This is a genomic window from Pedococcus sp. P3_C7 (assembly GCF_056402615.1).
This window is the reverse complement of record NZ_JBFUHC010000011.1, coordinates 110,958-154,808: the sequence shown is the minus strand read 5'-3', so window position 1 is coordinate 154,808 and position 43,851 is coordinate 110,958. Positions and strand designations below refer to the sequence as shown.

Genomic DNA, 43,851 nt, shown 5'->3' with positions numbered 1-43,851 from the left:
CCAGCTGTACGTGCAGGGCTCACTGATCGCCCAGGGCACCGCGGCCGCACCGGTGGTGTTCACCTCCTTCCGGGACGACACCGCAGGCGGCGACACCAACAGCGACGGCAGCGCCACCCTCGCGGCCCCCGGCGACTGGACCGGCATCAATGTGGCGCTTGACGCCTACGCCGACCTCCAAGGAGTGACCATCCAATACGCGTCCACGGGACTGGCGGTTTCCCCCGGCGGGGGAGCAGAGATTCACGGCAGGCTCCTGAACGACCAGACGGGCGTGTCCTCCAACGACTACGTGGACGCAACAAACGTGGACTGGGGCGACTCCTCAGGACCCGCTCCGCTGGGTACGGGTACTGCCGTCGAGGGATCGGGGGTAGACGTCGTCCCTTGGGTTGGCTATGTGGCGCCCCCCCAACCAACCGAGGAGCCGGCCACCACGGTGCCGTCAGCCGATGACGGCAGCGACAACAGTGCCGACATTATCCCGGGATGCAAGCGCATTATGTTCCTGGCCGTCCGCGGATCGGGTGAGTACACCAACCTGGGAATTCGAGACAGTGGTTACGACGCGGCCTACCAGAACTGGCAGGATGGTTTCGGCCCGAATATTCAGAACGTCTATCAAGGGTTTCAGGACTATATGAAATCCCACGGATACGTGAACGCGAATAACGCGGACTGGAAGGGCATAGGGCTGCGCTATCAAGCAATGCATGTACCGGTATTCGGGAGCGGATCGGTCGGCGGCAGCGCGTCTGATTCCTACAACCTGGCCTTTACATCGAGCGAATTCACATACAGCTATTGGCAAGGCGCCTACAGGATTCGGCAGTACCTGAACGACGAATTCGCGAAGTGCGGTGCAAGTCAGAAGTATGTGCTTGCAGGCTACTCACAGGGCGCCTTGGCCATACACCTGTATCTGACCGTATTGGCTCAAAGCGATAGGATCCCCGATTCTCTTATTGCGGCTGTTGGACTTCAATCTGATCCAGCTAAGAACAAGGATGGTGCGGAGTCGATCTACACCAACTTCTGGACGAATGCGAGAGAGTCCGGAGACGACGGCATTGTGAACACCACAGGCATCTACAGCAAATCACAAGGGATAGGAAGTGGACGGCTTCCCAGCGACGTCACCGGGCGCACCGTCACGCTTTGCAACAACCATGACCTCGTGTGCTCGGCGAGCATCCATTCGAATACGACTGTCCACACGAGTTATCTATCCGCCGAGCTCGAAGACATGGGTGCGTGGCTCGCTTGGAAGGCGATCGCCGTCGGGCTTCCTTCCCGACCCTGAGCCTAAGACGCTCCATTTGGGTCGGTACGCGTCCCGTTCGGCGCCCCTGGGTCGTACTTCAAAACGAGCCAAGCAAGGCAGATGAGACAACGGCCAGCGAGAGACGGAGGCCTAGGTGCCCGCTTGACGCGACAGGGTCAGCGCCTACCTGAGCAGCAGCTCGACGCCCCGGCAGCAGGGCCGTCCCTCGCCCATCGGCCGGCGTCAACCCCTCTGCTTCCAGCGCGGCCTTGGGCAACTAGCGGGCCACAGGTAGCGGCTCACAGGAGTCATCAGGGCGCATCTTCGGCTCTCCACGGATGCGAGAATCCGCCCGCCTCGCGGTATCCGACAGGATTCCCAAGCTGGACACGCGGGTTCGATTCCCGTCACCGGCTCCATCCACGAACGAGGCACGAGCGACAAGCCGTCCAGGGGGCGCTCGCAGGTCACCCGAATGGCGCAGGTGGGGGCGAGGCTTCGGAGGTAGCGTTTCAGAGGGTCGTCGCCCCGATCCCGGCCCGGCCCGCCAAGAGGCGCACTTGCGCGGAAGCTGGGGAGGTTGTGGAAATGTTCGAACCACTGAGGGCAGTACCGACCATCGCGGTGTCAGACATCGAGAGGGCGAAGCAGTTCTACGGCGAGACCCTGGGCCTGAAGCCCATCGACTCGAGGGCCGACGGCGTCAGGTATGACGGGGGCGGAGGGACGTTCGTGCTCGTCTATCCCTCTGGGTTCGCCGGCACGGCCGCGAGCACCTACATGGGCTTCACCGTGGACGACGTGGAAAAGGCCGTCGCTGAGCTCCGGGACCGCGGCGTCGTCTTCGAGGAGTACGACATGCCGGGGCTGAAGACCGTCGACGGCATTGCCGAGATCGAAGGCGTCAAGGGCGCCTGGTTCAAGGACCCCGACGGCAACATCTTGTCGATCAACCAGGAGCTCTGACTCCGGACCGGTCCAGGGGCGGCTCGATGGAGCCGCCCCCGTCCCGGGGTCGAACTTCAGGACACGCGTGATGCTGACCGGCTGTACTCAGAAATCGCCGCCACCGTCGCCTGAGCCGAAGTCCTGGAAGAACCCCATTGACAGACCCGGCATGCCCCTGCCGGCGTCGCCATCGAGGCTTGCCTCTCCCATCGAGTACTCGCTGGCCGGAAGCTCGGAGACGGTCCCGCAGCGCTGGCAGGTGGACACCACCCACTCGTCGACCTCTCGGTGCTCCCACACGTGGTTGCGGATCGCGCAGCCGACCCTATTTCTCAGGTTCATGGTTCGAGTGTGAGGATCTCCGAGCTGCCAGTCTGTGCTGCGCGTTACACAGCGAGCGTCACTCTCGCGATGCCAGCTGCGCCAGCCAAGGGCCGGTGCACCCCGCCTGGCTAGCGGCTCGCTTCGACGGACCGCTCTTCGCGGTCCGCGGCCTCTAGAGCGACCGCCGCACCCTTGAGCTTGCGCGGCCAGGCACTGAAGTCGCCCAGCAGCGTGAGGAGCGCCGGCACCAGGATCGTCCGCACGACCAGCGCGTCGATGAGCACGCCCAACCCCGTGACGAACGCCAGCTCTCGGAACTGCCGCAGCGGGATCAACGCAAGCATCCCGAAACTCGCCGCCAAGGTGACCCCAGCCACGGTGATCGCCCTTCGGGGGACCTTTGTGAAAGTGTCGGTCACTCCTTGGGAACTGGGACCTCGCTGACCGGTGTGATCGTGCTAGTGCAGCGCTTGAAGCCAGGCCAGAGGAACTTGTGGACAGCATTGACGTCCTCCGCCTCGACGACCAGGAAGAGCGTGTGCTGGGCGTTCGCGCCGTAGCGACCGATCAGCGTGACCCCCTCGACACTGGCGTCATACAGCGAGTTGGAGCCGCCCTCGTCTCTGGGGCAAAGCTCAGGACTGTGAACCTGCGTGATGTGGAACAGCACTGATCCTCCTCATGCACCCGCTCCAGTTGGAAACTCCATGGTGGACCGGGTTGGCGCCGATGTCACTGGAGACGATGACTGGCGCGGCGCCCCGCACTGGGCGGTCACCGGCTCCTGCACCGTGCGGTCAGCAATCGCCGCCACCGCCACCCCCACAGTCGCCGGATCCGAAGTCCTGGATGAACCCGATCCAGGCGCCAGGTATGCCCCGACCGGGGTCGCCACCCGTGGTCCGCTTTCCCTCCGTGTACGCGCTGGCCGGAAGGTCAAAGACGGTTGCGCAGCGCTGGCAGGTGGACACGATCCAGTCGTCGAGCTCTCGGTACTCCCACAGGTGACCATGAATCGCGCATCCGACCTTCTGTCTCAGCCTCATGGTCCGAGTGTCAGGGCCCTCGGGGCGCCCGTCTGTTCCGCGCGCGACACAGCAGCACGCGATTCTCGCTGCCGCCGAAGGTGCAGGGCAGGGACCCCAGGCTCAACCCATCCATCGATCCGTAGCCCGCGAGGCCGCTGACTCTTGGGCCGGATGAGGATGTTGTCGCGCGGGGCCGCCGGTCAGACAATGGGCCATGACCCGGCGCAGGCTCACGGACATCTTTGCGGTTTCGCTTGGAGGTCTGTACATCGTCGCGGGGATCGCGGAGACGACTCGCGCCGTGGTCACCGGTGACGGAGGGATCCCCTTCTGGTTTGGATCCCTGGTCGGTGGTGGCGCACTGATCCTGCTCGGAACGCTGGCTCCCCTTGGGCGACCGAGGTTGGCCCGCGGCCTCGTCACGGCGGGATGCCTCGCCGGGATTCTCGCGACCATGTGGACGCTGGTGATCCCTCTGTTCGCGCTGGCTGTCGTGGTCCTCGTGCACCTGAACGGCGAGGATGCCCTGCCCCGACAGTCGGCCTCCTGATGATCGCGGTTGTCGGATCCTTGAGAGTTGCCGACGGAACGGTGCCGCGCGTCAGCCCACGGAGCAGGTCGACATCTCGCTGACGCACTGGGCAGGGCAGTCCGTGCCACCGAGCGCCTGGCCCCGCGTCTGCGGCCCGGACGGCTACACCGACCCGTCGGTCACGGATGCGACCGGTAAGGACTGCAACGTGTTCGACGGTGTCTTTCTCGACGACGGCCGAGGGCCGCGGCGGCGCTAGCGGCTCGCTTCTACGGCCCGCTCTTCCCGGTCCGCGGCCTCTTGAGCGACCGCGGCACCCTTGAGCTTGCGCGGCCAGGCACTGAAGTCGCCCAGCAGCGTGAGGAGCGCCGGCACCAGGATCGTCCGCACGACCAGCGCGTCGATGAGCACGCCCAGCCCCATGACGAACGCGAGCTCTCGGAACTGCCGCAGCGGGATCAAAGCAAGCATCCCGAAGCTCGCCGCGAGGGTGATGCCGGCTGCCGTGATGGCGCCAGACGTCTCCGGGATCCGCTCCGCGATCGCCTTGCGCAGCGTCGTGTGGTTGGCCCGGGTCCAGACGTGGCCGACCCCGTAGATGTTGTAGTCGGACCCGAGCGACAGCAGCAGCACCGAGGCGGCGAACGGCACGTAGAAGGCCACGCCCTCATGGCCCAGCCGGTCCTGGAAGACCAGCGTCAGACAACCCAGCGATGCCGCCAAGGCAAGCACGCTGCAGCCGAGGAGGAGGACCGGTGCCACGATGGCACGCAGGAACACCATGAGCAGGACGAGGTTCACGAGCAGCACCGCGATCGCGATCCGTTGGAGGTCGGCGTTGGTCGCCGCCACGAGCTCGCTGGCCACGGCCGTGTCCCCTGCCACGCCGTAGCGGGCTCCCTCCAGCCCCGCCCGCTGCAGCATGCCTGGCATGGCCGCAGACAGGCGGTTGAGGTCGTGGATCGCCGTCGGGCCAAGCGGGTCGTGGTCGAGGATCACGAGGAGGCGAGCGGCATCGCCACTCTTGGTCACCAGCGCGCCTCGCACGACTTCGTCGGGCAGCGCGTTGGGACTGAGGACGCCGGCTACCCCCGGCTGTTTGTCCAGCTCCTGACCGAGGCGGGTGAGCTTGTCCCGGTCGGTGCCGACGCCGCGGCCTTGCAGCAGGAGCTCGGTCGGCGCGACGATGCCGGGCGCGAAGCCGGAGGACGCGGCCTGCGCGGCCGCGTGGGGCTTGCTGTCAGCGGGGAGCGAGGCGACGAAGGACACGCCCAGGTGCAGGCGCCCCACGTCGGCGGAGAGGGCCGCGAGCCCGAGCACACAGGCTCCTCCGAGGACGAGCGCCACCACCCTGACAGTCAGCACCCGGGCGGCGGCGCGCGCCACGGGGAGAGTGCGGCTCCGCTTGGGTCGGGTCGGCCAGAACAGGGCGTGACCGAAGATCGCCATGAGTGCCGGCAACAAGGTCAGCGAGACGACCACGGCGGACAGCACCGACAGCGAGAGCACGGGTCCGAAGGCGCGGAAGAAGCCAGACTTCGCCACCAGCATCGCGGCACTGCCCGCCGCCACCGCGATCCCCGCCACCAGGACGATCCGGCCGGTCTGCGCGGCCGAGGCCTTGGCCGCCGTCAGCTTGTCGAGGCCGTCTTCGAGGCCGGTGCGCATGCTGGAGAGGTAGAAGATGGCGTAGTCCGTCACGATGCCCAGCACCAGGGCGAGCACCAGTGGTTTGAGCTCCTCGGGCGCCCCGCCCTCCACGAACCCGCCGGCGTAGTTGGTGATGCGCACGGCTAGGAAGTACGACGCGGCTGCCGTCACCAGCGCGACGAGCGGGGCGACGACCGAGCGGAACTTGAGGGCGACGATCCCGATGACCGCCACGAGGGTGGCGCCCTCGAGCAGCAGCAGGTGGTCGTAGAGGATCTTCGACTGGGCCAACTGGGCGGGGACGGTGCCCGTCACCCCGACGAGGTGGTCATCGGGCTGGTTGACGTGCTCTCGTCCGAACGCGCCGGCAGCGGCGACCTCCGCGCCGAAGGTCGTGCCCGGCTTGGTGAAGACGTAGCTCAGCGCCGTGGTGCCCTGCTCCGACGACGACGGGAAGGCGCCCTGCGTGTTGGCGATGGGCACGACGGCCACGATGGGGCCGACATCACCGATCGTTCGCTGGGCCACGCCGACCGCGCGCTCCAGTGCCCGCTGCTGCGCGGCCTGGGTCAGGCCGTGCTCGTCGCGTTGCACCAGCATCGTGCGCGACAGGATGGGGAACCCGAAGGCCTTGGCCGACGTGGTCTCCGTCGCGATGGCTCGGCTGTTGGGCGGTGCGAACCCGCCGAGATCCGCGTTGGGGGTGGTTGCCGGGAGCCAGACGGCGGCCGCGATCGCGCCGGCTGCCCACCCCAGCACGACGAACCAGCGGAGCCTGACCACCAGCCAGGCGTAGATCCTGGCGAACGCGCCGGCCTCGGACTTGCGCCACGACCTCATTGATCAGCCTTCCGTGTATGGAGCAAGGACTATCCCATTTCAGGGCCTGCCACATCCCGGGGCCTGCCTCGGGAGGTGTCGGGCCCACGCTCGGGCCAATTCCGGGTATGCCGCGTCGCGACGGTGCACGTCGCGACGGCGCGCCTCGCGCGGCATACCCCCCAAGCGGTCCATAGACGCGCCGACCGGGAGCGTGGCAGCGTGGATTCATGATGCGCACTATCGACGCTGACTATCTCGTCGTGGGGGCTGGTGCCATGGGGATGGCGTTCACGGACGCGCTCATCGACCATGCCGACGTCCGCGTGGCCCTGGTCGACCGTCGCCATGGGGTCAGTGGGCACTGGCTCGAGGCGTACCCCTTCGTGCGCCTGCACCAGTCCTCTGCCTTCTACGGCGTCGCGTCGACCCTGCTCGGGGGAGGCCAGCTGCAGCAGCGTGGTCCGGAGGAGGGTCTTCAGGAGCGAGCGTCCCAGTCGGAGATCTGCACCTACTACGCGCGGATGCTCGACCGGATGGTGGAGTCGGGCAAGGTCGAGTTCTTCCCCAACTGCGAGTACCTGGCTGACCGGGGGGTCGTCTCGCGGATCTCGGGTGAGCGGTTCGAGGTGTCCGAGGGGTGCCGCATCGTGAACGCCCACTACCTGGCGCCCAGCATCCCTGCGGAGAAGCCGGCGCCCTTCGACGTCGCGGACGACGCCAGGGTCCTGCCGGTCAACAGCCTCGCCCGGCTGGAGGAGGCACCGAGCCAGTACGTCGTCGCCGGGTCGGGCAAGACCGCGACCGACGCCTGCATCTGGCTGCTGTCGCGCGGCGTCGACCCCGACGCGATCTGCTGGGTGCGGCCCCGCGACCCGTGGATGATCAACCGGGCCGTGGTCCAGCCGAACCCCACGATCTTCCTCGGCATGGCCGCCGACACGATGCGGGCAGCGTCCCAGGCGACTTCGCTCGACGACCTGTTCCTCCGCCTGGAGGATTCCGGCATCATGCTGCGGGTCGACCGGACGGTCCTGCCGACGATGGCCAAGGCCCCGACCCTGGCCACGTGGGAGCTCGAGCAGCTGCGCACGCTCGAGAACGTCGTGCGACGGGGGCACCTCAAGACCGTCGACCGGGGGAAGCTCTCCTTCGCCGACGGATCGGTCGCCGTCGCGGAGGACGCCCTCGTCGTGCACTGTGCGGCGGACGGGCTGAAGTACCCCCCGCTCGTCCCCGTCTGGCGTCCCGAAGGGATCACCCTGCAGGCGATCCGGGCCGGCTTCCCGTGCTTCGGTGCGGCCCTGGTCGGGTACGTCGAGGCGACCCGGCAGGACGACGAGGAGAAGAACCGGCTCTGCCCGCCGACGCCGTACGGCAACTCGATGGCGGAGTGGGCGAAGATGAACGTCCTGGGCACGCGGGCCGCCATGTCCTTCATGGCCGAGCCCGACATCAAGGAGTGGTCCAACCAGGTCGCGCTCAACCCGGCGCGCATCCCGCCCGGACACCCCGAGTCGGCAGCACTGGATGACGCGCGTGAACGCCTGGCCACCCACACCGGTCCCGGGCTGGCAGGGTTCGCCGCCCTGATGGGAGCCAACGGCTGAGGTGAGGTGAGGTCAGGCAGGCTTGGACCCCAACGCCCGCATCTGGCCGGCCACGGCATCAGCCTCGCGAGAGTCTTCGTGCAGCAACCCGTCCACCACTCCTGCCCGGTCCGCTGCCGAACGGTTCTGGCTGAGCTTGGCCTTCGCCTCGACCCGCTCGACCGAGATCTCCACCCCGACGATCGCGCGCAGCTGCCCTTGGATGTACTTCTCCGGCGCATCGGCACTGCGCCACGGCGCCGCACGATTGCCCTCGTGCCGCTCGACCAGCTCGTCCACCGCCCCGCGGACCCACTCGGCGTCGTCGTGCACCGTCGCCCGTCCGCTGAGCTGCACCACGGAGTAGTTCCACGTGGGCACGACCCTGCCGTGCTCGGCCTTGCTGGCGTACCAGGAAGGAGAGATGTAGGCCTGCGGACCGGTCACGATCAGTAGGACGGGTTCGTCTGCGCCGATGGACCTCCAGTGCGGGTTCGCCCGCGCCAGGTGGGCGATGACGGTGTCACCGCGCCACACGATCGGGAGCAGGGTCGCCAGCGGGTAGCCGTCCGGACCAATCGAGACCAGCTGCGCCGAGCCGATCTCCTCGACCATCCGGCGGATGGCCACGACGTCGTCCAGGGCGTTGAAGTGCGGCACGTACATGGGCGTCAGTCTCCCTCCGCGCCGAGCCGAACCCGGACGGCAGCACCCGCGCACAGGACGACAACCAGGCCGCCGACGATCGTGGTCCAGGTCAGGTCCTCCCCCAGCAGCAGCCCCGCCCAGGCGATCGAGAGCACCGGCTGGACGAGCTGGACCTGGCTCACCTGGGCCATCGGGCCGATGGCCAGGCCGTGGTACCAGGCGAAGAAGCCGAGGAACATGCTGACCACACCGAGGTAGGCGAACGCCGCCCACTGCGTCGCAGTCGCGGACGGAGGCTGGTGCGACGCGGACAGCCCTGCCAGGAACACCATCAGCGGCGAGCACAGCACGAGCGCCCACGAGACCGTCTGCCACGCACCGAGCTCCCGCGCCAGCAGGCCACCTTCGGCATAGCCGACTGCCGCAGCCACCACGGCGCCGAAGAAGAGCAGGTCCGACCACCGCAGGTGCCCGAGGCCGCCCCACTGGGCCGACGCGAAGCCCATCGCCGCGACCGCCCCCACCAGGGCGATGACCCAGAAGGCGACCGGCGGGCGTTCGTGACCGCGAAGCACGGCCATCGTCGCGGTGGCAGCCGGCAGCAGCGCGATGACGACGGCTCCGTGGCTCGCGGGCGCTGTCGTCAGGGCGAAGGACGTCAGCAGCGGGAAGCCGACGACCACCCCGCCGCCGACCACCGCGAGCTGCGCCCACTGGCGACCACGCGGCATACGTTGGCGGGTCAGGGCCAGTGCCGATCCGGCCAGCACTGCCGCGACCACGGCGCGACCCGATCCGATGAACAACGGCGACAGGCCGCCGACGGCCACCCGCGTGAACGGCACGGTGAACGAGAAGGCTGCTACCCCGACCAGTCCCCACAGCATCCCGGCCAGTGGCGTCGCGGATACCGCCGTGCCACGAATCAGGGTAGCGCTACTATGTTGCGTCATGGACAACGATAGCAGTTCCCGGATCGTGGCAACACTGCGCGACTGGATCGCGAGCGCTCCACCCGGGGCGCGCCTGCCCTCGACGCGGCTCCTGGTCACCCAGCACCAAGCCAGCCCGGTCACCGTCCAGAAGGCCCTGCGCGAGCTCACGACCCAGGGACTCGTCGAGACCCGCCCCGGCGTCGGGACGTTCGTCCGAGCGGTCCGCACGGCACGCCCGTCGGACTACGGCTGGCAGACGGCGGCCCTGCGAGCACCCCAGTCACGCGGCCAGGCCGTCTCCACCGCGATGCGGAGCGCGCCCAACGACGTCATTGCCCTGCACTCCGGCTACCCCGAGCGCGAGCTGCTGCCCGAGCGGCTCGTGCGATCGGCCCTCACCAGGGCGGTGCGTGGGGACACGGCGACCTCGCGCCCACCGGCGGCCGGGCTCCCCGACCTCCAGTCGTGGTTCGCGCACGAGCTGGGCGCCGCAAGCCCCGTGGGGGTCACGCCACCCGCCGCGAGCGATGTCGTCGTGCTGCCGGGGAGCCAGAGCGGACTCAGCTCGGTGTTCCGCGCCCTGGTGGCCGGCGGACAGCCGGTGCTCATGGAGTCGCCCACCTACTGGGGTGCCATCAGCGCCGCCGCCCAGGCCGGGGTGCGCGTCGTCCCGGTGCCGTCAGGCCCCGACGGCCCCGACCCCGACGAGCTCGCGCGGGCCTTCGAGGAGAGCGGCGCCCGGGTGTTCTACGCGCAGCCCAACTACGCGAACCCCACCGGCGCCCAGTGGTCGAGCGAGCGCGCGGAACAGGTGCTCGACGTCGTCCGCGACCACGGCGCGTTCCTGGTCGAGGACGACTGGGCCCACGACTTCGGCATCACCACGACGCCCAGACCCGTTGCGGCGCATGATGATTCGGGGCACGTGATCTACCTGCGCTCGTTGACCAAGAGCGTGTCGCCGGCGCTGCGCATCGCCGCCGTCATCGCTCGCGGACCGGCGCGGGAACGCATCCTGGCGGACCGCGGAGCCGACTCAATGTACGTCAGCGGCCTCCTCCAGGCGGCAGCTCTCGATGTCGTGACCCAGCCCGCGTGGCAGACGCACCTGCGCAGCGTCCGCGAACAGCTCCGAGCCCGTCGCGACCTCCTCCTCGACAGCCTGCGCGAGCACGTCCCGCAGGCGCACGTCGAGCACGTGCCGACGGGTGGCCTGAACCTCTGGGTACGCCTCCCCGACGGGACGGACCTCGAGCGGCTCGCGGCGGACTGCCAGCGCGACGGCGTCCTCGTCGCCCCGGGGACAGAGTGGTTCCCCGCCGAGCCGGCGGGGGCCTACCTGCGACTCAACTACACCGGGCCCAATCCCGGCGCCTTCCCCGAGGGCGCGCGGATCCTGGGCGCGGCCCTCGAGCGGCTCCGCGCCTAGTGGGAACCACGTGAACCGGGCCTGCGCGTGACGCTGAACTTCCACCCCGACCGCCAGCACCGCGGCATACCGATCCTGCTGGCCATGGCGCGCGACGGGCGCTATCGCAACCAGTTCGAGACCGGCACCAGCAACGGTGGCCTCACGGCGCACCAAGGCGGCGATCAGGCCGGGGCCTGCCGCTCGACGAGGGACTTCAGGTTTGCCAGCTCCTTGCGAGCCTCAGTAGGGCTGAGGATCGCCAGCTCAATGACCTTGCCGACAGGACCGAGGCGGCGGCGCCACTGTGTGGAAACGTGGAGCTGCAGGTCGGTGCCACCCGATCGCTCGCTGAGGCGTGAGGTCACCTCGAGCTGCAGGCCGAAGTAGGCGTCAGTCCTCGTGACCAGTTCGTGGGGTGCGTCGGCGCGCAGCACCGTCGTGCGCGCGGACAGCGGGCCACGCCTCGAGACGTACGTGGAGCCGGGCTCGCCATGGCCACCCTGCAGCTCCCCGATGGACGGCTTTCCAGTCTGCCACTGCGGAATGCGGGTGGGGTCGACATAGGTGTGCCACACCTGCTCAGGTGTTGACTTGATCCAGACGGAGTGCTCCAGCTCGCCCACGCGATCCACCTCCGCGCCGACGACGACGCCGACACCCACAAGCGTACGCATCCGGCGCCCGCGCAGCCTAGGACCGCGTCCCCCCATCTGGCGGGCCTCGCGCGGGTCAGGCGGAACGGCGCAGGGCGGCGACGGCAGGCAGGTCGTCGAGCGCCGAGAAGACCGCCGTGTCGCAGACCGTGCAGCAGAAGCCGCCCGGCAGGTCGTCGATCACGGGCACGAGGATCCGCTCGCCCTGGCACTCGTCACACCAGGCCTGGACCGCGTGCAACAGCAGCACATCCGAGGTGTTGTCCATGCGTCGAGAGTGACAGGAGCCACCGACAGGCGGGTGGACCCACGCCGTTCAGTCGCGCCGGCCGTCCACCAGAGCGGGCTCGGCCAAGTCGGTGTTGTCCACGACGAGGTCGGCTCGCGACCACGGAGACCGCTCGGCGAAGTAGAGCCGCTGCCCCTCGACATAGCGCCGCAGATCGGGATGCGCGGGGTCGGGCGTCGATCCGTCGCGCACGGCCATCCTCGCGGCCGAGACCTCGAACGGCACGTCGACGAACACGGTGAACTCGAAGCAGCCCGCGAGCTCGGCCCGGTGCAGGAAGAGCCCGTCGACCACGACCACCGCACCCTCGGGGGCCTCGACGAAGTCCGGGCGGACCACTTCGTCGGTGCGCACGTCGTGGCCCACGGACCGGAACCACCGCGAGCCTCCCGGTCCCAACGGGTCCAGGGCCTCGTCGACCAGGCGCGGATAGTCGTACGAGTCCAGCCAGAAGCCCTCCGGCGACTGCCGGCCACGGGCGTGGCGCTCCGCCCGCACACGGTGCCAGCCGTCCAGGGAGAACTCCACGACGGGACGCCCCAGGTCCCTCAGGGCCGCCGCCAGCTCGGCCGCGAAGGTGGTCTTTCCCGCCCCGTCGACGCCGTCGACACCGACCCGCACACAGCTCGACCCGACGGGGGAAGGGACGCGAGCGGCCACCTCGGACACGAGCGCCTCGCGCACGCTGGTCGTTGCCCGGGACAGCGACGCTGCGCCGAACCCCGAACCCATCAGCCGGGGACCATCCAGCCCAGGAGGGTCACGAGGCCGATGACGGCGCACACCACGAACAACCCTGCCAGTGCCACCGCGATGATCGTCGCAGCATCCGGGCCACCCTCTCCGGCGCTCGAGCCGGGCGACGCGCCCGCACCAGGGGGCTGCGGCGAGCTGGTCGCGGTGGTTGGCGTCTTGGCCTGCTCAGCCCGTCGCCGCAGCGCGTCGACCCGCTTGTTGCCCTCCCGCTCCCGTACCGACCGCGGCAGGCTGCTCCACATCTGGCCGAAGTGGTCGCCGTGCCGTTCCCGCCACGCCTCGACCGCCTCGTCCACGTCCTTGCCGCGTCGGGCCGTGCCGAACCAGGCGGCCCCCGCCGCCGGCAGGTCACGCATCGCGTAGTTGACCTCGCCCAGCAGCTCCAGCGCCTCGGCATCGAACTCCCCCGCCAGGTGTCCGACGAGGCGCTCGCGCGCCTTCCACTCCCGCCCGGCGTCGAGGTCGGCCCGAGCACGCTGGACCGCGTTGCTCGGCTGGCTCGAAGGCTGCGTCTGGGGTTCCTCGGTCACACCACGTGAGTATGCCGTGCCCTCCCCCGCGCGCCCGCGTCATCGGGGGCACGCGGCATACGTCATCCGTTTGGTGGGGAATCCCACAGAGGGGTTGCAATTGTTACCCACCGGTAGAATCATGGAAGTTACCGCCCGGTACGGGCCGGTCGACCACAAGTCACCACTCGGAGGGTTCCCCGACATGGGCCACTACAAGAGCAACCTGCGCGACCTGGAGTTCAACCTCTTCGAGGTCTTCGGCCGCGGCGACGTCCTGGGCACCGGCCCCTATGCCGATGTCGATGCAGACACCGCCAAGGAGATGCTGAAGGAGGTCGCGCGGCTGGCCGAGAACGAGCTGGCCGAGTCGTTCGCCGACGCCGACCGCAACCCTCCGGTCTACGACCCCAAGACCTACTCGGTGACCATGCCCGAGTCGTTCAAGAAGAGCTACCAGGCCTACGTCGACTCCGGCTTCTGGAACATCGACGTCCCGCGCGAGCTCGACGGCACCGTCGCCCCGCCGAGCCTGAAGTGGGCCATGAACGAGATGGTCCTCGGCGCCAACCCGGCGATCGCGATGTTCGCCGCCTCCTACTCGTTCGCCAACCTGCTCTACATCCTCGGCAACGACGAGCAGAAGAAGCTCGCCCACTGGATCGTCGACAAGGGCTGGCACTGCACGATGGTGCTGACCGAGCCCGACGCCGGTTCCGACGTCGGCGCCGGCCGCACCAAGGCCAGCGAGAACGCCGACGGCACCTGGAACGTCACCGGCGTCAAGCGGTTCATCACCTCCGGTGAGTCCGACATGACCGACAACGTCATCCACTTCGTGCTGGCCCGCCCCGAGGGCGCAGGCGAGGGCACCAAGGGACTGTCGCTGTTCATCGTCCCGAAGTTCCACATCGACCTCGAGACCGGTGAGCTCGGCGAGCGCAACGGCGCCAACGTCACCAACCTCGAGCACAAGATGGGCCTCAAGGTCTCGACGACCTGCGAGATCACCTTCGGCGACAAGGAGCCGGCCGTCGGCACCCTGCTCGGCGACACCCACGACGGCATCGCGCAGATGTTCCGCGTCATCGAGCACGCGCGAATGCTGGTGGGCACCAAGGCGATCTCGACGTTGTCGACCGCCTACCTCAACGCTCGTGACTACGCCAAGGAGCGCGTCCAGGGCGCCGACCTCACCCAGATGAACGACAAGGCCGCGCCCCGCGTGACCATCACGCACCACCCCGACGTGCGTCGCTCGCTGATGACGCAGAAGGCGTATGCCGAGGGGCTGCGCGCGCTCGTGATGTACACCGCGACCCAGCAGGACATCGTGCACCAGGCGTTCCTCGAGAGTGGCTCCGAGGAGCTCGCCGAGGGCTCCGCCGCCGAGATCGCCAACCGGGTCAACGACCTCCTGCTCCCGATCGTCAAGGGCGTCGGCTCCGAGCGCGCATGGGTCCTCCTCGGGACCGAGTCGCTGCAGACCCTCGGCGGATCCGGCTTCCTGCAGGAGTACCCGATCGAGCAGTACATCCGCGACGCGAAGATCGACACGCTCTACGAAGGCACCACGGCGATCCAGGGCCTCGACTTCTTCTTCCGCAAGATCATCAAGGACAAGGCCCAGGCCCTGTCGCACGTGGCCCTGCAGATCCAGGAGTTCGCCAAGGACATCGGCGCCAGTGGCGGACGGCTCGACGCCGAGCGCGAGCTACTCGGGACGGGCCTCGAGGACGTCCAGGGCATCATCGGCTACATGGTCGGCGAGCTGATGAAGTCCGACCCGCGCCAGGAGGGTGGCGAGCTGACCAACCTCTACAAGGTCGGCCAGAACACCTCACGCCTGTTGCTGTCCGCCGGCGACCTCGTCATCGGCTGGCTCCTGCTTCGCCAGGCAGCGGTTGCGGCCAAGGCCCTTGAAGCAGAAGGGGTTTCGGCCAAGGACCGCGACTTCTACGAGGGCAAGATCGATCAGTCCGGTGCCGCTTCGTCGTCGGTCAGGTGATGCCTCTGGGGTTGGTCAGGCGCGCGGGTCCACGTCGACCTCGTCGACACGGGTGCCGGTGGCCGGGTCGGTGTGGCTCACGCGGCGCGACGAGTAGCCGGCGCCCGTGGTGGTGCGGCGGGTGACGATCAGCGACAGCAGGATGGCCAGCACGCCTGCAGCCATGCAGATCCAGCCGATCATGCCGAGGTTGACCACGTCGGTGGACGCGTTGAGCGCGAAGGTCAGGATCGCGCCGACGACGATCAGGAAGATGCCGACTCCGATGTACATGCTCACTCCTGGGGATTGCGGGCACTGGTCACCCGTTCCCTCAACTCTAATGGCCAAAAGCTCCTGACCTGCGGTGACGCGGCGCATTCTTCTCATACCGCCACGTCGCGACAGGGGCCGGAGAGCGGCACCGACCCGCCACCCCTTCCGGCAGCCCGTCGCGAGACCTGACCACCTTTCTGGCCAGTCCCTGTGTGGACTGTGCTTGTGTTCGAACAGATGTTCGACTATGGTTGCCTACATGTCCGCAGCCGCCAGCCTTCTCACCGCCCCACTCGGGACGGTCGAAGTGCTGCGCGAGATCGACGAGCTGCTGGATCGGGTCCACACCGGCGACGTGAGCGGCGGCACTGCCGCGGCGGCGGCCCTGGGCGACATCGACCGGGTGATCACACGGCTGCAGGCCGTTCGGCTCTCACTCGTCGCCGAGGCTGACCGTTCTGAGGTCGCCGCCGACTCCGGACTCAGCGACACGTCCGCATGGTTGGCGGCCAGCACGCGGCGCGAGGGCGGTCAGGCGGCCCGTGACGTGCGGCTCGCGATGGCCCTCGACAACGGCCTTGACGCCACCCGTGAGGCACTGGCCGCCGGCGACGTCTCCACCGAGCACGCCCAGGTGATCGCGACGGCCACCGCCCAGCTGCCCCACGGCGTGAGCACGCAGGAGCGGACGGCCATCGAGGCAGATCTCGTGCGCCGAGCGAAGCTGGTCGACCCGGGCACCCTGCGCAAGGAGGGCAGGCGGATCCTGTCGGTCGCGCAGCGTTCGCAGGCCGAGGTCGACGCCCACGAGGACCAGGTGCTGCGCAGCGAGGAAGACGCGGCGTTGGCCAAGGCGCGGCTGACGTGGCACCACAACGGCGACGGCACCACGACGGGCCACTTCAAGCTGCCGACTCTTGCGGCTTCGATCCTGGCCAAGACCGTTCAACAGATCGCATCGCCCCGTCGGTTCGCCCAGCAGGCTGCCAAGGCGGCCAAGGCTGCAGGTGCCGCCACGCCTGCCGATGTCACAGCGGCCACCTGGGAGGCCTTCCAGGCGGACGGTGACTGGGCACACCGCTACGGCACGGCATTCGTCGAGCTGCTCGAGCACCTCCCCACCGACACGCTCAGCGGCAAGGTCGCAGCCACGGTGGTCGTCACGATCGACCACGACCAGCTCAAGGCTGCTGTCGGAGCCGCCCACCTTGACACCGGCCACGACATCTCCGCCGGGGAGGCCCGCCGACTGGCCTGTAATGCCGGCATCCTTCCGGCGGTTCTGGGTGGACGATCGGTTCCGCTGGACCTCGGGCGCCAAGAGCGATTCTTCACCGAGGCGCAGCGGGTCGCCCTCGCCACGACCTACGACACCTGTGCGGCGACAGGGTGCGATCGGCCCTATGCCTGGTCAGAGCTCCATCACGAGGATCCGTGGGCAAGCGGTGGTCGGACCGATCTGGCGCTGGCAGTCCCGGTGTGCGGATACCACCATCGCCGGATCCACGACCCGCGCTACTCACACCGGATCGACACGGACGGCCAGGGGAAGAAGTCCGTCATCTTCGCTCTCCGGACGTGAGGCGAGGACAGTTGGGCGGGGCGGCGCGGCGGCGCGGGCTGTGGCAGGCCCTGCGGGAGTTCGGCGGCGCGGCGGCGCGGGCTGTGGCATGCCCGGCGGGAGTTTGGCGGGGCCGCGACTCAGCCGGCGAAGCCGCCTGAGTTGCCGCCGCCTGCGCCGGGAATCTTGAAGGATTCGGGCGGGCGTCCCGCGTCCCCTCGGTCGTCTTGTCCGTCGAACGTCGCCCCACGCCGCTGGAGTACCCAGGCAAGGACGCCGATCGCGACCAGCACTGCAAGCAGCCACCACATGTCGCCCACCCCTTCGCAGCGGCCCGCGCGGGAGCGAACCGATGACCCGAGGGTAGGCGCTGCGGCAGGATCTTGGGGGCCAACCGGGAACGCTACGCGCGCGCCCGCCCACTCGTAGGTCAGACGCCTCGCAGGTCGAGGGTCAGTTCGGTGGTGGCGCCGTCGACCAGCACAACGGGGATACCCCAGTCCTGTTGGTAGAGGTGGCAGGCGGCGTGTTCGGGCACCTCGCCGGTCTCGGGGTCGCCGTCGCACGACGCGGCCTGCACCGAGATGTGCAGCACTCCGTCGCCGGCCGCCGGGTCGAGGGTCAGCGTGCGCGTCAGGCCTTCGGCGCTGCCGGCACCTTCGCGCAGCAGGCCCTCGGGGGTCGCCGACACCATCAACCGAGTCGGGTCGCCCCAGCGGAAGTCGAGCTTCTGCCCCGTGGGCGGGGAGAAGCTGACCGTCAGGGTCAGGGGACCTGGCGCGACCTCGGTGCGGGGTCGCTGGGTGCGCTGGGCGAGGCCGTCGACGTGCTGGGCCTTGTCGGGCAACGGGATCCGCACGAGCTGGTGGGCCGCCGACTCGACCACCACCAGGCGCGCTCGAGGCGCGACACTCGAACGGTTCGGGGACTGGGTGTCGCCGACCTCGGTCAGCTCGACGACGGCATCGGAGGGCTCGCGCAGGCCAGTGGCCAGGGTGCTGACTTCGCGGGTGACCGGATCGAACCGGCGGATCGCGCCGTTGTAGGTGTCGCTGATGGCCACCGAGCCATCCGGCAGGACGGTCACGCCGAGGGGGTGCTGGAGCAGCGCGTCGCCAGCCGTGCCGTCCCGGTGGCCGAAGTCGAACAGGCCCTGACCCACGTGGGTGGTGACGACGAAGCCTTCGTCGGTGACGTCGAGCGATCGCAGCGCGGAGGTCTCGGAGTCCGCGACCCACAGGCGCGACCCCTCCTCCGACACCGCGAGCCCCGACGGCTGGGCGAACCACGCCTCGTCCGCCGCTCCGTCGCGAATGCCCTCCGCGGAGGTGCCCCCGAGCACCGCGACCGTGTTGTCGGCCGGGTCGGTGGCCAGGTGCAGGGCCCACAGCTGATGGGTCCCGGCCATCGCGATGACGACCCTACCGATGAACCAGGCCAGGTCCCAGGGCGTCGAGAGGTCCTGCTTGAGGGCCGGGCCGATGCCAGACCGTTCGCGCAGCTGGCGGCCCGTCCCGGCGAGCACCGTCCAGGTTCCATCGGCGAGCCGCAGCCCGAGGATCCGGTGCTTGACGGAGTCCGCGACGACCACGTCGTAGCCGACTCGCTCAGCCGTGTCCGCCGGGAGGACCAGCACCCCCTGCGGCTCGTTCAGCGGACCGGACTCGTTCGTGCCGGCGAAGCGTCGGCGTTCGGTCTCCAGGTCGGGTTCGAGCCACACGAGCTCGTGGTGCGCCGTGTCGGAGACGAGGAACGAACCGTCCGGCAGGGCGGCCGCCTTGCCCGGGAACCGCAGCGCGGTCTGGGCAGGTGCCGGCGCGGCATACGGCGAGTTGCCTTGGCGCAGGGTGCCCTTGGCGCTGTGCGAGGCGATCAGCTCCTCGATGAGGACCGACAGGCCGTGGCCGTGTCCTTCGCCGGACATCGAGGCGACGATGTAGCCCTCGGGGTCGATGACGACCAGCGTCGGCCACGCGCGGGCGGTGTAGGCCTGCCACGTGACGAGGTCGGGGTCGTCGAGCACCGGGTGGTGCACGGCGTAGCGCTCGACCGCAGCGGCGAGGGCGTCGGGGTCGGCCTCGTGCTCGAACTTCGGGGAGTGGACGCCGATCAGGACAAGGGAGTCCGCGTACTTCTCCTCGAGCGGACGGAGCTCGTCGAGGACGTGCAGGCAGTTGACGCAGCAGAACGTCCAGAAGTCGAGCACGACGATGCGCCCGCGCAGGTCGGCCAACGTCACCGGTTCGCCACCGGTGTTGAGCCAGCCCCGCCCGACCAGCTCGGGCGCGCGCAGGCGAGCGTCTCTCTTCACGGCAGCACTCTTCACAGGGGGTATTTCAGTCGCCGGTCCTGCAGGACGGGGAACTGCTCGCGCCAGGTGGTCACCGCAGCCAGGTCGACGTCGACGCTGAGCACTTCCTCGCCGCTGCCGGCCATGGCCAGCGCTTCGCCCGTCGCCGAGATCACCTGCGAGTGGCCGCCCATCGGGGTGCCCGCGTGGGTGCCCGCGGTGTTGCAGGCGATGACGACGCACTGGTTCTCGATGGCACGCGCGTGGGCGAGCAGGGTCCAGTGCCGCACGCGCGCCGCGGGCCATGCGGCCGGGATGACGAAGACGGTGGCGCCTGCGTCGAGCTGGCGGCGATAGAGCTCGGGGAACCGCAGGTCGTAGCACGTCGACAGCGCCGCGCGGTGCGGAGCGTTGTCCTGCCTGGGTCCTGTGCTCGGCAGGTCGACCAGGACGATGTCCTCGCCGGCGTCCATCAGCTTCGGTTCGCCAGAGCCGAAACCGAACCGGTGGATCTTGCGGTATGCCGCGACGAGACTTCCGTCCGCGGCGTAGACGAGCGAGGTGTTCCAGAGTCCGTGGCCGTCCGAGCTCTTCTCTTTCCAGCTCGTGTCTCCCGCCGCGGGGCGTTCGACGATGGACCCGGCGTGGAGCATGACCCCGGCGTCACGGGCGGCGGCGGACATCGCGGCACCGATCGGGCCGTCGACGGGCTGGGCGCGCGCATCCCACTCGCGGTAGGAGAAGCCGCCCGGCGCCCAGAGCTCGGGCAGCACCACGAGGTCGTGACCGGCCTGGGCGCGCACCAGGTCGGCGACGCGCGTGACACGCTCCGCCATGAGTTCGTCGTCGCCGTACGCGATCTGCAGCACCGCAACCCGCATGGTCACTGCCGCTCCTCGCTTCGCTGATCGTGTCGTTGCTGGTCGTGTCGTCGCTGATCGTGTCGTTGGTCGTCTCGACGCCTCAGCTCCTTCAAGTGTGCGTTGTAGGCGGCCAGCTCTGCATCCCCGTCGCGGTCGGCCTGCCGGTCCTTGCGCTTGGTCTCGGCGCGGTCGGTGCGCACCCAGGCCATCGCGACGAGCAGGGTGAGGATCACGGTCGGGGCCTCGCCGATGCCCCACGCGATGGCGCCGGCTTCGCGCTGGTTGCCGAGGACGTCGCTCATCCACGGCAGCTTGAGCGCCTCGAAGAAGTCAGGGGCCAGCACCGTCGTGCTGCCGGTCATGACCACGCCGAAGAACGCGTGGAACGACATGGTCGCGAACAGCACGACGAGCAGCATGATCGGCGGCCACTTCTTCGGGCCGGGGTCGATGCCGATGAGCACCCAGGTGAACAGGTAGCCCGTGAGAAGGAAGTGCACGACCATCAGGACGTGCCCCGTGTGGGTGCGCAGGGCCAGCTCGAACAGCGGTGAGTAGTAGAAGATCGCGAGGCTGAAGAAGAAGAGGGCCGCCGCGACGACCGGGTTGGCGACCACTTTGAGCACCCGCGACTGCACCACCTGGAGGACGACCTCGCGGGGCCCCCAGGTCTTGTCGGTGCGGGCCGGCAGGGCGCGCAGGGCGAGCAGGATCGGCGCTGCCGGCACGAGCAACAGGGGCACGAGCATCGCGATGACCATGTGCATGACCATGTGCATCGAGAACAGCACGCGACCGTAGACCCCCGGCGCGCCCGAGGTCGCGTAGGCGAACACCGCCCAGCCCAGGACCCACACGACCGTCCGGTGCACCGGCCACGCGTCGCCACGGCGGCGCAGCCGCAGCACGCCGGCGACGTAGGTCCCCACAGCCACGACCGCGAGGCTCAGCCACAGCCAGTCGGTCGTCCAGGTCGTCAGCCACGAGGACCCCGAGAGCGGCCCGGGGTCGGGATAGCCGGTCAGGGCGAAGGTGCGGGAGGCGTCCGCGACGGGCACGTCAGGCACCGGTGGCGCACTGCGCGAGAGGGCAACCGCGGTTCCCAGCGCCACCCCCATGACGACGAGCTCGGCCGCGACGAGGCGCAGGAAGGTGGTGGTCCGGCCCCGCTCGAGGCCCGCCAGGAGCGAGCGACGGTGGCGCCACCCGGCATACCCGAGCAGGAGGAGCGCCACGCTCTTGACGACGAGGAGCACGCCGTAACGCGTGCCGAGGTCGCTCCACGTGCCCACCCGGATCAGGGCACTCTGCAGGCCCGACAGGGCCACCGCCGCGAAGCACCAGCCGGCCAGGGTCGAGAATCGCGCCGCCGTGGGGGCGAGGTCGCGGCCCAGGATCGGCTTCAGCACCGCGAGGGCGAGCAGGCCACCGACCCAGACGGTGACTGCGACGAGGTGGGCCGCGAGCGCGTTGACGGCGGTGCTGTGGTCGGTCGCCCCGGCCGCGTGTCCCGCGAGCGCGAGAGGCAGCACGCCGAGCACCGAGATCACCGAGAGCCAGGCCATCGCGGCCCGGCTGGTGACGACCAGGGCGAGGACGGAGACGAGGGCTGCGACGCCCGCCGTGATCAACGCGACCCGGGTCGGCTCGATCCGCCAGGCGAAGGTCGTGAACTGCTGCGCGAACGACGGGTCGGAGAGCGGGACCCCGATCAGGTCGGCCATGCCGAGCACGGACCCGGCGGCGCCGGCGAGCGCCCACAGCCCGGCGGCGATGCCCGCAAGCCTGGTGGCGGTCAGCCGGCGGCTCGTGCGCGTCGTCTCAGGCACGAGGTATGCCGCGTGGACGAGCAGCCCCACCGTCACCGCGGCGGCGAGGTCGTGGACCACCCGGGCGTAGAGCAATCCCCACCGGACGAAGCCCCCGGGGTCGCCGATGACCGGGGCCGTCGCGGCCTCGCCGATGACGGCCGCCAGCGGGAGCGCCACCAGGGCCGCCAGCACGAGCGCCAGGAGCGCCAGCCGCCCCAAGGGAGCCGAGGGCGCCGCGGGGGCGTTCACGGTCTTGGCGACGGGAGAGGTCATGGCGACAGCCTAAGTATGGTGGAGCCATGTCCTTGCACCCGGCAGCACCCGAAGACCTGGCCGGACTCGTCACGGCCTACCAGCAGACGACCCAGGCAGTCATCGACCTGGGTCGGTCCTGCTCGGATGCCGACTTCGACCTCCCGACGGCCTGCCCCGGCTGGACGGTGAAGGACCAGATCTCGCACGTGGTGGGCCTGGAGTCGTGGCTGCACACCGGTGACGTCCCGCGCGTGGACCTGCCCGACTACGACCACGTGCGCCACGAAGCCGGCAAGTTCATCGAGCGGTCGGTGGAGCTGCGGCGGGGGATGCTGGGGGCCAAGGTGGTCAGCGAGCTGGAAACCATTGTGGCGCAACGGGTGGAGCAGTTCAGCGCGCCGGACATGACGCTCGAGACCATCGTTCGGGGAGCGTGGGGGCCGGCGCCGGCGGGCGAGAACCTCCGCACCAGGATCCTCGACATCTGGACCCATGAGCAGGACATCCGCCAGGCGTTGCGTCGGCCCGGCAACCTCGACTCCGGTGGCGCGACCGTGTTCATGGAGCAGCTCTTCGCCTCGCTGCCGAGGATGGTGGCACGCGACGCGGGCATCGAGCCCGGCAACGTCGTGATCATCGACAGCACCGGACCGGTGACCGGGCGAGCAGGCGTGTGGGTGGAGGCCAGCGACGACGGCAAGCCGCGCGGCATACCCCTGTTCTCGGGCATCGCCCACGACGGGGACCCCGACGACGTCTTCACGACGATCACCCTCTCGACCGACGCCCTCACCCGACGGGCTGCCGGGCGCGGTGGGCTGGAGGACATCCACTTCACGGTGCAGGGCGACGAGGACGTGGCCCGCCGAGTGCTGGAGAACCTGGTCCTCGTTCCCTGACCCACCTCTCCGCTCGTCGGCCGTCGGCCGGGTCGTTGCTTGCACCACACAACCATCTCGTGATACTTGTATGTCGCAAGCAACTTTCTGCACAGATCCCAGGTCGCCCATGTCCACGCACCACCTCGACCGGCAGACGGCTGAACGCGTCAGCGTCGGCCTGATCCGGCTGATGAAGCTCCTGCAGGCCCTGCGCCAGCACGCGCCACGCATCCACCCCGCGGTGGACGCCACCGCCTACCCGATCCTGTTCAACCTGGCCGCCGAGCCCCGGCGGGTCTCGGTGCTCGCCGAGTGCGTCCACTCCGACGTCTCGACGGTCAGCCGGCAGGTCAGCACCCTCGAGGCCCACGGTCTCGTCGACAAGGTCAGCGACCCCGACGACGGCCGCGCCCAGGTCGTCCGTCTCAGCGACGAGGGCCAGACCCTGCTCGCCGGCATCCAGCAGCAGCGGACCGAGTGGTTCGGTGAGCTGATGGCCGACTGGACCGCCGAGGAGGCCAGCGACTTCGCCGGTCACCTGGAGCGGTTCGGCGCCGACCTCGAGGGCTTCCGCGAGCAGCTGGTCGCCCGACGCCCCGGCTCCACCTCCACGCCCACCTCCACGCTTGTTGGTCCCGCACCGTCCAGCCCCCCTCTTTCCAGCCCCACTCTTTCCACGGAGAACTGACATGGCAGCCGCCGCCCCCGCCCGTCCAGACGGACCCCTCACACACCGCCAGATCATCACGATCCTGACCGGCCTGATGATGGGGATGTTCCTCGCCGCCCTCGACCAGACCATCGTGGCCACGTCGATCCGCACGATCGCCGACGACCTCAAGGGTCTCGACGAGCAGGCGTGGGCGACCACGGCCTACCTGATCACCTCGACGATCGTGACGCCGCTCTACGGCAAGCTGAGCGACATCTACGGTCGCAAGAAGTTCTTCTCGGCCGCGATCACGATCTTCGTCGTCGGCTCGGTGCTCTGCACCCTGTCCCAGTCGATGCTGCAGCTGGCGTTCTACCGCGCCGTCCAGGGCCTCGGCGCCGGCGGTCTCTTCTCGCTCGCCCTCGCAATCATCGGCGACATCGTGCCGCCGCGTGAGCGCGCCAAGTACCAGGGCTACTTCCTCGCCGTGTTCGGCACCTCGAGCGTCCTCGGTCCGGTCATCGGCGGGTTCCTCGCGGGCCAGTCGAGCATCCTCGGTGTCGACGGCTGGCGCTGGGTATTCCTCGTGAACGTGCCGATCGGCATCGTCGCGCTGCTCGTCGTCTCACGCACGCTGCACCTGCAGCACACCCGCCTCGACCACCGGATCGACTGGTGGGGGGCGGCCACGCTGACCCTCGGGCTCGTCCCGCTGCTGCTCGTCGCCGAACAGGGCCGCGACTGGGGCTGGGGCTCCGGGCGGTCGATCGCCTGCTACGTCGTCGGGATCATCGGCGTCATCGCCTTCCTGCTCGTCGAGCGCGCCATGAAGGACGAGGCCCTGCTGCCGCTCACGCTGTTCCAGGAGCGGACCGTCGCGGTCGCGTCCGGGGCGTCGGTGCTCATCGGGATGGCCATGTTCGGTGGCCTCGCCTCGCTGCCGCTCTACCTGCAGATCGTCAAGGGCGCGTCGCCGACCAAGGCCGGTCTGCTGTTGCTCCCCCTGACCCTCGGCATCATGGTCGGCTCGATCGTCTCGGGCCAGATCATCAGCCGCACAGGGCGCTACCGCCGGTTCCCGATCATCGGCTCGGCCCTGCTGGCGCTCGCGCTGTTCGTCTTCCACTTCATCAAGGCGGACACCCCGCTGTGGCAGACCAGCATCGTGATGGTGGCCTTCGGGCTCGGGCTCGGCTTCAACTTCCAGCCGCTCACCCTCGCCGTGCAGAACGCCGTCTCACCGCGGCTGATCGGTGTCGCGACCTCGTCGGCGACCTTCACCCGGCAGATCGGCGGCACGCTCGGCACCGCGGTGTTCCTGTCCATCCTGTTCTCGACGGTGCCCGACAAGATCGCCACCGCGCTCAAGGCGTCGGCCGGCACCAAGGACTTCCAGGCGGCGCTGGCCGACCCGGCCAACGCCGAGTTCGCCAAGGGCCTGTCGTCGGCGGCCGGTCAGGCCGGCGGCACCGCGGGAGGGGTCCTCAAGGACAGCTCGTTCCTCAACGACCTCGACCCGCGGCTGGCCAAGCCGTTCCTCCAGGGATTCTCGAACTCGATGGACCTGGTCTTCCTCGTGGGTGCCGGGGTGATGGTGGTCGGCTTCCTCGTGATGCTGCTGCTGCCGCACGTCGAGCTGCGTGGTGGCTCGGCCTACTCGGAGCGCGGCGCTGCCGACAAGGCCGACTCCGACAAGGCCGACTCCGACAAGGCCGGCGCTGAAGCCGCAGACGCCGCTGTCACCGCACCTCCCGCCATCGGTCACTGACGTAGGGGTCTTCCCTGACCCCGCCCTGAATCTGCACCGAACCTCCCCTGAATCTCCACGTAGCCGCGCCGGTCGACCCGACCTGCGCGGCTACTGTGGCTCGCGTGGAATCAGTTCACGCGGGGGTCGTGGTGCAGACCCAGCGCCTCACCAAGGACTACGGTCCGGTGCTCGCGCTGGACTCGCTCGACCTCGAGATCGGCCCGGGGATCACGGGACTGGTGGGAGCCAACGGGGCCGGCAAGTCGACGTTGCTCAAGATCCTGCTCGGCCTGGTCCCCGCGACCGGCGGCAGGGCGCACGTGCTCGGCCACGACATCGCGACGCAGGGGTCGGCCATCCGGGCGGCCGTCGGCTACCTCCCGGAGCACGACTGCCTGCCCCCCGACGTGAGCGCGAGTGACTTCGTCGTGCACCTGGCGATGATGTCGGGGCTGCCCAAGGTCGCGGCCCGTGAGCGAGCGGCCGAGGTGCTGCGCCACGTCGGGCTGGCCGAGGAGCGCTACCGGCCGATGGGCGGCTACTCCACCGGCATGAAGCAGAAGGTCAAGCTCGCCCAGGCCCTGGCCCACGACCCCCGTCTGGTGCTGCTCGACGAGCCGACCAACGGCCTCGACCCCGCCGCGCGCGAGGAGATGCTCGGCCTGGTCCAGCGGATCGGGCACGACTTCGGGATCGCGGTCATCGTGACCTCGCACCTGCTCGGCGAGCTGGAGCGGGTGAGCGACCACGTCGTCGTGCTCGACGGCGGCCACCTCCTGCGGGCCTCGCGCACCGACGAGTTCCTCGACGCCACGGGCGTCCTGCTGGTCGAGGTCCTCGGTGACGACGCGACCGCTCGCATGGCGCGGGCGCTGGCCGCTGCCGGCGTGGCCACCACTCCGCGGGGCGCCCTCCTGACCGTCGACGCCACGGCTGGGCAGCCCGACGGGCACGAGGTGCACGACCTGATCCGCGACACCGCGAGCGACCTGGGGGTCGGGCTGGTGCGGCTCCAGGTCGACCACCGCCGCATCGAGGATGTGTTCGTTGATGGGCCTGGCACTTTCGAGGAGCATGGCGCTGTCGAGGGGCATGGCGCTGTCGAGGGGCATGGCTCTGATGAGTGAGCTCTCCACCGACCCGTCATCAGCCACCCCCGAGGGCCGCAGCGTCATCCACGACCTCGGGTACCGCCCGTACACCGGTCCACGGCTCGGACCCACGGCCATTGCCCGGGCGTTGCTGGTCACCGGGTTCCGCAACGCGTTCGGCCTCGGCCGCTCCGGCCGGTCGAAGGTGCTGCCCTTCATCCTGCTCGGCCTCAACGTCCTGCCGGCCGTCATCATCGGTGGCGTGATGGTGCTGGTCGGCCTCAAGGAGCTGCCGGTCGGCTACGCGCAGTACGCCTCGACGACGCAGGTGCTGCTCGGCATCTTCGTCGCCTCGCAGGCGCCGGTGCTCTTCTCGCGCGACCTGCGGCACGGCACCATCTCGCTCTACCTCGCGCGCCCGCTGCCGTCTGCCACCTACGCCGTCGCCCGCTGGGGCTCCCTCCTCGGCGCGACCCTGGTCTTCCTGCTGCTCCCCGTCCTGATCCTGTATGCCGTGGCGCTGCTGGGGGAGCTCGACGTGTCCGACCAGTCCCGCGAAGCCGCCGTGGGCGCCGGGTTGGCAGTGCTGCTCGCGCTGTCCCTTGCCGGGGTGGCGGGCCTGATCGCCTCGTGGTCGACGCGGCGTGGGTTCGCCGTGGTCGCCACCATCGCGCTCCTGTTGCTGGGCAACGGGATCGTGACGGCGATCCAGGGCATCGCCGGCGAGGAGCACCACCCACGGGTCGGTGAGGTCGCCGGCCTCTTCTCGCCCTACTCCCTCTACCGTGGGCTGATGGCGATGTGGGCCGACGGCGAGATCGCGACGCCACCGACGGGCGTGCCGATGCAAACCGCCTACGTCGTCGTGTTCGTCGGCCTGTCCGCCGCCTGCCTGGGCGGCCTGGTGTGGCGCTACCGACGGGTCGCGACGGCATGAGCGTCATCACGATCGACCAGGCCTCCAGGTGGTACGGCAACGTCGTGGCCGTCAACGGCATCTCGATGACGGTGCGACCCGGAGTGACCGGCCTGCTCGGACCGAACGGTGCGGGGAAGACCACGCTCATCGCCCTGATGAGCGGCTTCCTGGCGCCGTCGGCCGGCTCGGTGACCCTCGACGGCACACCGATCTGGCGGCACACCGACGCCTACCGCGCGATCGGCCTGGTGCCCGAGCGCGAGCTGAGCTTCGGTTACCTCACCGGTCGTGAGTTCGTGCAGGCGAACGCCGAGCTGCACGGGCTGGCCGACCCCGGCGCCGCGACCGAACGCGCCCTCGACGTGGTCGAGATGGGCGAGCCCGCAGCCCGCCGGATCGGGACCTACTCCAAGGGCATGCGGCAGCGCGTGAAGCTCGCGTCCGCGCTCGTGCACGACCCCGCCGTCCTCCTGCTCGACGAGCCGTTCAACGGCGTCGACCCCCGCCAGCGGCTCCACCTGATGACCGTGCTCCGTCGGATGGGGTCCGAGGGTCGCACCGTGCTCTTCAGCTCGCACATCCTCGAGGAGGTCGAGCAGGTGGCCCGGCAGATCGAGGTCGTCGTGTCCGGACGTCATGCGGCGTCGGGCGACTTCGGCCAGATCCGCAGGCTGATGACCGACCGCCCGGTGCAGTACGTCGTGGTGGGCGACGACGACCGTGGCCTGGCCAGCGCGCTGATCGCCGAGCCGTCCGTGGTCGCGGTGTCGCTGCGCCCGAAGGGCGGCGTGGACGTGTCCGTCTCCGACTTCGGCGCCTTCGCGGTCCGGCTGCCGCAGGTGGCCCGGCAGCACGGCATACGGATCCTCGAGCTGACGCCGACCGACGAGTCGCTCGAGAGCGTCTTCGCCTACCTGGTGGGGGGCTGACCGTGAACCAGACGATCCTGCGCCTTTCCCGCCAGGCCCTCCTCGGCCGTCGCCGCGGCCTGGTGCTGGTCATCATCCCCGCCGTGCTGCTGGCCCTCGCCGTCATCGTCGCGGCGCTGACCGACGACGCCGTCGGCTACGACGCCGTGCTCCATCTGGGCTTCACGCTCGCGCTGCCCCTTGTCGCGCTCCTCGCCGCCACCGCGGTGCTCGGTCCCGAGGTCGACGACGGGTCGATCGTCTACCTGATCTCCAAACCGGTGAGCCGACACGTCATCGCCCTCAGCAAGTTCGCGGTCGCGTGGGCTGCCACGGTCGCGCTCGGGGGTCTGCCCCTCCTGGTCGCAGGCCTGGTCCTCGACAGCGCGGACGCGCGCCAAGCCGTCGCGTGGGGTGTCGCCGGGGTGTTGGCGGGCACGGCGTACACGGCGTTGTTCCTCGCACTGGCAGCCTTCACCCGGCACGCCGTCGTCATCGGGCTGCTCTTCGCCCTGCTGTGGGAGGGGCTGCTCGGCTCGCTCCTCGGCGGGATCAAGTGGGTCTCCATCGGGGCGTGGGGGCGCGGGGTCGCCCAAGAGATCAGCCCGCAGGTGAGCGGTCCCGGCACCGGGCTGGCCTACGCCCTGGTCGCCGCGACGGTCCTCACCCTCGCGTCGCTCTGGTTCACCGGTGACCGGCTGCGGTCGTTCACCCTGCGCGGCGACGAGTGGCCCGCACCGTCTCCGGTGCGGGCCTTCCAGGCGTTTGCTGAGCGGTCTTCTCAGCCCCAGACGAGGCCTCGCGCCGGGTCGGCCAGGATGGCGCCGACGTCGGCGATGAACTTGCTGCCGAGCTCGCCGTCGACCAGCCGGTGGTCGAACGACAGGGCCAGCTGGGTGACCCAGCGAGGCTCGATCGTCTCGGTGCCGTCCGCGGCCGTGACGACCCACGGCTGCCGACGGATCGCACCGAACGCCAGGATCGCCGACTCGCCCGGGTTGATGATCGGGGTGCCGGTGTCCACGCCGAAGACGCCGACGTTGGTGATCGTGATCGTGCCGCCGGACATCTCGGCGGGCTGGGTGCGGCCTTCCCGAGCGGTCGCCGTCAGCGCGCCGATGGCCTCGGCCAGCTGGCGCATCGACAGCTGGTCGGCGTCCTTGATGTTCGGGACGATCAGGCCCCGCGGGGTAGCGGCGGCGATGCCGAGGTTGACGTAGTTCTTGACCACGATCTCCTGGGCGGCCTCGTCCCACGTGGCATTGATCTCGGGGTGGCGTCGGATCGCCACGGTCATCGCCTTGGCCAGCACCAGCAGCGGCGTGACCTTGACGTCCTTGAACTCGCGGTCCTTCTTGAGGCGCTCGACGAGCTCCATGGTCGCGGTCGCGTCGATGGTGACCCACTCGGTGACGTGCGGAGCCGTGAACGCGCTGCCGACCATGGCCTGCGCGGTCATCTTGCGGACCCCCTTGATCGGGATGCGCGTCTCGCGCTCGCCACCACGGGTGAAGACCGGTGCGACGTATGCCGGCTGGCCGGCTCCCGTCGGAGCGGCCGGCGCCGTGGTGGCCGGCTGGGAGGTCCCCGCGGCGTGGGCGTCGATGTCGGCGCGGCTGATGATGCCGCCCTCACCGGAACCCGCGACCGCGGCCAGGTCGATGCCGAGGTCCTTGGCGTACTTGCGGACCGGCGGCTTGGCCAGCGCGCGGGCGCCACCCTCACGGGCGACGGGCACAGCCGGCACGGTCGCGACCGGCTGGTCCTCGGCCGGGCTGCTGGCCGGCTGGACGGCCGGTGCCACTGGGGCTGCCGAGGCGGCGGAGTCGCCCTTGCGGGGGCGGCGCTTGGCCTCGGTCTGCTTGACGCCGTAGCCGACGAGGACGGCCGTGCGACCGGTCGACGTGGTGCCGCCGATCTTGCCCTCCTCGATCTCCTCGTCATCCGAGGCGGCTGCCGCTGCGGCCGCCATCTTGGGAGCGGGCGAGCCCTCGATGCCGGGCTCGACGGCGCCGGCTGCTGGGGCGTCCTGCACCGGGGCAGTCTGGACCGGTCCACCTGCGGTGTCGACGGAGATGATCGGCGTGCCGACCTCCACCGTGTCGCCCTCGGAGACGTGCAGCGCCGTCACGGTGCCGGCGAACGGCACCGGCAGCTCGACGAGCGACTTGGCGGTCTCGATCTCGACGATGATGTCGTTGACCTTGACGGTGTCGCCGACCTTGACGTTCCAGGTGACGATCTCGGCCTCGGTCAGGCCTTCACCGGGGTCTGGAAGCTTGAACTCTTTGACTGCCATGCGTTTTCGCGCCTCTCTCAGAAGGCCAGTGAGCGGTCGACGGCGTCGAGCACCCGGTCGAGGTCGGGGAGGAACTCCTCCTCGAGCTTGCTCGGCGGGTAGGGCAGGTTGTAGCCGCCGACCCGGAGCACGGGAGCCTCGAGGTGGTAGAAGCACCGCTGCTGCAGGGCCGCCGCGATCTCGGCACCCATGCCGAGGAAGGTCGACGCCTCGTGCACGATGACGGCCCGGCCGGTCTTCTCCACGGACGCCGCGATGGTGTCGAGGTCGAGCGGGCTGAGCGTCCGCAGGTCGATGACCTCGAGATTCTTGCCCTCTGCGGCGGCGGCCTCGGCCGCCTGGAGGCAGGTCTTGACCATGGGGCCGTAGGCGACAAGCGTCGCGTCGGTGCCCTCGCGGCATACCTGCGCCTTGAGCAGGTCGCGGGGGGCGCCGGACTCGTCCACGTCGCCCTTGTCCCAGTAGCGGCGCTTGGGTTCGTAGAACAGCACCGGGTCGTCGGACTCGATGGCCTGCTGGATCATCCAGTAGGCGTCCTCGGCGTTGGAGCAGCAGACGACCTTGAGGCCCGCGGTGTGCGCGAAGTAGGCCTCGTTGGACTCGGAGTGGTGCTCGACCGCTCCGATGCCACCGCCGACGGGGATGCGGATGACCATCGGCAGCTTGACCTTGCCGAGCGAGCGGGCCCGCATCTTGGCGACCTGGCTGACGATGTGGTCGAACGCGGGGTAGATGAACCCGTCGAACTGGATCTCGACGACGGGGCGGTAGCCGCGCAGCGCCATGCCGATCGCGGTGCCGACGATGCCGGCCTCCGCGAGCGGGGTGTCGATGACGCGGTCCTCGCCGAAGTCCTTCTGGAGGCCGTCGGTGACGCGGAAGACGCCACCGAGCTTGCCGATGTCCTCACCCATGAGGACGACCTTGGGGTCGCGCTCCATGGCGGCGCGCAGGCCGTTGTTGATGCCCTTGGCGATCGTCATGCTGGTCATCAGTGGCTCCCCTCGCCCTCGAAGCCGGCGTGGTAGGCGGCGAACTCCTTGCGCTCTGCCTCGACGACGGGGTGCTCCTCGACGTAGATGTGGTCGAACATCGAGTCCGGCGTCGGGTCGGGCATGGACAGGCAGCCCTCACGGACAGCGACTGCGAGCTCGTCGGCCTCGGTCTCGATGGCGTCGAAGAAGGCCTGGTCAGCCTTCTGGGTGTGCACCAGGTAGGACTTCAGGCGCTCGATGGGGTCGCGGTGCTTCCACACCTCGACCTCGGCGGAGACGCGGTACTTGGTCGGGTCGTCCGAGGTGGTGTGCGCGCCCATGCGGTAGGTGTAGGCCTCGATGAAGGTCGGGCCGTTGCCGGAACGGGCCGCGTTGAGCGCCTGCTGGGTCACGGCATACACGGCCAGCACGTCGTTGCCGTCGACCCGCACGCCGGGGAAGCCGAAGCCGCGCGCGCGCTGGTAGAGCGGGATGCGCGTCTGGCGCTCGTTGGGCTCGGAGATGGCCCACTGGTTGTTCTGGCAGAAGAAGACGACCGGGGCGTTGTTGACCGCGGCGTAGACGAACGACTCGTTGACGTCACCCTGGGCGGTCGCGCCGTCGCCGAAGTAGGCGATCACGGCGGCGTCGCGCTCGTCGTCGCCGGTGCCGACGTCGCCGTCGCGCTGGATGCCCATGGCATAGCCGGTCGCGTGCAGCGTCTGCGCGCCGATGACGATCGTGTAGAGGTGGAAGTTCTTCTCGTTCGGGTCCCAGCCACCGTGGTTGACGCCACGGAAGAGGCCGAGCAGGTTGAGCGGGTTGACCCCGCGGCACCAGGCGACGCCGTGCTCGCGGTAGGTCGGGAAGGCGTAGTCCTGCGGGCGCATCGCACGACCGGAGCCGACCTGGGCGGCCTCCTGGCCGAGCAGGCTGGCCCAGATGCCGAGCTCGCCCTGGCGCTGCAGCGCGGTGGCCTCGGCGTCGACGCGGCGGATGAGGACGAGGTCGCGGTAGAAGCCGCGCAGGTCCTCGTCGGTCAGGTCCTTGACGTACTCGTCGTACTCGGTGTTCTCGACGCGCTGGCCCTCGGGGGTGAGCAGCTGGATCATCTCGGGTCCACCGTCACCGACCTCCGGGACCGGGGCGGTGAGCTCGGCCAGCACCTCGTCCTCGGCGGGACTGGTGGCCGAGGTCGCGGCGTCGTTGCTGCCGGACTTGGCGACTGCGTTGTCGCTCACAGGCACTCCTTCTTCCGTCGAGCCGCGGGTGGCGGATCGTCGGCTCGGGCCGCGGTAACCCTGGCGGGGTCTCCGCTGCTGGATCTGCGGCAGGCTTGGGGCGCCGGTTTGTGGCGGCGCCCACGGGTGGGCCTTGCTGAGGCCCAAGATATCGGCAGCACCGGGAAATCTCAGAATCCGGACTCCTGCGTGCTCACCACCTGCACCTTTGTATGCCGCGCGGCTGGCTCGCCGCGGCATACCCCACCTTTATCGGGTGACCCGATAAAGGTGGGCTTCACCCGGGAACGGTTCCGGGGGGAAGCCGCCCTTTGTCCCTAAACCCGATAAAGGTGGGGTCACACCTCAGGTGAGGCGGGACTGGGAGCGCCAGAGGTCGATCCCGGCGTCGACGGCGTCGCGGTCGATCTCCTCGAGCTCGGCGTCGCTGAACCGCAGGTTGCTGACCGCCGCGGCCGAGTCCTCGAGCTGCCCGACCGAGGACGCCCCGATCAGGACCGAGGTCACCCGCTCGTCGCGCAGGGCCCACGCCAGCGCCAGCTGGGCGAGGGACTGGCCGCGCTCGGTCGCGAGGTCGTCGAGCTTGCGGATGTGGGCCAGCGACTCGTCGGTCAGCAGGTCGGGCGACAGCGACTTCCCCTGGCTGGCGCGTGACCCCTCGGGTATGCCGCCGAGGTACTTGTTCGTCAGCATCCCCTGGGCCAGCGGGCTGAACGCGATGCAGCCGATGCCCCGCTCACCCAGGGTGTCGAGCAGGCCGCCCTCGATCCAGCGGTTCACCATCGAGTACGACGGCTGGTGGATGAGCAGCGGGACGCCCATCTGCTCGAGCACCTCGGCCGCACGCTCGGTGCGCTCGGGCGAGTAGCTGGAGATACCGGCATACAACGCCTTGCCCTGCTGGACCGCGGTGGCGAGGGCTCCCATCGTCTCCTCGAGCGGAGTGTCCTCGTCGGGGCAGTGGCTGTAGAAGATGTCGACGTAGTCCAGGCCCATCCGGGTCAGGCTCTGGTCCAGGCTGGCCAGGAGGTACTTGCGGGAGCCGCCGATGCCATAGGGGCCGGGCCACATGTCGTAGCCGGCCTTGGAACTGATGACGAGCTCGTCGCGGTAGGGCCGGAAGTCGGCGGCGAAGTGGCGCCCGAAGTTGGCCTCGGCCGCGCCGTAGGGCGGTCCGTAGTTGTTGGCCAGGTCGAAGTGCGTGATGCCGATGTCGAAGGCCCGCCGCAGGATCGCGCGCTGGACGTCCAACGGCTTGTCGTCCCCGAAGTTGTGCCAGAGGCCGAGGCTGACCGCCGGGAGTCGCAGTCCGCTCTGGCCCACCTTGCGGTAGGGCATCGGGCCGTAGCGGTCCGGGCGGGCGAGGTACGGGGGGAGCCAGGTGTCGACCATGGCCCCAGTCTGTCGCGCCGGGAGGCGCTCGACTACCTGGGGCTGCTCGGCCCCGGGATGGGTGCGGCGCTCAACCCGCAGGTGCGATGTTCTGGTTGTGCCGGAAGACGTTGTCCGGGTCCCACTGCGCCTTGATCGCCCGCAGCCGGGCCAGCTTGGCCTCGCCGAAGGAGCTCTCGATCCGTTCGCGGCCCTCGTCGCCGATGAAGTTGAGGTAGACCGCGCCGGTCGTCCACGGCTTCATGGCGCCTGCCAGGGTGCGGGTGTGCGCGATGTTCGCCTCGGTGTCGGCCGGGTCGGGCCACATCGACAGGTAGTGGATGTTGAACGCGGCCTGCCGCTCGCCGAACGCCGTGGCGTCCTCCGGCACGCGCGCGACGGCACCGCCACCCGGCACGATGATGACCTGGCTGAGCGGCGACACCGGCGCGCTCGCCAGGGACGCGAGGGTCTCCACCGCCTCGTCCGGCAGCGCGTCGAAGAAGTCGGCGGTCCAGTAGTTCTGCATGCCGTGCGGGTTGGCGTCGTCGAGCATCTGCTGGAGGGCCAGGTAGGGCATCGGACCCACCTGCGCGAAGGCCGGCGGGCCGAACGTCAGCAGCGGCGCCAGCACCGTCTCGGCGTCCTCGAGCGGGCCCGTGTAGCTCACGATCACACCGACGGCTGGCTTGCCACGAGCCGGCTCGGGCACCATCTCGATCGGCGGGGCGGTGATGAAGGCGACGCCGCCGCCCACCTCGTCGGGGGCGCTGGCGATGAAGTCACGGAAGTTGCGCAGCACCGCGGCACCCATCGGCGCCGGGTACATGAGCATGCCGCCGAAGACCAGCGGGCCGATCGGGTGCAGCCGCAGGGTGAAGCGGGTGACGACGCCGAAGTTGCCGCCACCGCCGCGCAGGGCCCAGAACAGGTCGGGGTGCTCGGTCTCCGACGCGGTGACGACGCTGCCGTCCGCGGTGACGACCTGTGCCTCCAGGAGGTTGTCGCAGGTGAACCCGAGCCTGCGCTCCAGCCACCCGCTGCCGCTGCCCAGCGCCAGGCCGCCGACGCCGGTAGACGAGACCCGCCCGCCGGTCACGGCGAGCCCGTGCTCCTGGGTGGCGGCGTCGAGCTCTCCCCAGGTGCACCCGCCGCCCACCTGCGCCGTCGATGTCGCCGGGTCGACCTCGATGTCGCGCAGGCCGCGCAGGTCGACGCACAGGCCGCCGTCGACCACGGCCGAGCCCTGGACCGAGTGACCGCCGCCGTAGACGGAGATCGGCAGGCCGGACGCCCGCGCGTAGCTGATCGCGGCCGCCACGTCGGAAGCGCTGCGACAGGTCGCGATCAGGCTCGGCGACCGGTCGACCATGCCGTTGAAGACGCTGCGGGACTGGTCGTACCCGTCGTCGCCCGGCGCCAGCTGGACGCCCGAGAACTCCGGGATGGTGGGGCGGACATCAGTCAGATCGGTCATGGCAGAACCCTCCGGGAGTGTTCAGCCGACTGTCCTCCCGCCGTCACGCCCTGCGCCTCCCCCAAAGGGACGACGGGCCCGAGCCAGGCCCGACCTACCCCACGAGGGCGGTCAGGCGGGGTCCCTCGGGTGCTCCGTGAGGAACTCGCCGGCCACCCGGATCAGCACGTCGTTGGCCTCGGTCTCGCCGATGGTCGCGCGCACGCCGTCGTTGCCGTACTGGCGCAGCATCAGGCCCGCCTCCTGGGCAGCGGCCGTGAAGTCGCCGGACCGGTCTCCCAGCCCGAACCACACGAAGTTGGCCTGCGTCTCGGGGATGAACCAGCCCTGGCCGCGCAGCATCTCGACCACCCGAGTGCGTTCTGCGACCAGGGCGTCCACGCGCTCCTTCAGCTCGTCGAACGCCTTGAGCGAGGCCACCGCCGCGGCCTGCGCGATCGAGTTCACGCCGAAAGGCGTCGCCGTCTTGCGCAGGGCAGACGCGACCGGGGGGTGCGCCACGGCATACCCGATGCGCAGGCCGGCCAGGCCGTAGGCCTTGGAGAAGGTGCGCAGCACCATCACGTTGGGGCGGTCGCGGTAGAGCTCCAGGCTGCGCGGCGCCTCCTCGTCCGTCACGAACTCGACGTAGGCCTCGTCGATGACCACCAGCACACGGCTCGGGACGGCCTCGAGGAACCGCTCGAGCTCGGCGTGGGTCACCATCGGGCCGGTGGGGTTGTTGGGGGTGCAGACGATGACGACCTTGGTGCGGTCGGTGATCGCGGCCTGCATCGCGTCGAGCCGGTGGCGGGCGTGGTCGTCGAGACCCACCTGGACCGAGCTCGCCCCCGCGAGGGCCGTGACGATCGGGTAGGCCTCGAACGACCGCCAGGCATAGACGACCTCGTCGCCGGGGTCGCAGGTGGCGGCGATGACCTGGCCGAGGACGCCGACCGAACCCGTGCCGGTGGCGATGTGCTCGGCCGGGACCCCGAGGGTTTCGGCGAGTGCCTGGGTGAGCTCCGTGACGGCCATGTCGGGGTAGCGGTTGATCGCACCGGCCGCCTCGCGCACCACGTCGAGGACCGACGGCAGCGGCGGATACGGGTTCTCGTTGGACGAGATCTTGTATGCCGTGACGCCCGCGGGCGCGGCCGCGGGCTTGCCGGGGACGTAGGCGGGCACCTGGTCGAGGGCCGCGCGCAGGCGGACTTCATTCTCCGCCATGTCAGTCGTCGTCGCCGTCCGGGATGACCCAGCCGAGGACCATCGAGACGATCGTGATGATGATGGCGCCGAGCACCGCGTCCCAGAAGAAGTGGTCGATCGTGAAGCTGAGCCCCAGCGGTTCGGCGATCCACTCGGTCAGCTGGAGCATGAAGGCGTTCACGATGAACGTGAACAACCCGAGCGTCAGGATGATGAGCGGGAAGCTGAGCAGCTTGGCGATCGGCTTGACGACGGCGTTGACCAGCCCGAAGACCAGGGCGACCAGCAGCACGGTCGCGAACTTCGAGCCGAACTTGCCCTCCCCGAAGCTGATGCCCGACACGAGCCACGCGGCCACCCACAGTGCCACCGCGTTGACTGCGACCTTGATGACGAAGTTCATGGACCCGATCGTGCCAGATGCGCGGGCCTTGACGAGCTAGACGTGGCGGCGGGAGGTGACGACCCGGAACCGGTTGGCCACGAACGCCGCGTCGACGTAGGCGGAGTTGGCCGCCGGGTTGGCGCCGGTGCCGTGGAAGTCCGAGAACGCCGCGGTCTGGTTGACGAACACCGGGCCGGTGAGGTTCTCCGACAGCGCGACTCCCGCGTCCGCCGCGGCATCGCGGGCGGCGTCGAGGACGTCCTCGCTCGTGGAGTAGACCGCCGCCGTCATCGCCCCGTGCTCGCGCACCGTGTCACGGAACTGTGCCAGCGACTGGTCGGTCCCGGACGTCGCGATGAGGAAGGTCACCGGCCCGAAGCACTCCTGGGTGTAGACGTCCTCGCGGCTCGCGTCCATGCTCACGAGGCCGGGGGCGCGGACCACCGCGTCGGGGTATGCCGGGTGGCTGACCACGCGCGAGTCGAGGACCACCGTGCCACCCGCCTCCTCGGCGAGCGCCGCGAGACCCGCGGCGTTGGCGCGGACCCCGTCGTTGACCGTCGCACCGAGCAGCTCGACGGCGCGGGCGTCGTCACCGGTGAGCTTGCCCACGGCCGCCGCGAGGCGACCACCGAAGTCCTCGAACGACAGGTGGCCCTCGTCGGTGGCGATGCCGTCTCGCGGGACGTAGATGTTCTGCGGGGTCGTGCACATCTGACCCGAGTAGAGCGCGAGCGAGAACGCCAGGTTGCCCAGCACCCCGCGCAGGTTGTCGGTCGAGTCGACGACGATCGTGTTGACGCCGGCCTTCTCGGTGTAGACGAGCTGGCCACGACCGGCGCCGTTCTCCTCGAGCCAGCCGCCGAAGCCCGGGCCGCCGGTGTAGTCGATGATCCGGACCTCGTCGCGCTCGGCGAGCACCTTGGCCAGGCCCTCACCCTCGGACTCGGGCGCGAGCTGGACCAGGTCGGGACTGAAGCCGGCAGCGGAGAGAACCTCACGGCACACGGCGACGGAGATGGCGAGGGGAAGCACGGCCCGTGGGTGCGGCTTCACGATGACGGGGTTGCCGGTGACCAGTGAGGCGAACAGCCCCGGGTAGCCGTTCCACGTCGGGAAGGTGTTGCAGCCGATGACGAGGGCGACACCGCGCGGCACCACGCGGTAGTCCTTCTGCATCCGCAGCGGTGCGGGGTTGCCCTCCTTGTCGCGGCCGGGCTTCTCCCAGACCACGGACGCGGGCACGCGCTCCTGCTCGACGAGGCCGGCGACGATCGACTCGAGCGCCCGGTCCTGCGCGTGCGGCCCGGCGGCCTGGAACGCCATCACGAACGGCTGCCCGGTCGTGTGCATCACCGAGTGGGCGATCTCGAACGAGCGCGCGTTGATCTGTTCGACGATCTCGACGCAGACCGCCGCACGGGTGCGGGCACCGGCGTCACGCCATGCGGGCGTTGCGTCGGCCGCAGCCGCCAGGGCCGCGTCGAGGTCGAGGTGCGGGTAGGTGATCCCCAGGGCGGGCCCGTAGGGCGAGACCTCCTCGCCGACCCACCCACCATCGGTGCGCACCTCACCCAGGCCACCAAAAGCACTGTCCCGCAAGGCTTCGTATGCCGCCTGGCCGGCCTCGGCCGAACCCTCGCCGTAGACGCGGGGGGAGGGCGACTCGGGGAACCGGCTGAAGTAGGACCGCTCCGCCAGGGCCGTGGTCGCCTGCGCGAGCAGCTCGGCGTGCTTGTCGACGAGGGGGTGGGTGCTGGGCGCCGTTGCCGTGGTCATGCCCTTCATCGTAAGGGTGTCTGGACATGGCCTTAACCGTCGCTCTAGAGTAACCGTTGCCCATGAGTAACCAATCAGCCCTCGCCCTCGACGCCCTCGGCGACCCCAGTCGGCGCCAGATCCTCGAGCTCCTCGCCGAGCGCCCCCGTGCCGTCGGCGAGATCGCCGCGGCCATGCCGATCGGCCGGCCGGCCGTGAGCAAGCACCTCAAGGTGCTCCAGGGCGCCGGCCTGGTGGACCACGAGAGCCGGGGCACGCGGAACCTCTACGCGCTCGCCCCCGACGGGCTCGTCGACCTCCAGCAGTGGCTGGTCGCGACCTGGGACACCGCGCTCACCTCGTTCGCCACGTATGTAGAGCAACACCGCGTCGATGAACAGGAGTCGTCATGAGTGAAGCCCCGACCCTCACACCCGTCCGTCGCGAGATCCGGGTGCGGTGCGATGTCGACACGGCCTTCGAGCTGTTCACCGCCCACCTCGGGGCCTGGTGGCCGCTCGGCACCCACAGCGTCTTCGGTGCGCAGGCCAGCGTCGCGTTCGAGGATGGTGTCGTCGTCGAACGCCACGGTGCGGAGAAGGCGGTCTGGGGCACGGTGCTGCGTTGGGAGCGACCGGGCGGTTTCGCGATGACCTGGCATCCAGGGCACGGGCCGGAGCGGGCGACCGAGGTCGCGGTGGCGTTCGAGCCCCACGGCGACGGCACCCTGGTCACGCTGACCCACACGGGGTGGGAGCGACTGGCCGAGCCGGAGGCGGCGCGGGCGGAGTACGACACCGGCTGGCCGCTGGTGCTCGCCCGGCTCGCGCAGCGGGTCGAGGCGGCGTCCGCGGGGACGGGCGCGCAGCCGGAGCCCTCCGGGGAGTGGTTCGCGCTGCACCACCGACCCGGGACCAACCTCCCCGAGGGCGCGTCGATCTTCGCCCACCCAGGCTTCTCCGAACACGTCGCCTTCCTGCACCGACTTCAGGAGCGCGGCTGGCTGGTCGCGGCCGGTCCCGTCGACGCCGCCCGGGGTGAGGGGATGGCGGTCGTGCGCGTCCCGCCCGGGGAGGCCGACGAGCTGGTCCGCCTCGCCCACGAGGACGACGGCTCGGTCACCCGTGGAGTGCTCACGGTCGACGTGCAGCCCTGGGACGTGCGCTTCACGGGGTGAGCAGAAAGGCTCCGCCCCGTGGACGCGAGGGTATGCCGCGGGCTCGCCCCCCGCGGCATACCTCGCGGGTCCGTCGACCCGCGCCTGCTAACTGGGCGCGTTGGTGAACTCCTGCCACCCCGAGCCGAGCGCTGTCAGCCACCCGACCCTCACCCGGGCGGGCGGCGCGGAGCCCGACAGGGCGTCTGCGCCGTTGTCGATGCGTTCCCTGAGAGCCGGCGGCGCGACGTCCCCGGGTGCCTGGTGGTCCTGGATGACCCAGTCCCCGGGGGTGCCTGCCCACTGTGCCTTCCGGGCAGCGGCGTAACAGGCGGTGAGGTGGTCGGCGACGTGTCGGGAGCAGGTGAGCAGCTCGACCGTGGCCGTGCGACCGGGCTGGCAGGCGACGACCCTGAACCCGCCCCACTCCGGATGGGTCGTCATGTCCAGCTGGGAGACGCGGTCCCGGGTGACCCGTTGGATGGAGGCGTCGGTCGCGGCCCGGCGGACGATGCCGAGGTAGTACTTCGCGGTGGGAGTGTCCTTGCCGTGGACCTGCTCGATCGTCAGCCGCCACTGCTCGTCGGTGACTCCCTTCACCTGGCCCAACACAGGGAGCAGCTGCTCGGCCGAGGCGATGGCCGCGACGGCGCCCGTGCAGGTCGCGGGGAACGCGACGGGGGTGAAGCCGTTCGCGGCGACTGCGGTGGCGCCTTCGCCTGGACGGACGCTGATGCGCGCAGCTCCGGATGGTGGCGTCAGCCGGGTCGCGGACTCAGACTCGGGACTGTCCGTGTCACGAGCGAGGGTGAACGCGGTGACGGCGACAGCTGCGATGGCCACGGCGGTGCCCGCCGCGAGGAGGCGCCGGTTCACTGGAGTTCCTTTCCGTGAGTCGACCACGCCGGGGGAAGGGCCCCGGGCATCTGTGGAAGAAGTCACTGCTGAGGGGACGGGGCGAGGGCGAAAGGGTGACGCGCCCGGCCGTTCCTTCTCTGCCAGACTCCGGACCATGGGCGAGGAGGCAGCACGGTGACCACGGACCTCACGCACGTCCTCCAGATGTGGGAGGACGACGAGGCTTCCCGGGCCCTCGGCATGGAGGCGACCGTCATCGAGCTCGACCACGCGGTGGTCCGCATGACGGTCACCGCCGAGATGGTCAACGGTCACGACATCGCGCACGGTGGCTACCTGTTCACGCTCGCCGACTCGACGTTCGCCCTGGCGTGCAACAGCCGCGGGGCGTTGACCGTGGCGGCAGGTGCGGACATCACGTTCGTCACCTCCGTCCGCCTGGGCGAGGTCCTCGTCGCGGAGGGCCGGGTGCGGACGGCCTACGGGCGCAGCGGGATCACCGATGTCACCGTGACGCGCGAGTCCGACGGTGCGGTCGTCGCCGAGTTCCGCGGACGCTCGCGCTCGCTGCGGTCCGCGCTCCCGCCCGGGGAAGGACGACAGGCCTAGGGCACCCGCCGGCATGCCGCCCACGTGGTGGCCGCCCACGTGGTGGCCGCGCGCGCTGGGAGCCCGCCCGGCGGCATACGGTAGGCGCATGCGCGTCCTCGTCACCGGCGGTGCCGGCTACATCGGGTCCCACACCGTCGTCCAGCTCGTGGCGGCAGGCCACGAGGTGGTCGTCGTCGACAACTTCTCCAACGCCAAGCCGACGGTGGTCGGGCGGCTGGAGTCGTTGACGGGGGCGCACCTGGAGGTGCACGCCTTCGACCTGACCGACCGGGACAAGATCGAGTCGCTGTTCGCCGCGCGGCAGTTCGACGCGGTGATCCACTTCGCCGGGCTCAAGGCGGTGGGCGAGAGCGTGGACGTGCCGCTCGAGTACTACCAGAACAACCTCGACTCGACCTTCGCCCTGGTCCGCGCCATGCACCGGCACGGCTGCCACCGCCTGGTGTTCTCCTCCTCGGCCACCGTCTACGGCGACAACGCCCCGGTGCCGATGAAGGAGGAGTACCCGACCTCGGCGACCAACCCCTATGGCTGGACCAAGGTGATGATCGAGCAGGTGCTGCGCGACGTCGCCGCCACGGACGAGCGGTGGCGGATCGCGCTGCTGCGCTACTTCAACCCCGTCGGCGCCCACGTCTCCGGGACCATCGGCGAGGACCCGCAGGGCATCCCCAACAACCTGATGCCGTTCATCGCGCAGGTCGCGGTCGGCAAGCTGGAGAAGCTCAACGTCTTCGGCGGCGACTACGACACCCCGGACGGGACGGCCCTTCGTGACTACATCCACGTCGAGGACCTTGCCGCCGGTCACCTCGCGGCACTGACCAGGCTCGGCAGCACCGACGAGCGCGTCTCGACCTGGAACCTCGGCACCGGTCACGGGACGTCGGTCCTCGAGGTGCTGCACGCCTTCGAGAAGGCCTGCGGCCACGAGCTCCCCCACGAGATCGTCGAACGTCGGGCCGGCGACATCGCCGCCTCGTATGCCGACCCGTCCCGTGCCGAACGCGAGCTCGGCTGGAAGGCCACCCGCACCATCGAGGACATGTGCGCCGACCAGTGGCGCTGGCAGCGCGGCAACCCCTTTGGCTACCCCGACTGACCGGGAAGGGCCGCGACGACATCGATCTCGACGAGGAAGTCGCCGAGGAACGAGCCGACGGTCGTGCGAGCCGGGTAGGGCGGCGTGACGAAGCGCTCGTAGGCAGCGTTGAAGCCGGGGAAGTCCCTGCCGGGGTGGTGCAGGTGGGCCGTCGCCTTGACCACGTTGTCGAAGTCCAGCCCATGGGCCGCGAGAACGGCGAGGACGTTGGTCAAGGCATGCGTGGTCTGCTCCTCGATCCCGTCGCCGACGACTGCTCCGCTCACGGCGTCGTGCGGGGTCTGGCCGGCGGTGAAGAGGAAACCGTTCGCGACGACGGCCTGCGAGTAGGGGCCAGCAGGGCCGGGGGCGGCTTCGGTGGTGACCTGGACGATCTGGGTGGTGGACATGCAAGGGCTCCGTTCGGGCGGGGGGCTAGAGGACCTTCGAGAGGAAGGCTCGGGTGCGGTCATGGCTGGGGGCACCCAGGACGACCTCGGGCGGCCCGCTCTCGACCACGACGCCCTGGTCCATGAACACGACCTGGTCGCCGACCTGTCGGGCGAAACCGAGCTCGTGGGTCACGACCACCATCGTCATCCCGGCCTCGGCCAACGACTTCATGACGTCGAGCACCTCGCCGACCAGCTCGGGGTCGAGGGCGGACGTGGGCTCGTCGAAGAGCATCAGCTTCGGCCTCATCGCCAGCGCCCGGGCGATGGCGACCCGCTGCTGCTGACCACCCGAGAGCTGCTGCGGGTAGGCGCTGCCGCGATCGCCCAGCCCCACCCGCGCGAGCAGCTCGAGCGCCTCGGCGGTGACCTCGTCCCGCGGGCGTCGAAGGACGTT

The 43,851-nt window shown here is 69.9% G+C and carries 43 protein-coding genes and 1 pseudogene (1 of these 44 cut by a window edge); 18 read left to right on the top strand and 26 right to left on the bottom strand.

Going from position 1 to position 43,851, the window contains the following annotated elements; genetic code table 11:
* Both AC1DS4_RS16785 and AC1DS4_RS16780 read left to right on the top strand, forming a co-directional pair.
* Positions 1-1,303 (top strand): cutinase family protein (locus AC1DS4_RS16785; protein WP_477646077.1); only part of this gene is annotated, 1,303 nt, incomplete at its 5' end.
* Between the two features lie 549 nt (positions 1,304-1,852).
* Positions 1,853-2,230, top strand: coding sequence for a VOC family protein (locus AC1DS4_RS16780; protein ID WP_477632964.1), 378 nt, complete (start codon positions 1,853-1,855; stop codon positions 2,228-2,230).
* 87 nt (positions 2,231-2,317) lie between these two features.
* Here the strand turns inward: AC1DS4_RS16780 and AC1DS4_RS16775 are convergent, their stop codons facing one another.
* The 4 genes from AC1DS4_RS16775 to AC1DS4_RS16760 all read right to left on the bottom strand — a co-directional run bounded on the left by AC1DS4_RS16775 (position 2,318) and on the right by AC1DS4_RS16760 (position 3,582).
* On the bottom strand, positions 2,318-2,554 hold the full coding sequence (locus AC1DS4_RS16775) for a hypothetical protein (protein ID WP_477614386.1): 237 nt from the start codon (positions 2,552-2,554) through the stop codon (positions 2,318-2,320).
* A 110-nt stretch (positions 2,555-2,664) separates the two neighbouring features.
* Positions 2,665-2,955, bottom strand: a complete 291-nt coding sequence (locus AC1DS4_RS16770; protein ID WP_477632963.1) for an MMPL family transporter — start codon at positions 2,953-2,955, stop codon at positions 2,665-2,667.
* Positions 2,952-3,206 (bottom strand): DUF3303 domain-containing protein, encoded by a 255-nt coding sequence (locus AC1DS4_RS16765; protein WP_477614384.1) that lies wholly within the window; start codon positions 3,204-3,206, stop codon positions 2,952-2,954. Before AC1DS4_RS16765 ends, AC1DS4_RS16770 begins: the two co-directional genes overlap by 4 nt.
* 127 nt (positions 3,207-3,333) lie before the next feature.
* The gene (locus AC1DS4_RS16760) at positions 3,334-3,582 is read right to left on the bottom strand and encodes a hypothetical protein (protein ID WP_477632962.1); all 249 of its coding nucleotides are present in this window, start codon (positions 3,580-3,582) and stop codon (positions 3,334-3,336) included.
* A gap of 196 nt (positions 3,583-3,778) precedes the next feature.
* Here AC1DS4_RS16760 and AC1DS4_RS16755 point away from each other — a divergent pair, with 196 nt between their 5' ends.
* Positions 3,779-4,114, top strand: coding sequence for a hypothetical protein (locus AC1DS4_RS16755; protein WP_477632961.1), 336 nt, complete (start codon positions 3,779-3,781; stop codon positions 4,112-4,114).
* Positions 4,115-4,351: 237 nt separating this feature from the next.
* Here AC1DS4_RS16755 and AC1DS4_RS16750 read toward each other — a convergent pair whose 3' ends face one another.
* A complete protein-coding gene (locus AC1DS4_RS16750; RefSeq protein ID WP_477632960.1) occupies positions 4,352-6,586 on the bottom strand; it encodes an MMPL family transporter in 2,235 nt (744 codons plus the stop codon).
* Between the two features lie 209 nt (positions 6,587-6,795).
* On the opposite strand from AC1DS4_RS16750, the gene AC1DS4_RS16745 reads away from it, so the two are divergent.
* Entirely contained in the window at positions 6,796-8,175 is a 1,380-nt protein-coding gene (locus tag AC1DS4_RS16745) for a pyridine nucleotide-disulfide oxidoreductase (protein WP_477632959.1), read from the top strand.
* A 12-nt stretch (positions 8,176-8,187) separates the two neighbouring features.
* Here the strand turns inward: AC1DS4_RS16745 and AC1DS4_RS16740 are convergent, their stop codons facing one another.
* Entirely contained in the window at positions 8,188-8,820 is a 633-nt protein-coding gene (locus AC1DS4_RS16740) for an FMN-binding negative transcriptional regulator (RefSeq protein WP_477632958.1), read from the bottom strand.
* Between the two features lie 5 nt (positions 8,821-8,825).
* On the bottom strand, positions 8,826-9,755 hold the full coding sequence (locus AC1DS4_RS16735; protein ID WP_477632957.1) for a DMT family transporter: 930 nt from the start codon (positions 9,753-9,755) through the stop codon (positions 8,826-8,828).
* Here AC1DS4_RS16735 and AC1DS4_RS16730 point away from each other — a divergent pair.
* A complete protein-coding gene (locus tag AC1DS4_RS16730) occupies positions 9,754-11,166 on the top strand; it encodes an aminotransferase-like domain-containing protein (protein WP_477632956.1) in 1,413 nt (470 codons plus the stop codon). The genes AC1DS4_RS16735 and AC1DS4_RS16730 overlap by 2 nt on opposite strands.
* Before the next feature lie 164 nt (positions 11,167-11,330).
* Here AC1DS4_RS16730 and AC1DS4_RS16725 read toward each other — a convergent pair whose 3' ends face one another.
* The 4 genes from AC1DS4_RS16725 to AC1DS4_RS16710 are packed head-to-tail and all read right to left on the bottom strand — an operon-like array spanning position 11,331 to position 13,376.
* The gene (locus AC1DS4_RS16725) at positions 11,331-11,822 is read right to left on the bottom strand and encodes an SRPBCC family protein (protein ID WP_477632955.1); all 492 of its coding nucleotides are present in this window, start codon (positions 11,820-11,822) and stop codon (positions 11,331-11,333) included.
* 55 nt (positions 11,823-11,877) lie between these two features.
* Positions 11,878-12,069: a hypothetical protein gene (locus AC1DS4_RS16720; protein WP_477617286.1), complete on the bottom strand. Its 192-nt coding sequence runs from the start codon at positions 12,067-12,069 to the stop codon at positions 11,878-11,880.
* A gap of 48 nt (positions 12,070-12,117) precedes the next feature.
* On the bottom strand, positions 12,118-12,822 hold the full coding sequence (locus AC1DS4_RS16715) for a nucleoside/nucleotide kinase family protein (protein WP_477632954.1): 705 nt from the start codon (positions 12,820-12,822) through the stop codon (positions 12,118-12,120).
* Complete coding sequence (locus tag AC1DS4_RS16710; RefSeq protein WP_477632953.1) at positions 12,822-13,376, bottom strand: DUF6584 family protein; 555 nt, start codon at positions 13,374-13,376, stop codon at positions 12,822-12,824. The genes AC1DS4_RS16715 and AC1DS4_RS16710 overlap by 1 nt, the downstream gene beginning before the upstream one ends.
* Positions 13,377-13,560: 184 nt before the next feature.
* Here AC1DS4_RS16710 and AC1DS4_RS16705 point away from each other — a divergent pair, with 184 nt between their 5' ends.
* Positions 13,561-15,363, top strand: coding sequence for an acyl-CoA dehydrogenase (locus AC1DS4_RS16705; protein ID WP_477646079.1), 1,803 nt, complete (start codon positions 13,561-13,563; stop codon positions 15,361-15,363).
* Between the two features lie 15 nt (positions 15,364-15,378).
* Here AC1DS4_RS16705 and AC1DS4_RS16700 read toward each other — a convergent pair whose 3' ends face one another.
* Complete coding sequence (locus tag AC1DS4_RS16700) at positions 15,379-15,636, bottom strand: DUF6458 family protein (RefSeq protein ID WP_477624833.1); 258 nt, start codon at positions 15,634-15,636, stop codon at positions 15,379-15,381.
* Positions 15,637-15,877: 241 nt separating this feature from the next.
* On the opposite strand from AC1DS4_RS16700, the gene AC1DS4_RS16695 reads away from it, so the two are divergent.
* Positions 15,878-17,200 (top strand): HNH endonuclease signature motif containing protein, encoded by a 1,323-nt coding sequence (locus tag AC1DS4_RS16695; RefSeq protein WP_477632951.1) that lies wholly within the window; start codon positions 15,878-15,880, stop codon positions 17,198-17,200.
* Positions 17,201-17,609: 409 nt separating this feature from the next.
* On the opposite strand, the gene AC1DS4_RS16690 is transcribed toward AC1DS4_RS16695, so the two are convergent.
* The 3 genes from AC1DS4_RS16690 to AC1DS4_RS16680 are packed head-to-tail and all read right to left on the bottom strand — an operon-like array spanning position 17,610 to position 22,416.
* Complete coding sequence (locus AC1DS4_RS16690; protein ID WP_477632950.1) at positions 17,610-19,490, bottom strand: NHL domain-containing thioredoxin family protein; 1,881 nt, start codon at positions 19,488-19,490, stop codon at positions 17,610-17,612.
* 11 nt (positions 19,491-19,501) lie between these two features.
* On the bottom strand, positions 19,502-20,350 hold the full coding sequence (locus tag AC1DS4_RS16685; RefSeq protein WP_477624867.1) for a nitrilase-related carbon-nitrogen hydrolase: 849 nt from the start codon (positions 20,348-20,350) through the stop codon (positions 19,502-19,504).
* Between the two features lie 2 nt (positions 20,351-20,352).
* Positions 20,353-22,416, bottom strand: coding sequence for a bifunctional copper resistance protein CopD/cytochrome c oxidase assembly protein (locus tag AC1DS4_RS16680; protein WP_477624837.1), 2,064 nt, complete (start codon positions 22,414-22,416; stop codon positions 20,353-20,355).
* 26 nt (positions 22,417-22,442) lie between these two features.
* Between AC1DS4_RS16680 and AC1DS4_RS16675 the strand changes: the two genes are divergently transcribed.
* The 7 genes and pseudogenes from AC1DS4_RS16675 to AC1DS4_RS16645 form a co-directional block, all read left to right on the top strand.
* On the top strand, positions 22,443-23,297 hold the full coding sequence (locus AC1DS4_RS16675) for a maleylpyruvate isomerase family mycothiol-dependent enzyme (protein ID WP_477614367.1): 855 nt from the start codon (positions 22,443-22,445) through the stop codon (positions 23,295-23,297).
* 109 nt (positions 23,298-23,406) lie between these two features.
* Positions 23,407-23,967 carry a MarR family winged helix-turn-helix transcriptional regulator gene (locus tag AC1DS4_RS16670; protein WP_477614366.1) on the top strand — a complete coding sequence of 187 codons (561 nt, stop codon included), beginning with the start codon at positions 23,407-23,409 and terminating at the stop codon, positions 23,965-23,967.
* Position 23,968: 1 nt separating this feature from the next.
* Positions 23,969-25,699: an MDR family MFS transporter gene (locus AC1DS4_RS16665; protein ID WP_477632949.1), complete on the top strand. Its 1,731-nt coding sequence runs from the start codon at positions 23,969-23,971 to the stop codon at positions 25,697-25,699.
* 104 nt (positions 25,700-25,803) lie between these two features.
* Positions 25,804-26,808, top strand: coding sequence for an ABC transporter ATP-binding protein (locus AC1DS4_RS16660; protein WP_477632948.1), 1,005 nt, complete (start codon positions 25,804-25,806; stop codon positions 26,806-26,808).
* On the top strand, positions 26,801-27,709 hold the full coding sequence (locus AC1DS4_RS16655) for a hypothetical protein (RefSeq protein WP_477614363.1): 909 nt from the start codon (positions 26,801-26,803) through the stop codon (positions 27,707-27,709). Before AC1DS4_RS16660 ends, AC1DS4_RS16655 begins: the two co-directional genes overlap by 8 nt.
* Positions 27,706-28,620 carry an ABC transporter ATP-binding protein gene (locus AC1DS4_RS16650; RefSeq protein ID WP_477614362.1) on the top strand — a complete coding sequence of 305 codons (915 nt, stop codon included), beginning with the start codon at positions 27,706-27,708 and terminating at the stop codon, positions 28,618-28,620. The genes AC1DS4_RS16655 and AC1DS4_RS16650 overlap by 4 nt, the downstream gene beginning before the upstream one ends.
* A 2-nt stretch (positions 28,621-28,622) precedes the next feature.
* A pseudogene (locus AC1DS4_RS16645) lies at positions 28,623-29,027 on the top strand (ABC transporter permease); the annotation flags it as partial.
* Between the two features lie 353 nt (positions 29,028-29,380).
* Here AC1DS4_RS16645 and AC1DS4_RS16640 read toward each other — a convergent pair.
* From AC1DS4_RS16640 to paaN, 8 genes are all read right to left on the bottom strand, one after another.
* The gene (locus AC1DS4_RS16640) at positions 29,381-30,898 is read right to left on the bottom strand and encodes a dihydrolipoamide acetyltransferase family protein (protein ID WP_477614360.1); all 1,518 of its coding nucleotides are present in this window, start codon (positions 30,896-30,898) and stop codon (positions 29,381-29,383) included.
* A 17-nt stretch (positions 30,899-30,915) separates the two neighbouring features.
* Positions 30,916-31,890, bottom strand: a complete 975-nt coding sequence (locus AC1DS4_RS16635) for an alpha-ketoacid dehydrogenase subunit beta (protein ID WP_477632947.1) — start codon at positions 31,888-31,890, stop codon at positions 30,916-30,918.
* A complete protein-coding gene (gene pdhA, locus AC1DS4_RS16630) occupies positions 31,890-33,113 on the bottom strand; it encodes a pyruvate dehydrogenase (acetyl-transferring) E1 component subunit alpha (protein WP_477632946.1) in 1,224 nt (407 codons plus the stop codon). Before pdhA ends, AC1DS4_RS16635 begins: the two co-directional genes overlap by 1 nt.
* A 345-nt stretch (positions 33,114-33,458) precedes the next feature.
* Positions 33,459-34,505, bottom strand: coding sequence for an L-glyceraldehyde 3-phosphate reductase (gene mgrA / locus AC1DS4_RS16625; protein ID WP_477624839.1), 1,047 nt, complete (start codon positions 34,503-34,505; stop codon positions 33,459-33,461).
* A 70-nt stretch (positions 34,506-34,575) separates the two neighbouring features.
* Positions 34,576-35,961, bottom strand: a complete 1,386-nt coding sequence (locus AC1DS4_RS16620) for an FAD-binding oxidoreductase (RefSeq protein WP_477632945.1) — start codon at positions 35,959-35,961, stop codon at positions 34,576-34,578.
* A gap of 111 nt (positions 35,962-36,072) precedes the next feature.
* Positions 36,073-37,170, bottom strand: coding sequence for a histidinol-phosphate transaminase (gene hisC, locus AC1DS4_RS16615; RefSeq protein ID WP_477632944.1), 1,098 nt, complete (start codon positions 37,168-37,170; stop codon positions 36,073-36,075).
* A 1-nt stretch (position 37,171) separates the two neighbouring features.
* Positions 37,172-37,555: a phage holin family protein gene (locus AC1DS4_RS16610; protein ID WP_477632943.1), complete on the bottom strand. Its 384-nt coding sequence runs from the start codon at positions 37,553-37,555 to the stop codon at positions 37,172-37,174.
* A 36-nt stretch (positions 37,556-37,591) separates the two neighbouring features.
* Positions 37,592-39,316 (bottom strand): phenylacetic acid degradation protein PaaN, encoded by a 1,725-nt coding sequence (gene paaN / locus AC1DS4_RS16605; RefSeq protein WP_477624841.1) that lies wholly within the window; start codon positions 39,314-39,316, stop codon positions 37,592-37,594.
* A 62-nt stretch (positions 39,317-39,378) separates the two neighbouring features.
* Here paaN and AC1DS4_RS16600 point away from each other — a divergent pair, with 62 nt between their 5' ends.
* Together AC1DS4_RS16600 and AC1DS4_RS16595 are read left to right on the top strand one after the other, a co-directional pair.
* Entirely contained in the window at positions 39,379-39,708 is a 330-nt protein-coding gene (locus AC1DS4_RS16600; RefSeq protein WP_477624842.1) for an ArsR/SmtB family transcription factor, read from the top strand.
* A complete protein-coding gene (locus AC1DS4_RS16595) occupies positions 39,705-40,472 on the top strand; it encodes an SRPBCC domain-containing protein (protein WP_477624843.1) in 768 nt (255 codons plus the stop codon). Before AC1DS4_RS16600 ends, AC1DS4_RS16595 begins: the two co-directional genes overlap by 4 nt.
* Before the next feature lie 87 nt (positions 40,473-40,559).
* Here the strand turns inward: AC1DS4_RS16595 and AC1DS4_RS16590 are convergent, their stop codons facing one another.
* Positions 40,560-41,327 carry a hypothetical protein gene (locus AC1DS4_RS16590; RefSeq protein ID WP_477624844.1) on the bottom strand — a complete coding sequence of 256 codons (768 nt, stop codon included), beginning with the start codon at positions 41,325-41,327 and terminating at the stop codon, positions 40,560-40,562.
* A 156-nt stretch (positions 41,328-41,483) separates the two neighbouring features.
* On the opposite strand from AC1DS4_RS16590, the gene paaI reads away from it, so the two are divergent.
* Positions 41,484-41,918 (top strand): hydroxyphenylacetyl-CoA thioesterase PaaI, encoded by a 435-nt coding sequence (gene paaI / locus AC1DS4_RS16585; protein WP_477624845.1) that lies wholly within the window; start codon positions 41,484-41,486, stop codon positions 41,916-41,918.
* A gap of 88 nt (positions 41,919-42,006) precedes the next feature.
* Entirely contained in the window at positions 42,007-43,023 is a 1,017-nt protein-coding gene (galE, locus tag AC1DS4_RS16580; protein WP_477632942.1) for a UDP-glucose 4-epimerase GalE, read from the top strand.
* Here the strand turns inward: galE and AC1DS4_RS16575 are convergent.
* Both AC1DS4_RS16575 and AC1DS4_RS16570 read right to left on the bottom strand, forming a co-directional pair.
* Positions 43,011-43,412 carry a RidA family protein gene (locus tag AC1DS4_RS16575; protein WP_477614346.1) on the bottom strand — a complete coding sequence of 134 codons (402 nt, stop codon included), beginning with the start codon at positions 43,410-43,412 and terminating at the stop codon, positions 43,011-43,013. The genes galE and AC1DS4_RS16575 overlap by 13 nt on opposite strands.
* Before the next feature lie 25 nt (positions 43,413-43,437).
* Positions 43,438-43,851, bottom strand: the 3' portion of a protein-coding gene (locus AC1DS4_RS16570; protein ID WP_477632941.1) for an amino acid ABC transporter ATP-binding protein. The gene runs 351 nt beyond the window's last position; 414 of the gene's 765 nt are visible here — the last part of the coding sequence; the start codon falls outside the window, past its right edge; it ends in the stop codon at positions 43,438-43,440.

What these genes read in the sequence shown, in the direction of transcription:
- AC1DS4_RS16595 (WP_477624843.1), top strand. Translation starts at nt 39,705, where the DNA reads ATGAGTGAAGCCCCGACCCTCACACCCGTCCGTCGCGAGATCCGGGTG.
- AC1DS4_RS16705 (WP_477646079.1), top strand. Translation starts at nt 13,561, where the DNA reads ATGGGCCACTACAAGAGCAACCTGCGCGACCTGGAGTTCAACCTCTTC.
- hisC (WP_477632944.1), bottom strand. Translation starts at nt 37,170, where the DNA reads ATGGCGGAGAATGAAGTCCGCCTGCGCGCGGCCCTCGACCAGGTGCCC.
- AC1DS4_RS16655 (WP_477614363.1), top strand. Translation starts at nt 26,801, where the DNA reads ATGAGTGAGCTCTCCACCGACCCGTCATCAGCCACCCCCGAGGGCCGC.
- AC1DS4_RS16575 (WP_477614346.1), bottom strand. Translation starts at nt 43,412, where the DNA reads ATGTCCACCACCCAGATCGTCCAGGTCACCACCGAAGCCGCCCCCGGC.
- AC1DS4_RS16760 (WP_477632962.1), bottom strand. Translation starts at nt 3,582, where the DNA reads ATGAGGCTGAGACAGAAGGTCGGATGCGCGATTCATGGTCACCTGTGG.
- AC1DS4_RS16700 (WP_477624833.1), bottom strand. Translation starts at nt 15,636, where the DNA reads ATGTACATCGGAGTCGGCATCTTCCTGATCGTCGTCGGCGCGATCCTG.
- AC1DS4_RS16650 (WP_477614362.1), top strand. Translation starts at nt 27,706, where the DNA reads ATGAGCGTCATCACGATCGACCAGGCCTCCAGGTGGTACGGCAACGTC.
- AC1DS4_RS16755 (WP_477632961.1), top strand. Translation starts at nt 3,779, where the DNA reads ATGACCCGGCGCAGGCTCACGGACATCTTTGCGGTTTCGCTTGGAGGT.
- AC1DS4_RS16740 (WP_477632958.1), bottom strand. Translation starts at nt 8,820, where the DNA reads ATGTACGTGCCGCACTTCAACGCCCTGGACGACGTCGTGGCCATCCGC.
- AC1DS4_RS16780 (WP_477632964.1), top strand. Translation starts at nt 1,853, where the DNA reads ATGTTCGAACCACTGAGGGCAGTACCGACCATCGCGGTGTCAGACATC.
- AC1DS4_RS16620 (WP_477632945.1), bottom strand. Translation starts at nt 35,961, where the DNA reads ATGACCGATCTGACTGATGTCCGCCCCACCATCCCGGAGTTCTCGGGC.
- AC1DS4_RS16735 (WP_477632957.1), bottom strand. Translation starts at nt 9,755, where the DNA reads ATGACGCAACATAGTAGCGCTACCCTGATTCGTGGCACGGCGGTATCC.
- AC1DS4_RS16750 (WP_477632960.1), bottom strand. Translation starts at nt 6,586, where the DNA reads ATGAGGTCGTGGCGCAAGTCCGAGGCCGGCGCGTTCGCCAGGATCTAC.
- AC1DS4_RS16745 (WP_477632959.1), top strand. Translation starts at nt 6,796, where the DNA reads ATGATGCGCACTATCGACGCTGACTATCTCGTCGTGGGGGCTGGTGCC.
- AC1DS4_RS16600 (WP_477624842.1), top strand. Translation starts at nt 39,379, where the DNA reads ATGAGTAACCAATCAGCCCTCGCCCTCGACGCCCTCGGCGACCCCAGT.
- AC1DS4_RS16675 (WP_477614367.1), top strand. Translation starts at nt 22,443, where the DNA reads ATGTCCTTGCACCCGGCAGCACCCGAAGACCTGGCCGGACTCGTCACG.
- AC1DS4_RS16715 (WP_477632954.1), bottom strand. Translation starts at nt 12,822, where the DNA reads ATGGGTTCGGGGTTCGGCGCAGCGTCGCTGTCCCGGGCAACGACCAGC.
- AC1DS4_RS16730 (WP_477632956.1), top strand. Translation starts at nt 9,754, where the DNA reads ATGGACAACGATAGCAGTTCCCGGATCGTGGCAACACTGCGCGACTGG.
- AC1DS4_RS16725 (WP_477632955.1), bottom strand. Translation starts at nt 11,822, where the DNA reads ATGCGTACGCTTGTGGGTGTCGGCGTCGTCGTCGGCGCGGAGGTGGAT.
- AC1DS4_RS16685 (WP_477624867.1), bottom strand. Translation starts at nt 20,350, where the DNA reads ATGCGGGTTGCGGTGCTGCAGATCGCGTACGGCGACGACGAACTCATG.
- AC1DS4_RS16775 (WP_477614386.1), bottom strand. Translation starts at nt 2,554, where the DNA reads ATGAACCTGAGAAATAGGGTCGGCTGCGCGATCCGCAACCACGTGTGG.
- AC1DS4_RS16695 (WP_477632951.1), top strand. Translation starts at nt 15,878, where the DNA reads ATGTCCGCAGCCGCCAGCCTTCTCACCGCCCCACTCGGGACGGTCGAA.
- AC1DS4_RS16665 (WP_477632949.1), top strand. Translation starts at nt 23,969, where the DNA reads ATGGCAGCCGCCGCCCCCGCCCGTCCAGACGGACCCCTCACACACCGC.
- galE (WP_477632942.1), top strand. Translation starts at nt 42,007, where the DNA reads ATGCGCGTCCTCGTCACCGGCGGTGCCGGCTACATCGGGTCCCACACC.
- paaN (WP_477624841.1), bottom strand. Translation starts at nt 39,316, where the DNA reads ATGACCACGGCAACGGCGCCCAGCACCCACCCCCTCGTCGACAAGCAC.
- AC1DS4_RS16610 (WP_477632943.1), bottom strand. Translation starts at nt 37,555, where the DNA reads ATGAACTTCGTCATCAAGGTCGCAGTCAACGCGGTGGCACTGTGGGTG.
- AC1DS4_RS16635 (WP_477632947.1), bottom strand. Translation starts at nt 31,890, where the DNA reads ATGACCAGCATGACGATCGCCAAGGGCATCAACAACGGCCTGCGCGCC.
- AC1DS4_RS16640 (WP_477614360.1), bottom strand. Translation starts at nt 30,898, where the DNA reads ATGGCAGTCAAAGAGTTCAAGCTTCCAGACCCCGGTGAAGGCCTGACC.
- mgrA (WP_477624839.1), bottom strand. Translation starts at nt 34,505, where the DNA reads ATGGTCGACACCTGGCTCCCCCCGTACCTCGCCCGCCCGGACCGCTAC.
- AC1DS4_RS16680 (WP_477624837.1), bottom strand. Translation starts at nt 22,416, where the DNA reads ATGACCTCTCCCGTCGCCAAGACCGTGAACGCCCCCGCGGCGCCCTCG.
- AC1DS4_RS16720 (WP_477617286.1), bottom strand. Translation starts at nt 12,069, where the DNA reads ATGGACAACACCTCGGATGTGCTGCTGTTGCACGCGGTCCAGGCCTGG.
- AC1DS4_RS16670 (WP_477614366.1), top strand. Translation starts at nt 23,407, where the DNA reads ATGTCCACGCACCACCTCGACCGGCAGACGGCTGAACGCGTCAGCGTC.